We start from the raw sequence: 57,671 nt of genomic DNA, 5'->3' as shown, positions 1-57,671 counted from the left end.
AGGGTCAACTGGTGTTTACCTTGTACCAGCCGGACTATGGCCGTATTCCCAATAAAGGAAACAGGTTCACTCCCGTTCCAAAGCTCAAGGCCTGTCCCCAAATTCGCCGTTAATCCCAGATCTCCCGAAGTAAGCACTTCGATTTCAAACTGTACGAGACTGCGTTTTTTGCCATCACCGAGCTCGATAATCGGAATTTCTTCCAAGGGAAGATCTCCTGCCACCCTGCTGTAATTGGAACCCAACCTTAATCGATAGTCGGTGGATAGCAGCTTATCAATGCCGTCGTTTTCCCATCGCTGACCCAATTCTTGGTTGGCTGAAGCGACTCTCCAGCGGCGTACAAATCGTTCGGTGGGAACACGGTATTTCCCCGACTCACCTAACTTGGACAAGTAGCCGATCAAGTCAATAAACTCTTTTCGTTCGAGGCTGGCGGTCAATCCCGGAGGCATCAATGAACCTGGAACATTCTCATGGGAACTGATTTGCGATTTTGGAATGCGTTCTTCCATGCCGGCGACATTTCTTAGCACCACCTCTGTTCCTCCGTCGGCTACCAAATAACCCATAGCCACCGAGCCATCGTTTTTGGTGATTTTCTGCAATTCGTATCCTTCCTTGATCGACTCAGCGGGGTCTACGATTGACCGGATGATATTGTCTATCGGAGAACTGGTGCCCAATGAACTAAGATCAGGGCCAATCAAGCCGCCGGCCCCACCAATCGCATGACATGTCTGGCATGCCAGAGCCGTCTTTCGGTAAATGGCCTCACCCAGCTCCGGGTCGGCGGTATTTTTTACCTGCTGAACCAGTGCATAGACTTGACTCTCATTGAGCTGCTGTGGCATACGCTCAGGGGGCAAAACACCCCCAGATGCCTCCAGTGCTTTACGTAGTGCCTGACTTACATGGTTGTTTTGGCGGAACCAACTAATATGCCGCATGGATTGTCTGCCCAACTTGGCCATTTCGGCAGGAATTCCCTGCTTTTCCAATCGGGCAGTCAACGCAGCTACAAAATCATCCTGTGCCATAAACGCACCGAAAAGTTCCGCCGCTTCGCGTTCCTCTGGTTTTGTTTCCATAAGCTTTACCGCCAGATCCGCAGCCTTCGTCGGGTTTACTGGGACCAATTGTGCGGTGGCCAGGACGCGTAGCTCTTCGGATTTCCCTCTTTCTGCCATTTCCAAAAGCAATTGGTGACCCTTTGGGTCGGTCATCATAGCAAGTGTCCGAAGTGCCGCAACCTTAATGTCCCGGTCACCGGTTTCGATAATTGAGACCAATCTCATAATCAGTTCAGTCCGGTTCCACAGGCCCGCTAACTGAAGCGAGATGGTGGAGATTTGTGTGTCACCATGCTCTACAAGTGTTCCGATCCTGCCTGGTTGGTTGTCAGGAATTAGCTTTCGTTGGGTCGCTGCCTGACGAAGTGCAGTAAGCCTCGCCAATGTCTTGGACTTGGAACCGCTTTCTGCTAACGTCTTTTCGAACAACGTATTCAGATCGGCAATGTTACCATGGCGGGCTATGGCTGCCAAGACGTCAGATTGAAAGTTTTCCGGCACTTGGTCCCCAATATAAAGGTTGGTTAGATGATTGATCGCTTGCGGGTTCTTAACAGATTTCAGGGCATAGGAAGTCCGCTTGGAATCGCCAAGATATTCCCTGTTTTTTTCAAATTCCGGCATCCACACCGGCTCTAGCATTCGAACCGAATTCCAGAGTGCAAAATCTAGGTATTCGTCCATGGGATGATCCAAGACGGATAGAGCAAGTTTTGCCGATTTAGCTTCATTGATCTTACCTAGTGCGGTAATGGCTTCTAGCCGAACACGCGGGTGAGAGTCAGAAACGGCCTTTTCCAGCAAAGAAATATAAGATGGGACCTTACGGTTCCAGGCAGATAGCACTCGAACAGCAGCTGCGCGTGCATTGCCCTCTTTAGCTTGGAGCAATTGAGTCAGCAAATTGGTGTTGGTGATACCTCTAATTTGGGAAACCCAAAGCCCTTCGAGAAGGTGGTGTTCATATTCTGAATGGGCTTTGTCTAGATTGTCTATCCATTGGGTTAAGGCTTCATCCACACCCGATCTATTTTTGAGTACTTGTTTGGCCATGGTCCTTGTCCAAGCCTCAGGTGACTTCAGCGCATCCAACAACTGCTTGACCGAATAGGAGTTTAGGTTCGGCACGGGTAATGTTTCGCTGTTTTGGACAGTAATCCGCCAGATCCGGCCATGTTGTTGGTCCCTGCGAGGGTCGTGGAAGTCTACCTCGCCATGCTGTATGATGGGATTGTACCAATCTGCCACGTAAATCGCCCCATCAGGCCCGACCAGGATGTCAACAGGCCTGAAGCCAATATGATCTGTCCAAAGTAGGTCTTCCACTTGTTTGGAAACAAACCCACTGCCCTGGTCCTCAAGTACAAACCGGTTTATTCGGTTGGCCCTAAAATCGTTGGTGATCAAACTACCCTCCCACGAGGAGGGCAAATGCCTACCTGAAACAATATCCAGGCCGCTATGCTTTGGTTGTCCTGGGTTAAGGCCGCGGATGATACGCTCTGCTCCAGGTGCGGTGACAAACGTCGCCTCCGGAAAAGCGAAATTTATTCCCTCACCTCCTGCGCCGTCCGTCAAAAACGACTGCCCCCAGCGGTCAAATTGTAGCCCCCACGGGTTGATAAGTCCTCGGGCAAATACATTTAATTCCATCGTTTTTGGGTTAAACTGCCATACCCCGCCGCCTTCCAGACGACGTACTCCCCAGGGAGTCTCCACGTGGCTGTATATGTAAATAGACTGGTTGAAATACATCAGTCCGTCCGGACCCCATCGAAAGGTATGGATAAGGTGGTGGGTGTCACCTGTACCAAAGCCGGTAAGCACTCGTTTCCTCACATCGGCCCTACCGTCTCCATTCGTGTCTTTCAAATGAAGTATTTCGGTAGAATTGGCTACATAAACTCCCCCGTCTCCCGGCAGGATTCCGGTTGGAGAAATCAAGCCTTCGGCAAAAAGGGTGGATTTATCTGCCTTGCCGTCACCGTTGGTGTCTTCCAAAACATATACTCGGTCATTTGGGGTTTCTCCAGGCTTTAGGTGTGGGTATACGGTACTGCTGACCACCCACAACCTGCCCTGCTCGTCCCAGTTCATTTGAATTGGCTTCAGTACCATTGGCTCCGATGCAAAAAGATTCACCTCAAAACCCTCAGCCACTTGGAAGGATCGCAATTGATCCTGTACGTCAGGGGAAGGTATATCTCTCAGACTGTTTTGGGCAGAAGTGTTTAAAGAAAACAGCATGAAAAAGATACAGATACTGCATAGGTAGGTAGCTGAAATTCTGCTGCCGATTGGAGAAATACGAGGACGGCAAACGTTTCTCGAATAAGGTAGGTTATTCATTTGTTTATTATTTTAACGTACTTAAAGAACCCAATGCTCGACGTGCGCTGGGGTATTCCTCATAATACATGATTTGGGGCATCACCTTTTATGCGATCACTTGGTTTTTTTCTTGAATTAGTAGAATTGCACTAGGTCTTTTCGAAGCATGGGCATTGACCAATAGATTAATTGATTCGAATTTAATTCAACTTCCTCCCATCCTTAAGGGATAGGCGAGAGTTTAAATTGTACCTGTGTAGGTTTTTTTGCCTCGGTGATCTGCCCTTGTAGCCAGGTGAGTACAATATCAAAATCATCTAAATCCTTCCTGTGTCGGCCTTGTTCGTACTCTCTAAACCCAATAATATAGGTTCGGTTTAGCGGACGGTACTTGAAAAAGAATACTTCATCCTTTCGGTTTAACAACCTTCGTAGATACTCTGACTGTTTCCAATTGCCTCCTTGATGGATCGGAACTCCCTCTGCCCAGGCCTTTGAAGAGGCGGATGCAACGTGCTCACCATTGGCTGTTAGCTCGTAGAATCCTTTTTTGAGCCCTTTTATAGTGAGTACGGGGGCAGCGAATTCACTTGATTCCTGAACTTTTGGCAGCGGTTTTGGTAATAGGTTTTCTTCCGTTCGGAAGCTGAGACGTCCGTTTTTTGGGTCGAATGAGTCCACAAAGACTCGCTGAGAGCTATTGATTGTGCCATCTGGGTTTATGGTTAGGTTTTTACTGCTGGTCGATAAGCCCAGTGATTTTTCAACTTCTTCACTTAGAAAGTAATAGCCCGCCTCATTGAGGTGCAATCCGTCGTCGGATGCGACAAAGTCGATCGATAAAAAGGGCTGCATTAGATCAATATAAATACCTCCATGTTTTTGGGCAGACTGGGCGATCTTATCTGCATAGCGCTGCAATTCCCTATTTCTCGCTTCAATGTATTCAGGAGTTGCCCCGCCGAATTGGGGTATCGGGGAAAGAAGGATCACTTTGCTGCCCAACTCTTCAAATTTGGCCAGCAGTTTTTCCAGCCCTTCGGCAAATTTTTCGAGTCCTGCCACCCCGTCATGTGCCTCCACTCCGCCGTAAGCGACAATCGCATGCGTGGGATTGGCCTCGCTGATTTGGCTCATCAATAGTTCATAGGGTGAAGGAGGGGAGGTGTAATAGCTCCTAGCATCTCCAAACACATTGTCGCCAGACCACCCCAGGTTCCGAAAGGTTATGCTTTGCTCAGGCCAATGCCTGCTTAGGCCAAACTCCAAATAATTATAGAACTGCTCGTTTTCGGCAAGCGCATTTCCAAGAATAATTATACGGTCTCCTGTTTTGAGTTCCAGGATTGGGTTTGTTGTTTGGGATAAAACGTCGGGTGCAGGGATCACTAAAAGGGCTGCAAATAAAAATGGTAACAATCTACCCTGAGCAAGGTATGTTTGCATGATTTGGTGTTGGTTTCTTTTAGGAATAGTTGTTTTATGTTAACGTGCGTAAACGAAAGATATCCTCTTTGCTTCTCTACGGTTTTTCTGTTTTTTCACGACGGCAATATCCAAAAAGATGGGCATTTGTCGATGGTGTTTTAGACAATATGTTGTTAGATTCTTGTTGGCGGTCTAATCGGTTGATGGGACCTCTTTATAAATTCTTACATAGTCCACCTCAAATGTTCTGGGAAAATCGGTTCCAGAAGGATCTCCTCCGTTACTTCCGATGGCTAGGTTTAGCAGGAGGTAGTGTGGCTGGTGAAACGGATTGAAGCCATCGGGATTGATTGTTCGACTAAGATCAATCTCATTTAAAAGCCTTCCGTCTAAATAAATACGGATATAGGAAGAGGTCCAATCCATCTCCCAAATATGAAAGTGCTTTACCCAATCGGCGTTGCCCAAGGATATATCCGAAAGAGGTATTTTTACCTCGTCCCAAGCGGCTCGCTCACGTGCATGGGCCCATGCGGCGTTTGCTAGTATCGTAGGGATTCCATTTGATAGGTAGTATTCCATAATGTCAATCTCGCCGTTGGCAGGCCAGCCACGGTCAACACCCAAGGTCCAAATAGCCGGCCACATGCCCATAGCGGTGTCAATTTTTGCCCTAACTTCCACCCAGCCAAATTTGAATTCAAACTTCCCACCGGTATGCAAACTGGACGAAGTGTAGTCTATGAATTCTCGCTGATGACGCCAGTCAGGATGGGATGGGTCGAAAATAGGACTTGCCCGTCGTTCTCTTGTTCCGGTGATTATCAGTTTCCCATCTATCACGACTGCATTTTCTTCCTGGTACCATTGTAGTTCATGGTTTCTGACAAAGCCTTTCTCAAAGCCCCAATTGGACGTATCGGGAGCTCCGTCGCGATCAAATTCCTCAGACCAAACCAATTCGTATCCTTTTTTTTGTGGGGTAGGATTCATGTTGGGTAGTTGTTGTCCTTTAATCGGATTGCAGAGGAAACCTAGGCAGATCACTCCAAAAAAAGTATTAAATTTTTTATTTAGATTATGAATCATAAAATATTGATAAACAATTTATTAAAATTCATTTTTTAGTTTAATCTAAATTTAACAAAGTTGATTTTTAATCGATTCTTTACCAGGTAGATTTTCCTAATTGGCGGTCATTCTGGTTTTGCTACTCCTTTAAGCAGGCCAACTAGGCAACCAAATTTTATTTTTTGACATAAGTTGGTTTTCTTTGTTGCATTGAGTAGTTAAAAAAACAAATTAACTAAAAATGATCCATATCCTTCGGAATTATCTCTTTGGTTTTGTATTGTCCGGTATTGGGTTTTCTGTAGCCTATGCCCAGTCTGCCGATTTTGTGTACGGGGATTTGTTGCCGGACGCTCCTGAGTTGGCAGCGAGAGGTGAATTCAGCGTAGGTGTACGGACGGTGACCTGGTCAAATCCCAACCAATGGGATATTCAGTCTTTCGCAGCCGATTCAACGCCTCGTTATGACCGGCAAATAACGGTCGAAATATGGTACCCTAGTGGCGCCGAAAAAGGGGCCGGGCTGACTGTTTACGAAGACGCTATGGGTATCAACGGCGATCCAAATCGTCCCCTTATCCCATTTAAGTTTCAAGGCAGATCCCTTCGTGATGCGGAGCCCTTTCTTCCAGCAGGCCCCTTTCCGTTGGTCATAGTGTCGCATGGTTTTCTCGGTTCACGGTATTTGATGTCCTACCTTACAGAAAACCTGGCCTCGAAGGGATACGTGGTCGTAGCGATTGATCATCCTGAATCCACGTTTCAGCAGCCTGGAAAGTTTGTCAGTACCCTGTATTACCGTGCGTTGGATGACCTGTACGTACTGGATCAGGTGGCGAAATATGCCGATGGTCAATCTGGAAGTTTTCTTTCGGGTCTGGTGGATGTAAACCGAACGGCCCTTGTTGGTTACTCCATGGGAGGCTATGGTGTCCTCAACGCGGCGGGCGCGGGTTACAGTCAAATGCTCGGGCGAATGGTAGCACAGTTTGCCGGGGGCAGCTCGATCATGGATAATCGGATTTTTTCCCATCCAGGGTATGTGCCACTTACCGATACAAGGGTTAAAGCCATCGTGGCATTTGCACCTTGGGGAATGCAACGTGGGGCCTGGGATGAGGATGGTTTGAAAGGGGTCAGCATTCCCACATTTCTGGTGGCCGGAGACCAGGACGACATTTCAGGGTATGAGGATGGTGTCAAAGCCATCTATCAGGGACTTTCCAATTCCAGGCGGTACATGTTGGTTTACCAGCAAGCTAGACATAATGTAGCTCCCAATCCTCCACCGACTGCGTCTTTTGCGGATGGGATACATGGAGAGGAATACATGCGGTATGCCGAACCTGTCTGGGACGAGCGTAGAATCAATAACATCAATCAACATTTTCTGACGGCTTTTTTGGGGATTTACCTGAAAGATGAACAGGGTTTGGCAGAGTACCTAGACCTTTCCGTAGATTCTTTATCGGAGACTTGGAAAGGTTTTAAGCCAAGAACTTCCATTGGGATGCAACTTCACAGGGCTTCCCCTGAATAGTAGGCGAAAAGGGTTGTAGAAGGTATGTTTTACAACAGAGGTATAGTTATGAGGTACTGGGTTTCGATTACATTGGTCATATCGTTGGTTTTTGCTTTGACAGCTGCAGCGAGTGCGCAGGAGATGACGGTTCCGTTTGAGGTTTCACAGAAATTGACTCAACTGATTGACCATTACTCAAAAGCCAGGGAGGAACGTGATACGCTCTTGCTTAAGGAAATTTTAACCAATGATATCGATCAGCTAGTATCCTCGGGTGAGTGGCGTTTGGGAATTGGAGTGGCGATAGAGGGAATGCAACGAAGCTCCGCTACCAACGAAGGAACGCGAACCTTAGCGGTAGAGCGAATCAGGCTGATTAATCCTTCCGTAGCGGTGATAGATGCACGCTATACGATAGAGCCGGAGGGAGGTTTGGCCATTCGGCGGATGTGGAGCACTTTTATAGCTGTGGAGGAAGAAGGTAAATGGAGGATTGCTGGAATCCGTAATATGCTTCCAAGCGGGACACAGTAGCCAACCTATCCTCCTCGATTGATAGATTGCCTTGGAATTTTGGAGGAAGGCGAATTTTTTTCTTTCTTTAGCTAATGGAGGAGATGTTACGTTCGGCTTACTGGCCTTTTTTCCTGCTTTTATCCAGTATGTGCTTGGTTGTCTTGTTGATAGGCAGGCTCAGGATACCTCCATTTATTGCATTGATTATTGCTGCCCTTTTTGTGGGCTTACTTACCCCGGACTTACCTTTGCTTACAGGTCAAACATGGCTGAATACAGCGTTGGAATTGCCATTGGTGGAGTTTGGCACAATGGCCGGAAAGATTGCTTGGGTGATTGCTCTGGCGGCGGTGATTGGTGTCGCCATGCTTGAAAGTGGCGGGGCTCAAAGAATTGTGCATGATTTGTTGCGCTATTTGGGAGAAGGTAAGGCCGCATTTGCCCTTCTTTTGTGCGGCTTTATTTTGTCCATTCCTGTTTTTTTTGACACCGTTTTTTTCTTGCTGATACCCTTAGGAATAGCTCTGGCACGAAAAACTGGCAAAGACTACCTTTGGTATGTGTTGGCTATTGGGGGTGGTGCTGTGATCAACCACAGCATTGTTCCTCCAACGCCCGGACCGCTGATAATGGCCGAAACATTGGGTTTGGATTTGGGTTTTGTGATTTTGACAGGATTGGTTGCAGGTCTGATACCCTCTGCGATGGTTTGGACCATCGGAAGACGAATAAACAGAAGGATGCCGTTGCCGGTTCGAACGGATGTAGGTGTGGACAACCTTGTCCTAGTACTTCCCGGACTTCTGCCTTCCCTTACGCCTATATTTTTGCCGGTAGTATTGATCGGATCTTCATCGATGATAACGTTGGTAAGTGATACCATTCCTCCATGGGTAGTTTTCTTGGGAAACAAGAATATCGCCATGGGACTCGGGGCCTTTGCGGCTGTTGTTCTGTTGGCCAAAGGTAGGGGTTTGGGAAGGGAAGCACTTTGGCAACGTGTTTCCAAGCCTTTGGAGGTTGCAGGGGTTATCATTCTGATTACCGGCGCAGGAGGAGCCTATGGTGCCATGATCGGACATACAGGTATAGGGCAATTGATCGGTATGCTGGCAGAGCGGTTTCATATACACTACATCCCACTCGCATGGTTGCTGGCAGCTATGTTTAAGACAGCACAGGGGTCAGGTACGGTAGCAATGATTGCCTCGTCCTCCATAATGTTGGGCATGTTACACACAGGACCACCGCTTACCTTTCATCCAGTCTATTTGTTTTTGGCGATGGGTTTTGGATCTGTTTTTATATCTTGGATGAACGATAGCGCTTTCTGGGTAGTATCGAGAATGAGTGGGTTTAGCGAAAAGGAAACCCTTAAGACTTGGACGTTCCTTTTGGCACTGATCGGATTGATCGGACTGTTACAAGTAATGTTGGCCGCTTGGCTTTTCCCGATGCAGTAAATCGTAAAGGAGGCCAATAGAATATCCTGCTTGGATCGGTTTTACCCGTAGTGGTCAGGCCAGTCCATATCAAGGGTTCGGTTGTACCGGTCTATGGATTGGCGGTCCTAATAATTTGCGCAACCAAACAAATAACCATAGAAAGTATGCATACAGTAATTATTGGAGGAGGTGGCTTTGTAGGAAGTAGGTTGGCCAAGGAGTGGGTTGGGCAGGCTTCCTTTAAGGATGACCCAAGCAGTAGATTGACGCTCATAGACATGGGCTTTTCTGACGAGCTCATCGAGGATAGCCGCTTTGAGCTGGTTGTCGGCGATTTTAGCGAGGAACGGGTCATCCGGCCTGTGTTGACCCAACGGCCCGACGTGATTTTTCATTTGGCGGCGATCGTTAGTGGAGAAGCCGAAAAGAACTTTGAGCTTGGCATGAAGGTTAACCTGCATGGTTCGTTGCAGTTACTGGAAATCTGCCGCGAACTCGCCCACAAACCGAGGCTGATATTTGCCAGTTCCTGCGGGGTTTTTGGAGGAGATGTCACCCAAGTGGTTGAGGATACCACGGCCCCGAAGCCAAGGAGTTCTTACGGCACCCAAAAAGCAATCGTTGAGTTACTGGTAAATGATTATTCCAGGCGGGGTTTCGTGGATGGAAGAACGCTTCGTCTGCCTACGATAACGGTTCGTCCCGGTAGGCCCAATGCAGCAACATCCTCCTTTCTTAGCGGAATCATACGGGAGCCATTAAATGGGGTGGCTACCACCTATCCGGTGACCGAAGATGCGGCATTTTGGCTATTGTCCCCGAGAAGGCTGGTCCAGAACCTGCTGCATGCGTCCGTATTGGAGGAAAAATTGCTGGGCGATGATCGAGTGATCACCCTGCCGGGCATCACTGCGTCGGTAGGTCAGCTTTTGGAAAGCCTGCGCCGTGTTGCCGGACCTGAAGTAGCCGACAGGGCAGTTTACGAGCCGGACGAATTCCTTCAGCGGATTGTGCTTACCTGGCCTCCCCATTTTTTACCCGATAGGGCGTTGGCATTGGGGTTTGTCAGGGATAATTCTACCGAAGAAATAATCCGAAATTACATAGAGGAAGAGAACATTAACACTACCAACTACCAATGATTGGGGATAAAAAAATTGCGTTGATCACCGGGGCAGGATCCGGTATCGGAAGGGCGGTCGCCTACGCGCTGGACCAGCAAGGCTGGACATTGGTGCTTGCAGGCAGACGTCTGGAAAATCTGCAAGGAACCGCCGAGATGTGCGAGGGAAAAGAAGCGATGGCTGTGGCCTGTGATATCACCTCGGCTGAGGGTGTTCGGTCCTTGTTTCGACAGATTGAAGTTCATTTTGGACGCTTGGATCTACTCTTTAACAATGCGGGAATAAATGCGCCGTATGTTCCGCTTGAGGAACTTTCTTTGGAGGTCTGGCAACGTGTAGTGGATACCAATTTGACAGGTGCCTTTCTCTGTACGCAGGAGGCTTTTCGCCTGATGAAAAAACAGCAGCCCGCTGGCGGTAGGATAATCAATAATGGTTCTATATCCGCCCATGTGCCTCGACCCCTTTCTATTGCCTACACCGCTACCAAGCATGCCGTAACAGGACTCACCAAATCCACCTCCCTGGATGGTAGGAGATACGGAATCACTTGTGGACAGATTGATGTAGGCAATGCTGCCACGGCCATGACCCAAAAAATGTCATCGGGGGTTTTACAGGCGGACGGTACGATCAAACCTGAACCTACCATGGATATGGCAGATGTAGGCAGGGCAGTGGCCTATATGGCCGGCCTGCCTGCGGATACCAATATTCCATTCATGACCATCATGGCAAACGGAATGCCCTATATGGGACGGGGGTAGGTGAAGGAAAAGAACCGATTGTTTATTGGTGTTTGGGGTTTCGGTTGCTGCATATCCATGTGGCAACCCGCTTTCCCAAGCCCTCTCCTTTGAGCAAAAAATGCTCGTCCATTTCTTTGCCCCCAAAGTCCCCTTCCCCAGTTATGGCAGATGCGCCAAAGGAAGATTCTACCTCTTCTCCGCCCATGATGACCATACCATGAATTAACATGGACCGGATGAGACTGAACATGACGTGTTCCTCTCCGATCGAAAACCCTCCTCCGGTGACAAAGACTGCTCCGAGCTTATCCTTAAATGGCCGGTTTTCAAATGGCCAGGTATTGATAAATTCCTGCACTTGGGGCGGCATATTGCCGTTATAAACGGGTGATCCAAGGATAATGGCTTCGGCCAAAAGGAGCTCTGACTCCGTTACTTCTTGGATTGGCTTTACTTGGAACGCCACGCAGGTAGAAGCCGATACGCCTCGTGCTATTGCTTCGGCCATCGTTTTTGTGTTGCCTGACTGGGAATAATAGGTGATCAACACAGAGGGGAGGTCTTGGGCGATGGAGGCAAAATGTAAAATCAGTAAGGACAGCTTGATTATAATAAATCGATACATAATACAATAAATCGATTGGTTGACGAGAAGGTACTTTTCTGTCCAAAGATAGCAAAATAGATATATTGTCCGCGGTGGCGAAAATGACAAGAAGTAGGCAATTCAATTCGAAGAAATAAGGTGTTTTCGCGAATGATTAGGCTGGCATATGGTTTGCATCAAACAATATTTTTGATTCGTTTGCAAAACCATTCGGCTTAGTACCAGTTTTAAAAATTCCGATGATTTTAGAAAAAGTCTGCGTTTTACGGTTAATTTTGACGAAGCTATGATTAAAAAACAGGAAAAGAGGATTATTCCCCTCGTAAATCCCGAGGAGGAGGCGTTTTTTGCGGGACCTCAAAGTCGAATCAAAGATTTTAAATTTAGCCTGAAGGTCTTACTGGAGTTTGTTAGGGGATTCAGGACCCTTCACTTTGTAGGCCCCTGCATCACGGTCTTTGGTTCTGCCCGATTTGAGGAAAAGGATTCCTTCTATCAGCTGGGCGTAACGGTGGGCGAACGAATAAGCAAGCTGGGTTTTACGGTTATGACGGGAGGCGGGCCCGGCATAATGGAAGCGGCAAACCGCGGCGCAAAACAAGCCGGAGGAAAATCAGTGGGATGCAACATCGTTCTTCCTTTTGAACAGTTTCCAAATGCCTTTCTGGATCGTTACATGGATTTCAAGTATTTCTTTGTGCGTAAGGTTCTTCTGTCAAAGTATAGCTACGGTTTTGTCGTTTTGCCTGGGGGGTTCGGTACCCTCGATGAATTTTTCGAAGCGTTGACGCTTATTCAAACCGAAGTAATGAAGCGTTTCCCCGTTGTCCTTATGGGGACCCAATTTCACCGTCATATTTATCAGCACATTTTGTATATGGCAGAAGTAGGTACCATTAGCAAGGAAGACCTCGATTTGTTTCTGCTCACAGATGATGTAGACGAAATGGAGAAACATCTCCGCAAGTATGCAATCGAAGGGTTTGGATTGAAAAGGAGGGAAGAACTGACGCCTTCACCTTTGCTCGGAGAAAGGGGTTAACCCCGATCTATTCCGTAAGGAAGGCTACCAAATTCTTAATTTCCTGATTTGATAATCCGGTAAGCAGGCCCTCCGGCATGGTTGACCACTGTAGGATTTCCCGTGATTTCAACCGGTTTTCGGGAAGGGCGATTGTTTTCCCATTATGTGAAGTCTGTATTTGCAGCGTGGTTCCTTCCTGCCTGCCGATTTTTCCCTCTAGCGTTCTGCCATCGGTCGTTTCGAAATGAAAGGTTTCATATCCCTCCCTGATTGACGCATTTGGGTCGATTACATGTAGCAGGAGGTAATTGATATCCTTCAAATCATAGCCGGATAGATCCGGGCCAATAATTCCTCCAGGACTGTTGTATCTATGACACGACAGGCATTTGTTCTGGAAGATTTGCCTACCTGCGTGGCTATCTCCTTTGCTGCCGGTTAATGCCTTACTTACCCGCTGAATTTCAGTTTTCTTATCGTCCGCAGTCCAGGGGATACTTTCCGGCCATAGTTTTTTCGCTTTCTGCGAAACCTGTGTATCGGAAAGCAGAAGGAATTTTCTGGCCAAGAGGTACGGCACGTCTGTTGTGTGGATGGTACGGGATTCTTCGACTTCTCGAAAAAATGCCAACGCCCAGTCCTTTCTAACCGAAAAGAGATGAATGGCGGCTTCCCGTACGTATTCATCCGCTCGAATGGTAGGATACATGGCAGCGAGTTTATCGCCTATATCGGCTGCCGGGTAGCTTTCCAACGCGTGGATGGAGGCTTGCTTAATAGCAGAAGAGGGGTCTTTTTGAACCAGTGACAACAGGGATGGGACGGCATTTGGAATATCCACTTCCCCAAAAAGTGATATATAGGCCAAACGGAGAGGTAGGGGGGCCTCCTTTTTTTGGATGATTTGTATAGCCGATTCGATTGCCAGGCTATCTCCTTGCCTAACGGCCAGGGTAAGTGGCGCGTTACCGAAGCTATTCTGATGGGCGTTTAGTTTTGTCTTTAAGCTTTCAGGAAGATTCACCGACGCAATTCCTCTCAAGCCTTCCATAATTCCATCAACCACAAGCGATTCTTTTCCTGCGGTGATGGCAAGCGAGAGTAATCTCTCACATGCGTTATAATCAGCCGCCTTATCGGACATAATCCAACGTTGTGCAAGCTTTGTTAGGATAACCTGAGAAACCATCTTGTTTTTCCAGTACCCTTTGTTTTCGAAAAGTGTTAACAATCCATCGTTGTCTTGTCCGGCTACTTGTTCCACTGCCCACCATAGCTGCATTGGTATGTCGGGGTCGTCTTCCAGTCCTTTTTTCTGCAATAGATTTTCGATGATAGGTAAGGCTTGGGATGGAGGCAGGCGTTTAGCGGTGGCAGTTAATTGACTGATGACCTCCGGGTGAACCTCTATGAGGGATAGATCGGTGATTTTTTTTGCTGTTTTTTCAGAGAGTTGATTTCTGTCTCCTACCAGTCGTATCGTCCAAGCTCTCACAAACGGATCCTGATGCGCTAGGGCCACGAGTGCCTGCTTCTCATCCAGCCCACCCGAAAGGTTCAATGCCCACAAGGCTTCCAGTGCCAGTTGGCCATTGGTTTCGTTCAATAGCGTTTGAAGTCTTGGAATGGCATCTTTGTCTCTACGGTCTCCCAATATGCGGAGGGCCTGCTGTCGGTACCACTTGTTTTCGTGAGCCAGCAATTGGATCAGATCCTCAATGCTTAGGCGGCTGAGGTCCCCGATCGTATAGCCAATGGTACCGCCTTTCTTTCCGATTCGATAAATTCTTCCGCTGCTTTTGTGCCAGGTGTCCCTGGGATCCACGTGGGTAAGCCTACTGTCGTACCAGTCGGTAAGATATACATTTCCATCCGGCCCGGTTTTGATGTCGATAGGCCGAAACCATTTATCATCCGAATACAGGGCTATGTCTTCGTCTATTGTCCTGAAAGAAGATCCCAGGGGTTCAAGACGGGTCACTTGCAAGTAGTTGTGCAACGGATTTATCGCCAATAGTTTCCCATGGTATCTTTCGGGAAGGGAATTGGCCTCATAGCGAACCAACCCGTGAGTGAACCGTTGTGGTTTTCCCTCAAGGGGCATATTTGGTAAGACACCAAAGGCATAGGGATTTGTCAATGGTCCGTGCTTGCCCCAGCTTTTGATATAGTAGCCTCCCTGTTTATAATAGGGTCCCCTGTCCGATCCGTTGGATCCGGAAAAGATCCGACCCTTGCTGTCAAATTCGAGGTTAAAAGGATTGTTTCCGCCACCCTCCGCAAAAAGCTCGAATACCTCTGATTCTGGATGCAACCGCCAGACCGCCTGCCCCAAAAAATCGATGTTGTTGGATGCACTGGTAGTTATGGAGGCTGTAGTGGTACTTCCCTGTACGCCATAAAGCCACCCATCTGGCCCCCAAGTAAGGCTATTTGCCACAGCATGGGTATCTTCCAGGCCAAATCCCGAGGCATGTACCTTGGGATCGCCGTCCGGAATGCCGTCATCGTTTGCGTCTGGATAGGAGATAAGGTAAGGGGGGGTAAGAACCCAAATTCTTCCTCTCCCGATATTGACCGAAGTGGCAATGTTTAGCCCGGTAATGGCATCGGTGGATTTATCAAATACGCCGTCTCCGTTGGTATCTTCAAAGAATGTGATTTTATCTGCACCTTTCACTCCGACGGGTGGAGCTTCAGGAATTTTGTCAAATAAAACCCGTGTATGATTGTCAATGGAAGTGATCCTTAGTCCTTTTGGGTAGGGGTATTGATTGTATTGCACGACCCACAGCCTTCCCTTGTGATCAAAGTTCAGTTCGACTGGTTGGGAAACCGCTGGTTCGGCTAATACCAATGTAATATCGAGATCCTCCGCGGTTTCAAAACGTAGTAGTGCTTCCTTAGGATCGAGAGGTAGGGCAAGCGAATCCGTTACAGCCCCCCTACCTTCAAAATTTTTCATGTAATCCGCAACCTCTTTGTTTGCGGCATATTCAAAAGCCCAGTCTTCTTTTTTTTCGACGCAAGCCAGAACACAGCCCGTGAGTATAAAGATTGTGGAGAGAGATTTTAATCGGGCCTTTATCATTCATTAAAAATACTCAAAAGCATAGAAATAAAAAAAGGCCGGAGAAAACACCGACCTTTTTATTTTACGCTTTCGCTTCCCTTAACCACTTCATCAGGGTTTGGTAAGTGATGTCGTTTTCTTTGCAGAAATCAACTTTGCTAACTTGGTTGGCCTCTGCTTTGCTCCAAGCGTCCATCAAGGCAGCTTTCTCCTCACTTGTGTAAGTTTTACGGGTTCTTGTACCGCTCTTCTTTCCGCTTTCAAAGCCAAAAATATGATTAAGCAATTCAAGAAATTTAGATACATCCGACTTAGATTCTATGCCCATTCCTTTTAGATATTCGATGGCCGAATCGTTGGAATTTTTGATAGTAACTTTTTTTCCGCCTTTATAAGCCTCTTCGACTGACTTATATCGCTTGCCGTCCTCGTCTTCGTAAATAAACGGTGATTCATTTGCCAATAGTTGGCTGTACTCCTTTACAAACTCCTTGATAGTTCCCATATTTGATTAAGTAAATTACGTTTAATTGTACAAATTTATAAAATAGATTTTAACAAACAACCACTTGTACAATCTATGTTTTAAATTTTGTTGATTGTTATAAACGTTAACTGAATCTATTCAATTATATTGTATATGGTTTCAAGAAAGATTTTTTACGCGGAGTTGTTGTTAGGTTGTTTTACTGGTTGTATGCTGGTTGGGAGCGGAACGGCAAGATCGATCTGGGATTTGGTTTTTAAATTAGTTTCGATTTGATGTCCTTCGCCAATCATTTTTCTTTAATTTTAGATTCGATATCAAAACAAAAGTTTTACCCTATAAACGACTGCTGTTACATGACCCAAATATCTAAACCCGTAAGAATCCTTGTTGTTGGCTGTGGAAACATGGGATCCTCCCATGCGTTGGCCTATCATCAGCTACCTGAATTTGAGATAGTTGGTTTGGTCTCTGGAGGAAAGTCAAAGGAAATTTTAAATAATAAGCTAGGTGCCACCTACCCACTCTATGACGATTATTACCAGGCAATGGGCCTAACCAAGCCGGATGCGGTGAGTATATCGACCTATCCGGACACCCACGAGGCCTACGCAGTGCATGCCATTGAGCAGGGTTGTCATGTATTTGTCGAAAAGCCCCTTGCCGATACCGTAGAGGGTGCCCAGCGGGTGGTAGACGCCGCTACCAAGCATAATAAGAAACTTGTGATAGGCTATATTCTAAGGCATCATCCGTCATGGGAGCGGTTTATTGCCGAGAGCCACAAATTGGGCAAGCCTTTGGTAATGAGGATGAATCTTAACCAACAAAGTGAAGGAGCTATGTGGACGTTGCACCGCAACCTGATGAAATCCCTCAGCCCTATTGTCGACTGCGGGGTTCACTACATTGACGTGATGTGCCAAATGACCCGATCCAAGCCTAAGCAAGTTTATGCAATCGGCGCACGGCTGACCGAAGAGATTCCGGCAGGCAATTATAACTATGGGAACCTTCAGATTCGCTTTGAGGATGGTTCAGTTGGTTGGTACGAGGCAGGGTGGGGCCCGATGGTAAGTGAAACCGCTTTTTTCATAAAGGATGTATTTGGGCCAAATGGATCTGTTTCGATCGTGGCGAAGGATGCTGGGGGATCCGGAAAATCGGACAGCATCGAAGCGCACACAAAAACAGAGTCGCTTTTGGTTCATAGCGGTGAGTTGACCAAAGACGAGAAATTTGCCAAAGAGGACGAGTGGATAGACTTAACCGATGAGCCAGATCACAACGGATTGTGTAAAAGGGAGCAGGAGTATTTTCTTAAGGCCATCCAAGAAGATATCAACCTACAGGATCACATGATGGATGCTGTAAACAGTCTTAGAATCGCCTTCGCCTGCGATGAGTCGGTGCGAACGGGACAGGTCGTATTCTTGGATTGATGGATTATCGAGTTTTTGCCGACCAATTTGGTCGATCACAGTTTAATTATATAGACATCATAAATTTGTATGAGTTATTCTAGCGAGTCGGGTGAAATCACCATTGGCATGGTGGGCTTGGGCCTAATGGGTAGCAGCATTACTGCCTGTATGTTGATAGCAGGTCACTCAGTGATCGGTTTGGAGCCAGTCCTGGAAAACCTGCCGGCTAGTGAAGGTCGCATCAGAACCTATCTGGAGATTGCCTGGGAGAAGGGATTGGTGCCAAAAAAGGCAGAGGAATACATGGCCAATCTGGTTCTTACCGATTGTTATGAAAAACTGCGCCCAGCCAGCATTGTTATTGAATCGGTGAAGGAGGACTTGGAAATTAAGAGAGCTGTCTTCGCCAAAATCGACCAAGCGGTGGAGCGTGACGCTATTATTTCCTCCAATACCTCCGCAATTCCTATTTCAGATCTACAGGAATTTGTTTCCAATCCGGCTCGGTTTTTCGGTCTGCACTGGATGCAGCCGGCTCATACAACCCGGTTTCTAGAGATCATTTGTGGCCAGAAGAGTGATCATTCTCTTGCAGATTATCTATATAAACTGGCGGAAAAATGGGATAAAGAGCCGGTTTTGGTAAAAAAGGACATACGTGGTTTTATAGGAAACCGACTTATGTATGCGATGTATAGGGAAGCTTTACATCTGGTCGAGGGGGGATATGCCACCATTGAGGATGTGGATCGAGCGTGTAGAAATGTCGCAGGGTATTTCATTCCCATGGTTGGCGTGTTTCGTTGGATGGATATGACTGGTATCGGAGCCTATCATACCGTAATGAAGGAACTGTTCCCTACACTAAGCAACGCCCATGGTCCCAATTCGCTTATCAACAACATAGTCGAGAATGGTGGAAACGGTATTTTCAATGGCAGAGGATTCTACTCCTACACCGAGGAAGAGAGGGCATTGTGGGAGGAAACCTACAGTAGATTCACCTACGAAATCCGGGAACTTGCCCTAAAATATCCCCATGATGTGGTAAGTAGGAAGCTGGGAAGTCCTTCGCCTTCCGATGTCGACGAGTTGGATACGCCTACCTAATCGCCAAGGGCCATTGATGGAGCGCCTCCTTCTTGTCAAGTTTGGTTTTAAGTGTCTTATGGGCGAATAAGAAAGAACATTGGATCAATGGAAGCGGGACTAAGAATATGTTGTGCGAATAAAAGCAGTAGCCACGGCCAGATCCATGAGTAAGCTACCGCTCTTTTTTAACGCACTGTCCTTTTCCTTTTTGGTTGTGATTGGGGTTATGGGTTATCTCATTCCCCGAGAGAATGCTTTTTGGCTCCTCACTGCATTCGCGATTTCTTTCGGCCTTTTTTGGATCCTTTTCCGGTTGGCAAGTAGTGGCTCTTATCCACTCTGGTATTTTTTCGCGATAGCTTTTCTGGCCAGATTGGTTTTGCTATTCGCTTGGCCTTCTCTTTCCGAAGATTTTGCAAGGTTTCTTTGGGATGGCTTTTTGGTGTTAAAGGGAGTCAGTCCGTATAAATACACCCCTTCGGAGGTGATGGCACACGGGACATTGGGTGCGGATAAATTTCTTGTAGATTTATTTCCTCGCTTAAATTCCCCCGATTATTTCAGTGTTTATCCGCCTCTAAATCAAGTGGTTTTTTCACTTGCTGTTTTTACAGGTACCTATGATTTATTCTATTCTTTGGTTTCTTTAAGGATACTACTATTGGTCGCTGAGATAGCGACTTTGCTACTTATTTGGAAATTACTACTAGTCAATGGTTTGCCTCCCGTAAACTCACTCTTATATGCGCTCAATCCGTTGGTTATTATTGAAGTATCAGGGAATCTCCATTTTGAAGGCATGATGCTTTTATGCATTCTGGGCGTTTTAGCCTGTGTAAACAAAAACGCTTTCTTGGGAGGGGCTTGGTTTGCTGCTGCCGTATCGGTTAAACTAACCCCACTGATTCTTTTGCCGAATTTTTTGATTCGTAATTATTATCGACATGAGCAGGTTTTCGCCTTCACTGTAGCCTTTGTAGTGATTTTATTTGTTTGCAACTTGGCAGTTTTTCCTTATCTGGAAAATTTCTTGGCTAGCGTTCATTTGTATTATGGGAAATTTGAATTCAATGCGTCCCTTTATTATATCGTGCGGAATGTTTCTATGATTTGGATGGACTATAATCCTATACAATACATCGCACCATTCCTTTCGATGATAGCCGCTGCGGTTATCCTATTTTTTTCTTTTAGGTTTCATAATCGATTGGATATCTTTTATTTATCGGTTTTCATTTACATAGTGTATTTGACGTTCCAAGCCGTAGTACATCCTTGGTACATACTCGTTCCGCTTGGTCTGAGTGTTTTTACAAAAATCCGTGCGATGCAGGTTTGGTCCTTCATGATTTCACTGTCATACCTTAACTATCGTAGCACGCCGGTGTCGGAATCTTCATGGATTCTTATCCTTCAGTATTTGATTGTTTTTACCTTTCTGGCTAGGGATTGGCAAAATTTGAATCGAGCGCAAACAATACAATAGGGTGTGGGTTATGTATCTGATTTACATAAAAGAGCAACCATATGAAAATTAATGAAACGTTGAAGGTTATAACGGGAAATGGTTCCAATGGAACCCACCTTAAAGCTAAAGAGCTCTTGATCAAAAATGCGCTGTTCATCCGTGACAAGGGTTGCCTTACCAAAGTGGCGTATCCAGAAATCGTTTATCTAAAGGGCGATGGAAACTACACCACGCTGGTTACCACCAAAAAGACCTACTCCCTTCGAAATATCCTTAAAGAGTTCGAGGAGATCCTTCCGGAAGAGCTTTTCATTCGAATCCATAAATCATTCATCGTCAATTTGGAACTTATTTCCACCATTTCTCCAAAGGAATTGTGTGTTGGCGGCGAAAAGGTACCTGTAGGTCGGACTTACTATCAAACTTTGATCAACGGCATCCAAAAGCTTGGAAGTGGCGAGTAGTGGTCGGAAAGGTGAATTCCTGACGATCTTTATTCACGCCATAGCAAGCTGCTGTCTCCATAACTAAGAAAACGATACCGGTTTTCAAGAGCTTGACGGTAGATCTCCCTCCAGTTCTCTCCCGTGAAGGCAGCGATCAGAAGAATGAGTGTAGATCCGGGCTGGTGGAAATTTGTAACCAGTCCGGACACTACCCTAAATGTATATCCGGGGTAAATGTAGATGGCGGTTTCTCCATCTAATTTCTTTTTATTGTTTTTTTCCATCCACCCAAGCACAAAAGAGAAAACCTCTTTATACGGTGGTAGGTTCGGGTGGTTTCGGTAGGGGTAATCTTGGGGGATTACGAACGTTGTTTCCTTTTCCCGCATTAGCTTTATGCCAAACCAATAAAGGCTCTCAAGAGAGCGGATTGAGGTAGTTCCCACCGCCACTATTTTCCCTTTTGTATGAATTAGTGCGCGTAGGTTGTCAGCGGTAAACACCATTTGTTCCCCATGCATGGCGTGTTCTGTCGCATTTTCTACCGAAATTGGCTGAAACGTACCCGCTCCTACATGTAGGGTTAGGTAATCCATTTCGATCCCTTTGCTTTTAATGGAATCGAGAATCTGTGGTGTAAAGTGCAGACCCGCGGTAGGCGCTGCCACTGCACCCTTCACGGCTGAGTATACCGTCTGGTAGGTCTCCTTGTCCGCATCGGTGGCCTCTCGGTTGAGATAGGGGGGCAACGGCACCTTTCCCGCAGCTTCCACTATCGAGGCGAAAGGAAAAGGACTGTCCCATTCCAGTTGGACCAAACGCTCCTCTCTGCTTCGCAGCGTTGCCGTAAGCTGAACATTTTTTTCCGCTAGTCGGACGGTTTGTACCAGTCTTTCTCCATCTTTCCACCTTTTGAGGTTCCCAATCATCGTTTCCCAGGTAGTGGATGCCGTTTCCTCCATGGCAGTTTGGATGACTGTACTGGGTTCGATGGGTTTTAATAGAAAAATCTCTATCCAAGATCCCGTCTCCCGTTGAAAAAGCAACCTCGCGGGAATCACTTTGGTATTGTTGAATACCATTAATGAATCGGGAGGCAATAAATCGGGAAGGTCTGAAAAGCGGTGGTGTCTTATGGTCTGGTCTTTGTACCACAACAAGTTGGATGCATCCCGTCTTTCGAGCGGATACTTAGCGATGCGGTCTTCTGGAAGTTCGTACCAAAATGAAGATTTTGGCAAATTTGGGCGGTCCGCCATGGTAGTTGTGTTGGGAAACAATGGGAGTTAATCCGTAGTTTTGAGTTGCAAATATACAGGTTTTATTGTTTCAGTTTTGGTTTGTGCTATGAATAGAAAAGTCCGTGTATCCGCAGAGATCGTTCCTCTACCACTCCGCTTCAAGTTTGATGCGGGCACTTCCCGGGGTGTACTTAGGGAGAAACATAACTACCTCCTGAAACTTAGATCCCCCGATTTTCCCGGTGTTTTCGGAATAGGCGAGGCGGGACCTTTGGTTGGGTTGAGTTTGGATGATCGACCGGATTTTTTTGCCTCTATGCAGCATATTGCGAAAACGGTGGAGCAATGTTCTTTCTCGACCGACCGCAAAGCGTTAATGGATGAAATAGCAGCTTTGGTACCTTTAGAACTTCCGAGTGTCCGATTTGCCTTGGAAACAGCCTTTTTGGATTTGGTTAATGGAGGGATTCGACGGATTTTTCCGAATTCTTTTTTCGACGATCAAGCACCTATTCCCATCAATGGATTGGTGTGGATGGGGAAAGCAGACTTTATGGAAAGACAGATCAAGGAAAAGATCGATGCGGGTTTTCGATGCATCAAAATGAAGATCGGAGCCATCGATTTCGATACGGAATGGGAGCTTTTGTACCAAATTAGAAAAAGGTATGGAAAAAATGAGATTACTCTTCGGGTGGATGCAAATGGCGCCTTTACCCCAGCGGATGCACTCGCAAAACTCGAAAGGTTGAAGGAGTTAAATATTCACAGTATAGAGCAGCCGATACAGGCAGGTCAATACGACGAAATGGCAGCTTTGTGCCGGCATTCCCCTGTGCCGATTGCGCTGGACGAAGAACTGATCGGTATACCTCGTGAATCTGAGATGAGGTCTATTCTATCCCATCTGAAGCCCACCTACATCATACTGAAGCCCACGCTTTTGGGCGGATTAGGGGCTACGGCAAAATGGATATCCATTGCCGAAGGCCTCGGGATCGGATGGTGGATGACCTCTGCATTGGAGAGCAATGTGGGGTTGAATGCTATCGCGCAGTTTGCCGCAACCTATAGCCCCGATTTGCCACAAGGCTTGGGGACGGGGCAGTTGTACCACAACAACATAGAATCCCCTCTTACGGTGAGAGATGGGTATCTTTGGTACGATGCCCGTAGACCTTGGGGTGCTATGGAGTAACGAGAGCGAATAATATGACCGTTCTTCCTAGAAGAGATGGTAGATTTAAACGAAATAGCTATATTTATCCGAGTCTGAAATGATCACAGTTTCTGTATGCCGATTTCTATTTGTCGCCCTTTCTTTCTAGTATCCCTAGGTTGGTTCCTTCTATTGGCTGGTTGTAAGGATGGGGGGTCTTATCACACATACGAGGAATTTCCTGAGATTGTGAGCTATAATCTGCATATTAGGCCGATTCTTTCCGAAAATTGCTTTGCCTGTCATGGTCCGGATGCCAATAAGCGCGAAGCGGGGCTTCGGCTTGATGCTCCTGAAGATGCGTTTAGTGCGCTAAAGGAAAGCCCTGGCAAATATGCATGGGTTCCGGGATCTCCAAACTCCTCGGAAGCCTATTTGCGGATGATTCATAAGGATCCGATGGAACTGATGCCGCCACCAGAGTCCAATCTGAAACTCACCGAACGGGAGATACGGCTTATAGAAAAATGGATTCGCCAAGGAGTTCGATACGAGCCACATTGGGCTTTTGTTCCCCCTCATAAATCCACACTGCCAGCTGTTAAAAACCAGTCGTGGCCTAAGCAAGAACTCGATTATTTTGTACTCGAAAAAATAGAAAAAAATCGCCTGAAACCCAATAACGAGGCGGATCCTGCCCAGTTATTGCGTAGAGTAACACTTGATCTGACAGGACTTCCACCTACTGTAGAGGAAATGAGAAATTTCCTGAAAGATCCTAGCTCCGAAAAATACGAACAAGTAGTCGATCGGTTGCTCGCCAGTCAAGCCTACGGAGAGAAAATGGCGGTACATTGGATGGACGTGGCCAGGTACGCAGATTCTCACGGTTACCAAGATGATTATTATCGAACCCAATGGCCTTGGAGGGATTGGGTCATACATGCATTCAATAAAAATCTTTCCTACGAGACCTTTGTCACCTGGCAGCTTGCTGGCGATCTGATTCCGGATGCCACCAAGGAAACCCAGCTCGCCACGGCATTTAACCGAAACCACAAGATTACCGAAGAGTCGGGTGCCATCGACGAAGAGTACAGGGTGGAGTATGTTGTGGATCGCACGAACACGTTGGGCATGGCGTTTTTAGGTATTACCTTGGAGTGTGCGCAGTGCCATGACCATAAATACGATCCCATTTCCCAAAAGGAGTATTTTCAACTTTATGCGTTCTTCAATCAGGTTGCTGAGTGGGGTATAGAGGAGGCATCGCCCGGATTTTCCCGAAAAAGCCCGGCAAAATATCCCATGATGGAGATTACCGACGAGGATATAGCCGGGATTCTTTCGTTCGTCAATCGTCCGGATTCCATCACCATGGCTACGGCGCTAATTGGTGATGTAAAGACAGGAGCCAACCATAAAGCTCTGCTGTCGGAAATCGGTCACCTTCGTGTATCCGTAATGGGTGATCTTGATACCTTGCGACAAACCTATATTTTGGAGCGGGGGGAATATGAAGCGCACGGAGATCCGGTATCGCCAGGTACGCCGGAGGCGTTGTTGTCCTTTGGCGATTACCCCGAAAATCGGCTAGGTCTTGCCAACTGGTTATTTGACAGGGACAATCCACTTACGGCGAGGGTATTTGTGAACCGAATGTGGATGCAGTTTTTTGGAGAGGGGCTGGTCGATACCCCTGGCGACTTTGGCATGCAGGGATCCTTGCCCTCGCATCCGGAGCTGTTGGATTGGCTGGCTGTGTCATTTATGGATACCGGTTGGGATATAAAGGCGTTGGTCAAGTCGATGGTCATGTCTTCCACCTATAGGCAAAGTTCAGTTGTTACCGAGGAAAAACTTCGTAAGGATCCGGAAAATAGACTGCTGTCCAGATTTCCACGTATGCGCCTTCCGGCCGAACACATCAGGGATGTGGTTTTGGCCAGTAGCGGATTATTGGTACCTGAAATAGGTGGGCCTAGTGTTAAGCCTTACCAACCTCCCGGACTGTGGGAACTGGCTACCTCGGGCAGAGGCAATTTGGCCTCTTACCAGCAGGATTCGTTGGATAGGCTGTATCGTCGTGGCCTCTATACCTTTGTTAAACGGACGGTACCTCCTCCATCGATGATCCTATTTGATGCCAGTAACCGAGATGTGTGTGAAATTGAGCGTACAAGGACGAATACGCCGCTTCAGGCATTGGTCATGTTAAACGATCCTACGGTATTGGAGGCATCCAGGGCACTTGCGGCGACCCTGCTAAGAAGGAATCTTGCTGTGGAAGAGGCACTAAATCTCGCATTTTTGAAGATCGTAGGGCGGGAACCTAGTAAAGAAGAACTTGCCGTTTTGGTAGGTTTTCACCAAGAGTTACTTCGAGTGTTGGGAAGCGATCCAGCTGCCGCAGAACAGCTATTGGAAGTGGGGGATTCACCCGTAGCGTCGGATTTACCGGTAATAGATCAGGCTGCCATGATGCAGGTGATTCATACCTTGTATAATATGGAAGAGACCATTACAAAATCTTGATCCGTGAACCAGTCATTTATGGCAAGAGCGATTATCATGAAATATTTAGATCGGCATTGGTTTTCCTTTATTGGTGCAGTGTTGGTGGTAGTCATAGTATCGGCGTGCTATAGGCCGGACGGACGATCGGAACCCATTCCGGATCAGGTAAGCTATAACCTGCACATACGCCCGATCCTTTCGGATAATTGTTTTGCCTGTCATGGCCCGGATGCCAACAAGCGGGAGGCGGGCTTGCGTTTGGATCTTGCCGACGAAGCCTTTGCCGCACTTAGGGATACTCCTGGAAGCCATGCATTTGTGCCCGGGATGCCCAAGGAATCGGAGGCCTACAGAAGGATGGTATCCGATGACCCGATGGAAAGAATGCCTCCGCCGGGATCTAATCTTATACTGAGTGAAAGGGAAATCAAGCTCATCGAAAAGTGGATCCGTCAGGGAGCTAACTATGAGCCTCACTGGGCGTTCATTCCGCCGGTGAAGGCAGCCCTTCCCAAGGTAAAGGAATCGAAGTGGCCTAAGAATGAAATAGACTATTTTATATTGAGAGAACAAGAGGCGCGTTCTCTTTTGCCGAATTTGGAGGCATCAAAGGAAATGATACTTCGCCGCCTTTCTTTTGACCTTACGGGTTTGCCTCCCAGCGTAGAGCTGCAAGATCGGTTTTTGGCTGATCAAAGACCAGATGCCTATGATCAGCTGGTTGACGAGTTATTGGGTGGCAAGCACTATGGGGAACGTATGGCCGTTCATTGGATGGATGTAGCTAGGTACGCGGATTCCCATGGTTATCAGGATGACAACTTTCGAAGCCAATGGCCTTGGCGGGATTGGGTAATACACGCGTTTAACAAAAACATGAGGTACGACGAGTTTCTGACCTGGCAATTGGCCGGTGATCTGCTTCCCGATGCTACAAAGGAGCAGGTTTTGGCAACAGGCTTTAACCGTAACCACAAGATTACGGAGGAAGGGGGGGTAATCGATGAGGAGTACCGGGTGGAGTATGTGGTTGACCGTACCAATACCTTCGGCAAAGCGATGATAGGTCTCACCTTGGAATGCGCTCAATGCCACGATCATAAGTATGATCCGCTTTCTCAAAAAGAGTATTTCCAGTTGTATGCTTTTTTCAATAATATCCGAGAAGTAGGCCACGAATCAAATATCGGTGGCCCTAATACCTATGCCAAGCATCCCAAGATGGAAATCACAGACGAGGATATAGAAGGAATATTGTCTTTTGTAAATAAGAAGGACACCCTAGGGCTCATTGTCTCAGTGATGGGTGAGCGGGACAGCGTTCGGGCCACACATATCTTGGAGCGAGGGGTATACGATGCGCCCGGAGAACCGGTCGAACCAGGTGTGCCTACGGCTATCATGGGATTTCCGGAGCATCTGCCCAAAAACAGGCTAGGATTGGCCAAATGGCTAACGGACAATCAACATCCGCTCACAGCCCGGGTGTTCGTGAACAGAATTTGGGCAGAGATTTTTGGTGTTGGGTTGGTGGAGACGGTTGGTGACTTTGGCATGCAGGGTAAACTGCCTACGCATCCGGAACTGCTGGACTGGCTGGCCCGTGATTTTATGGAGAATGGTTGGGATATTAAACGTCTGCTGAAGCAGCTGGTGACCTCTGCTACCTATAGGCAGTCTTCGGAGTTAACTGAAAAACGACTTCTTGCTGATCCGGGCAATTCCTGGTATACCAGAGCCCCAAGGGAGCGGTTAAAGGCTGAGTTTGTCAAGGACTTGGTGATGGCAAGCAGTGGCCTGCTCCACTCCGAAATTGGCGGCCCAAGTGTAAAGCCCTACCAACCTAAAGGATTGTGGGAAGCTGCTGCCTCTACGGGAGCCAAATTTGGATTGTTGGGGACGTATGTACAGGATTCGGGGGAGAAATTATATCGGAGAGGGTTGTATACCTTTATTAAGCGTACCTTACCTCCACCAAGTATGATTATTTTTGATGCGAGCAACCGGGACGTGTGCGAACCCCTACGTACCACCACCAATACACCACTACAGGCTTTGGTTATGATGAATGACCCGATGGTACTAGAAGGTGCGCGCGTCCTGGCCACCACATTAATAACGGAATCAGGTCAATTTGGTGATACGTTCGAAGCAGCCTTTCGACGTATCATCAACCGAAGGCCATCCGAACAGGAACTCCACGTGTTAAGGGCTTATTTTGAGGATCAATCAGCCTACTGGAAAGACCATACCGTGGATGCCGAGAAACTAATCAATGTGGGTGAATATCCCTTACATTCCTCGATCGATCCGGTCAAGCTAGCTGCGATGATGCAGGTAGTTAGCCTGATCTACAATATGGAAGAAGCTATCACAAAGTCATGACAAAAGAAAAAGAAATCATTGAGCACGGGCTTAACACCAATCGAAGGCATTTTCTTTCCAAGCTTAGTCTTGGATTAGGTTCAGTTGCGTTGGGTTCCCTATTAATTCCGGATCTTTTTAGCGGCAGATCTGGGAGTAGATTCCAGGATTTCCAAGCAGGGATTCCTCATTTTGCTCCCAAGGCCAAGCGGGTCATCTACCTTTTTCAAAACGGTGCACCCTCCCAATTGGAAAGCTTTGACTTTAAGCCAAAACTCAGGGAAATGTGGGGGGAGGAGCTGCCGGATTCAATACGGCAAGGGCAGCGCTTGACCGGAATGACTTCCAGCCAAAGTTCCTTTCCGTTGGTGGGTTCGCTATACGACTTCCAGCAGTATGGACAGGCAAGGGCTTGGGTCAGTGAGCTGTTCCCGTATACCGCAAAGATTGTTGATGATCTCTGTATCGTGAAATCCATGCATACCGAGGCGATCAACCACGATCCAGCATTGACATTTTTTCAAACCGGTGCCCAGCAGGGAAACCGACCCAGTATGGGGGCATGGCTGAGCTATGGGTTGGGTAGTGAAAACAGTAATTTGCCTGCATTTACCGTGTTATTGTCTAAGGGAACCGGTAACGGCCAGGGTGTTTATTCCAAATTGTGGAGTAACGGATTCTTGGAGTCTGTCCACCAAGGAGTGCAGTTTAGCAGTGGTGAAGATCCTGTACTGTATCTTAGCAATCAAGAGGGGATGAGCAAAGAACTTCGTCGAAAGATGCTGGATCGCCTGTCTGAGTTGAATCATTTGTCGTTCGAACGGTTGGGCGATCCGGAGATACATTCGAAAATCGCCCAGTACGAAATGGCTTATCGGATGCAAACAGCGGTACCCGAAGCCACCGATCTGTCAAAAGAACCGGATATGATTTTTGATCTGTATGGCGAGGACAGCCGTAAGCCTGGAACATACGCGGCCAATTGCCTGCTGGCCAGAAAACTTTCTGAAAACGGCGTGAGGTTTGTGCAGCTGTATCACCAGGGTTGGGATCAGCATGGAAACCTTCCCAAGGAAATGAAAGCCCAGGCGAAGGATACAGATCAGGCGACTGCGGCACTGGTAACAGACCTAAAGCAACGCGGCTTATTGGACGAGACGTTGGTTATTTGGGGCGGTGAGTTTGGTAGAACAAATTATTCCCAAGGTAAACTGACGAAAGAAAATTATGGTAGAGACCACCATCCTCGGTGTTTTACGATTTGGATGGCCGGCGGTGGTGTGAAACCAGGCGTCGTTTATGGAGAAACCGATGATTTTGGCTATAACATCATAAAGGATCCCGTTCATGTACACGATTTTCAGGCCACTGTGCTTCACCAGTTGGGTTTAGACCATGAGAAATTGGTATATAAGCACTTGGGACGTAGATTTCGGCTGACGGATGTCGCGGGGAAGGTAGTAAGTGACTTGTTAGTCTAGTCTATTTTGCACTAACTTTCCCGCTTATTAAAGTGCATACCAAGTGAATACAAAAAACCGGGGCGGGGTTAATCGTAACCCCGGATTTTTTGTGATAACGATTAAATGCTGGAATAAACGCGTGGGTCGGTTTAGCGGTCGTTTTCCAACACTTCGCTTTTTACTTCCACCAACAACCGCTCCATTTCCATTGCGTCCAAGTTGCCGTCTTTCGCAAAAAACGATGCCAGCTTCACAAAGGAGCCACCAAAATATCCGGAAAGCAGATTTTCTATGGAAAACCTTCTATATTCATCCTTTGAGACCAAGGGGTAATATTCGTGGGACTTTCCGTAGGCGACGTGACTTACGAACCCTTTCTTCTCCAATATCCGGATGATCGTAGAAACGGTATTGTAAGCAGGCTTGGGATTATCCATTTTAGCAAGTAAATCCTTGACGAAACCTTTTTCTACGGACCAAAGGACTTGCATAACCTGTTCTTCTGCTCTTGTAAGCTCTTTCATCTTGTTTGTGGTTAAGGTGCATTTCAATGGTTATTTGGGAAGGGAACTGTGCGGTAGTATCTGGTACTTGGGCCAAAACCCTAAACGTCTAAGCGTGGTGGCGACAACAAACACTAAGCACTCGGATTTGTAGTTCAAAAATAAACTAAAAATGACAATATCTACGATAAAAGGTATAAAACTGAAAAAAAATTAAACCATCAATTCATAAAAATAAATAAACCACCGGATTAGGTGGTTTATTTTTGAACTTGATATTTTAGGAAGTCTTTAATTTTATGACACCAGATGCATGTAGCAGCCTTACAATCGGATAGGTGGGATCAAATTCGTACCACTTGACCGCAAAGTTTGGCCTTTTTGGAAGTTTGTGGTGATTGTTTTGAAAGAGCTCTCCCAGCATAAGGAAATCCAAAAACAACGAGTTTTTCGATTTATCATTGTTGTCAAAATTGGCATACCCATACTTGTGGCCGCTCCAGTTGACGATCGCGCCATGAACCGGCCCCATCATAAAGTGGAGTGGCAATAAGAAGTACATCCACCAGTGAGTGCCCGCGAGTTCAAACACGCTGATGCTTAATACGTAGATGAGAATATAGACCACGGCCCAACCTACCCGCACTACCATGGTATCGGCAAAAAGGTCAAATTTGTTCCAATCCGGTACATCTTTGGAGAACCGCTCCTCAGGTTTTACCCGAAAGGTAAAGTGGTCGTTGTATATTTTTTTGGTCTTCCACATCATCGTAAACAGGTTTTCGGTATGATGAGGGCTGTGTGGGTCCTTAGGTGTATCGCTGTAGGCATGATGCATCCGGTGCAGGATAGCATAGGCCCTAGGAGAGAGGTACGAGCTACCCTGGCAAATCCAGGTAAAGATGTAGAAGAACTTTTCCCAATATTTGTTCATTACAAACATCTGATGAGCTGCATACCGGTGAAGGAAAAAACTTTGACAAAACAGGGAGAAGTACCAGTGAAGGAGAAATAATACGACTAGAATCACTTGAATGGGATAATTTTGAACACTATAAGACTTTGTAAAGGTACGCCCTTCGAGCTTTTATTCTGAAAAATACGCTTATTTTTTTCCAAGAAAATGATAAATCTCATATTTTTAAGGATGAATTGCCTACCTTAAGAAACGGAAAAAAGTCAACGAATTTACAGTCAAATGTATGAGTAAACCGAAAGAAGTATTGGGAATCCTTTTTCAATTGGTAGTTGCCGGATTGGCAGTGTTGTTCACTGCCTATATATTGCCGGGCATTGACGTGGACGATTATTTAACGGGAATCGTGATAGCCGCACTCCTTGCGTTGCTAAACCTTACTATCAAGCCAATCTTGATTTTCCTGACAATCCCTATCACGCTTGTGACCCTTGGACTCTTTTTGTTGGTGATCAATGCAGTGCTTGTGTTGATCGCCGCATCGATCGTAAGCGGTTTTACCGTAGATGGATTTTGGTGGGCCTTGTTGTTCAGCCTTATCCTGTCCCTGGTCAATTCCATCCTGGGAATTTCCCTGGGCGAAGGTAAATTTATTCGGTAGGAACCATTTTTACCAAGGCCTCTCCCCGGGTCACCCTTTGGCGGGAAAATATTTGTTCCTTATTCCCAAAAAGTATTCTTCGATATAGTAAGTCATCAACATGCCCGCGACTACAGCTGCTGAGGCGGCAATCAAAAAGTCGATGTAGTGGTTATAGGGAATGTTTAGCTTTCCAAAGATCTTGTACGAATTAAAGTTGATGATGATATGTATGATGTAAATAGAGTACGAACAATACCCTATTTTACTCACTATATTCACGGTATGGCGTCCAACAAGTCTGTCCAGTGTTGGGTTTATTTGTGCATCAAGTATGAAAAACAGCAGTAAAAAGCCAAAGGAGACATAAAGCATGGCAAACCCGATTGTCTTTACAAACAGAGACGAAATGGGGTCAAGGAAAGGGGTCCATACTAGAAACAAAAAGGACACGAACAGAAGTTTTACCTTGTTTTTTTCGAAAAATCCCTTTATCGTCTGTCTTTTGAATTGCAAGAGGTAGGAAATGTAGACACCTACAAGGAGTGAATCAATCCTCAAATGAGTCATGGTTGTGTTTCTGATAGGTTGTTCAGGGAACAATAGGTTGCTCGCTACTCGTAAGATAAAGCAGGTTATTAGCGTGGCGACCAGCAGGTTTTCGGGCTTCAGAAATCTCGAAAGCTTATTTACATAAAATTTAGGTTTTTTTGTTTTGATATAAATAACTAGCCAGAAAAAAAAGGATATTCCAATATAAAAATGTTCCTCTACTGCCAAAGACCACGTAGCAGCATTTGAGTATCCCCAGCCGACTAGGTAGTTCTGTAGGAAAAAGACATCGGCCAAAAACCCGGTTAACCAGAATTCTTCTGCCAATACAATGGGTGCTATGTATACCGGGAAAGACAGGTAATAAATTGGGTAAATCTTAAACCCTCGCCGAATTAGGAATCGTTTTGCGTTTATGGTCCCGTATTTTTTATACTCCTTAAAAAGCAATCCAGACACTAAAAATCCACTTAGGGTAAAAAATAAATCTACGCCTATCCATCCCATATTCATCAGAGGCTGGAAAAGGTATTTGTGGCGAAACAAAACGAGGATTATGGCTACTCCTCTTAGAAAATCAAGCTCTCTTAACCGGGTGGTGGGGGTAGTTATCATGTTGTTTTCTTTGTTGGCCCTGCATCACCAACGTTTTTTCTTTGCTTTCTAAAAAGTCGTTTAAGTAATCTGCTCATTGTTTGAAAAACAACGGAAACGATTTCGAAATGGACATGCGAATTCATTACTAATGTGCGTAAAAATAACATAATCCGACAGGAAATTCGAGTTACCAAATGCGTTTTTTTGATTAGATTCAATTATTTTTTGATAGTTTATTGGTTCGTTGCATTTCTTTCTTCATGCCTGGAACACCGATCCGGCCAAGCAACGAAAGTTGGACGGGGGTGTTTCCAACAACAACGGTCGATCAAATGCGTCTGGGATAGGTTGATTTTTGGCCATTTAATGACTTTTATCATCTTTTCAGGGGATGATATGTCAGGCTTAAAAAATAAAAATTGGCGATATTCGCTACATGGTTTTCCCAGTCCCTAAAATGCTTGTCTATGAAAAATAGTCTGTTTTTTACAGAGGTCGGCGAATTGGCCCGGTTTACGGCGCGGTTTTTCCGGGAACTCTTCAAACCGAAGCAGGAGTACATTGAGTTTATAAACCAGTGTTTTTGGATTGGTTATAAATCCCTTACCCTGGTTGGTATTACTGCCTTTATTATGGGGTTGGTATTGACCATTCAGTCCAGGCCTACCCTGGTTGAATTTGGTGCCGAAGCGATGTTGCCGGCAATGGTCTCTGTTTCGTTGATCCGTGAAATTGCTCCGGTGATCACTGCCCTGATCTGTGCCGGGAAAATCGGTTCGGGAATCGGTGCGGAACTGGGGTCTATGCGGGTAACCGAACAAATTGATGCCATGGAGGTATCCGGTACCAATCCCTTCAAATACCTGGTAGTGACCCGGGTGATGGCCGCTACCTTGATGGTTCCGGTTTTGTCCAGCGTAGCAAATGCCATTTCGTTGTATGGAGGATACTTAGGTGTGAATATTCGGGGTGATGTTAGTTGGAACCTGTATTGGTTTCAGGTATTCAAGGCGCTTTCCTTTGGTGATGTATTGCCCTCCTTGGTGAAGACTTTTTTCTTTGGTTTTGTGATTGGTTTAGTTGGCTGTTATAAGGGCTATCACTCCCAGCGGGGAACGGAGGGGGTGGGCAGGTCTGCCACCACCGCTGTAATTGTCGCATCCCTTCTGGTTTTTATTGTGGACTTGATTGCCGTTCAAATCACCGATTTGCTAGGGTTAACCTGAAAGGCCATGGAGAAAGCAGAAGTAATTACCGTAAGCGACCTGTTTAAGTCATTTGGGGAGAACCATGTCCTCAGGGATTTTAACCTGAAAGTGTACGAAGGGGAAAACTTGGTGGTATTGGGAAAGTCCGGCTCTGGAAAATCTGTTCTTATTAAATGTATTATCAACCTGATTAGACCGGATTCCGGCAAAATCGTTGTACTCGGGAAAGATATGGGTTTGCTTGATCAGGATGAACTAGATCGATTGAGGGCAGATGTAGGGTTTTTGTTTCAGAGCAACGCCCTATACGACTCGATGACCGTCAGGCAAAATCTGCTCTTTCCATTACGAAGGCACTGGTCCCGTGTCGATCGGGATCAAAGAGCGGAGCAGGCCGTCCGTGAAGCGCTGGAGGATGTTGGATTGGCGCACACACTTCATATGATGCCGGCTGAGTTGTCGGGCGGCATGAAAAAGCGGGTGGCACTTGCTAGAACCCTCATTTTACGCCCAAAGGTGATACTCTATGACGAGCCTACTACCGGCTTGGATCCCATTACCTCACGGGAAATCAGTGAACTGATTGTCAAAGTACAGCAGAAATACAAGACCGCAGCAGTAATTATTTCCCATGATCTGAATTGCATCAGGCTGACCTCCAATCGGGTAGTGATGCTATTGGACGGGAGGTGCTATGCAGATGACACCTACGACAACTTAATACAATCAAAGGATCCAAGAATACGGAGTTTCTTCGATTAGCTTGGCGTGTTATCCTCCCACCACCTGAAGGAATAAATGGTGAGCTAGGTTGGGAGAATTTATGATGGGAAATAGGGGCTATCGGTTTTTATAGGATTATTAAATCTATTCAAATGAGTACAAATTATAAAATTGCAAACGCAAAATTAGGAGCATTGGTGATAGCGGGCCTCCTTTTTCTCGTTCTTACACTGTACATGATCGGCAAAAATCAAAATATTTTTGGTTCTTCGATCACAATCGTATCGGTAGTGGAGGATGTTTCCGGCTTGATGGCGGGGAATAATGTACGGTATAAGGGTATGAATATTGGCACGGTTCGGTCTGTTGAAATGGCGGACGATGGAAAAATCCATGTCAGGGCCTTTGTCAGGGAGCGGATGAAGCATTTCATCCAGATGAATTCGTATACGAGTATTTCGACCGATGGCCTTATGGGAAACAAGTTACTGTTGATTATGCCAGTAGAGGGAGAGGCCCGAACAATCGAGGAAGGTGACACACTGTATGCCCGACCGGGCACAGATATGGATAATTTGCTTGGAAAACTGGACGAGAGTAGTGACTACCTGGCCCATACGCTTTCCAATTTGGCCCTTGTAAGTGATAGACTTGCAGATAGCAATGCACTTTGGGAACTACTGGCGGATTCTGTTTTGACCAACGACCTGCGGGAATCGGTAGCCTCCTTTCGGGAGGTTGGACGCCAATCAAGGGAAATCGCCCGGGTGGGCAGGTCTTTTTTGCAAACACTGGAAGCTGGAGACGGATTGGTTAACCGGCTATTTACGGATACGGTAATGGTGGGCAATGTAGAGGAAACCTTGGGGCAGTTTCAGTTGGGCAGTGAACAGGCAGTACGTCTAATGGAAGATATCAGCGAAATTCTCCAAAAAGTAGAGGATGGAGAGGGTGCCGCCGGTATGTTCCTTACTGATAGTGCCGCCAGGCAAAGCCTTGCCAATACCCTGGTGAATATCGAATTGAGTACGGAAAATTTCAATCAAAATATGGAGGCTTTAAAGCATAATTTCCTCTTTAGACGGTATTTCAGACGCCAGGAACGTCGGAATCGATCGGATAATTGATTGGGTTTACCTTTTGCCTTTAGGCGACATAGGCTTGAAGCCTTCGTTCTAAAAACACCGACGGCTATTGGAGTTTGTCATAGGCGCATGTATCTTCGAGGAAAAAAAAGCAAACAGTATGAAAATAGAACATATGGCAATAAACGTGGCAGATCCAATGGCCATGGCGGACTGGTACGAGAAAAATTTGGGTTTGGTAGTTGTTAAAAAAATGGAGGAGCCTCCACATATGATTTTTCTCGCGGATGACAGTGGAAAGGTAATGATAGAAATCTATCGCAATACCAAAGCATCCAACCTCGATTTCCCATCCCTAGATCCGTTGCAGTTGCATTTGGCATTTGTTTCTGCTGATCCTGCAGCAGATGCGGACCGTCTTAGGGCAGCAGGTGCATCCGCAGTATCAGATGATACGCTTCCGGATGGAAGCCGCCTGATAATGCTCCGAGACCCTTGGGGATTGGCCTTGCAGTTGGTCAAACGTGCCAAGCATCTTTTACCTAATCCCTGATACCCTTTTAATCCGGGGAGAGGGAATGGGTATCTAAAAACCGTCCCGGTAAATGCCAACCATCAGCGCATCGATTATTTTGGCTACTTCGGAAGGATCGGCCTTTTTGACCAAATAGGCATGGGATGAGGGTAAGTTACTATCCCAGTGGTTGCTCCCATCCGGTGCCACGATGCAGCGTCCTCGATCGACAAGATCCCAGTAACCCTTGTTTGGCGACACCGCGTATAGTATGGATGCCTGATCCCAGCTTTGCCGTCCCGAAAAATCATTGTATAATTGATAGGAACGCCACACAGGACTGGATTCATCTAGGAAGGTTTTCAGAAAAAATCCGCCTGTGATAATTTCATTCCCGAGTTCCCAACCGGCAAAGACTACACGACCTTTCCAGTTCTCTATTGCATATACGGTGGAAGCAGGATCCGGCCTATAGAAATTTGCCTCCTTACCTTTTGGATACATGCCGCCCATACATGACCAGAGTTTGATCTTTTTATGGGCGAGATCGGCCCCCGAGAGGGAACTGAGGCTATCCGGAGAGGATCGGAGCAACGCGGCAAAATTGGTTAGGTGCCCGATGGTAATCACGATTACACTGCTGTCAGGAGATTCCGAGAGAAGTTTCCTATAAAGCCAAACGGCATGGTCGGCATCTTCATAGTCTTTGATCCGGCTTGGAAACTCCTCAGCAATAGCTTGGGTATATCTTGAGATGGGTGTCAGTTGGATGCCTTTTTCTACACCTATGGGGATTTTCGGTCTGCCGAAATATTGGTTTAGCGCGTCGGTGCAAGCAGGTGCGTATGGATCATCACTGGTAACGATCACCCCCAACAGGTCAATCCTTCCATGGTCGGCCAACGTATGAAGCATCGCCAATGCACCCACATCGTCTACATCAGAGTCCATATCGGTATCCAATATCACGCGGGATTGTTGGGCGAGAAGAGGGTAGCATACGAACAACATCCCTAAGAAGAAGCAGTACTGCACTGAAAACCGCGGGGTACCTACCATTCCGAAATTAGTTAAGTCGGTCCATGACTAAAATGAGCTTGTCCTTTCGAGGACTGAGCGCCATCCTCGTTATCCCTCCATACCCCGGCACGGATACCACCGCAAACTTATACCAACCTTCTTTACGTCTGACATGACGTATAAAAAGCTCTTTGCCTCGGGCCATAATCACCCGATTTTTGTCCAACCACAAAAAATCCTCTGATCCGGGAAGGGTAGACCCTAGGTTTTCGATGGTCCGGGATTTTGTGTCATAGACTTTTAGTGTATATGAAATTCCTTCGGCGGTGGATGAAGCCTGGCTGTAGTCGATAAATCCAATCCCCTTTTTCCCCGGTCTAGCCTGTACACATCTGCCCACATCAAAAGCAATTGGTTGAATGTCCGACTTACTGTACGGGAAAATTAGTTTGTTTTTTTCTTCGCCTACCACCGAAAGTGCAGCAGTCTCGCCCGACCAGCCATAATAGCCAACTGGACTGATGTTGTCATACAAAAGCGCTGGTTCACCAAAATTTATCGGATAAAGCCAAAGTCGTTGCTTTCCGTCCTGTTCTACCCGGATGGCCGAAATATAGGTTCCACACGAAGTAAGGGCAGGCGAATACTCGCTTACCTCATTGGTCCGGGTCATATTGGTGAACTTTTTGGTGTCAAAGCTATACAAGATGATATCGCTGCTGCCGTTTTTTGCCCTTGATGTAAAGGCGATTTGTTTGTTGTTGATGAAATAGGGCTGGTTGTCATAGCCATCGCGGTTGGTTATCTGCTGGGCACTGCCGGCCACTACTTGAAGCCCCATGCCGGAAGGTTTGGTTTCCAGCAAAATCAAGTCGAACGCTTCTTGGGCTCGCAGCGAGTGGACGCTTCCATGAAGCAGCAGTGCCAGAAGAATAAAAAGGAGTATCTGGATCGGTTTTCCGGAAAACGTGGAAATTGAATGGTTGGATACGTTAGAGGTGTACTTTCGCAGAAACATTTGTTCCGAGTTCTAATTTTTGAACTAAAGTACAAAATAGAAGTTGAAATCAGGTGAATAAGCTGCATTTATACTCTGACCAAACGCTTAAGCTTCTGAGAGCGAAGCAGGATCCATTGGCTGACCGTGCCGTTTCGGTACTTTTAAGTGACCCTAACTGGGCTGGGGAGATAAATCAATGGAAGGTTTTGCCTGGGTCGTTACCACCTGGAATGCCGGTCGCCCTGGCTGATTTTTTTGAATTCTACTACCACAGCTTGGGAAATCCTGAACCGGAAAAAATGCTTCGTGCCCGGTATTTTTTTGAGAAAAAAGCCAAGGTATACTTGAGTTTGTTGGGTTTTTATGCTTTGCCGTATACCTATGCGTTTGCCGATGGGGCACAGGTGCTGGTACGTTCGAAGCGGATAGTGGAGGATACCGGTCGGCGGCTGGATGAAACATTTTATTTTGTTTTAGAGGCTTTTCGGCCTGCTGCCTTTTTAGAACAGAACGAAACCCTGTTGACCGCGGCAAAGGTTCGTCTCATTCATGCGTTTTCCAGATACTTTGTACAAAAACACGCAAAGGACTGGGATCCCGCATGGGGTCTGCCCATCAATCAGGAAGACCTTTTGGGGACGAATTTGGCCTTTAGCTTGATAGTCTTGAGGGGTTTTTCAAAGCTTGGCTTGGCACCTTGTTCCGAAGATGTAGAGGCGATCCTTTATTATTGGAAGTACATTGGGATGGCCAATGGAGTTGATACCCGGTATTGGCCGGACAATGCGAAGCAAGCTTACTGGCTGGAAAAGCGGATAAGGGAACGGCATGTACGGCCAAGCGAGGCAGGTAGACTGCTTACCAGGAAATTGTTGGCTTTCTATCAGCACAGCTTACCAAACAGATTGCCGAGGCAGGTAATCGATGGTATAGTGGCGTACTTTTTGGGTCCGCAACTGTCCGATGCGGTAGGCATCTCAAGTAGGGTGCCAATTCCGGATCTTGTTTATGGATTTATCTTTAATTCCAATTTTTTTGGTCCCTCGGGGGATTTAGATACCTATGCTGGTATGCGTAGGTTTTTTGATGCACAAACAACGAAGAAGTATGGGCAACCCCTTGGCCTCACGATTCCGGAGCTTCGGATGGGTTAGATGTTTTTGTCCGATTTCGATCAATAACTGTCCGTTTTTTTCTGCCTTTTGTCTCTTGGGCGTTGTTTCTGCCTTATTTTGACGTATTTTACATTTGGCATTTAATTGGTGTTTGATCCTTCAAAATCCGGTTATGCGAGTTCCTTATGACCTATATATCTGGCCTCTTGCGTTAGTGGCAGTTGCATGTATTCCATTGGATGCGGAGGTGCATGCGAGTCTTTGCCCCGTCGATAGACTGGGGTTGGACTGGTGTCCCGGCTGTGGCCTTGGCAGGTCTATGAAGTACCTTCTGGTGGGTGATTGGAGACGAAGCTGGGAAATGCATCCCCTGGGAGGATTTGCGGTATTGGTAATTGGACTTCGGATAGCTGAAATAATCAAACTTCTAACAACACAAAATAGAGAAAATGGCAAACGTACTCAGATACCTTCCTGAATTGGAAGGAATGGAATTGGGATACATTCAGGGTATTCTAAAAAACATGAACGACGCGGAGGCGACGCTGTTCGCACAGGTATACAGGGCGAGAAGAAAAGACAGCCAAATGGTTTTGATTCTTACCCTACTGGGTTTTTTTGGTTTTGCGGGTCTCCACCGGTTTATTCTTGGTCAGATAGGTCTTGGGATACTGTACTTGCTTACCCTGGGGCTGTGCTTTATTGGTACCATCGTTGATTTGGTAAATTACAAGAGTTTGGCCTACGAATACAATATAAAAGTGGCCCACGAGACGCTCTCTCTTATGGCCAATGGCTTTGATCTGGATCTTAAAGGAAATGGTGATGCGTAGACTGATCCCGATTTTTGGCTTTGTGTTTACAGTTCTTACGCTGTATGCATGTGACTTCAGGCCGCTCCAGCTAATCACCGACGAAGAACATACCTTTGAAGGGGTCGAAGAGATCATCGTCAGGGGAGGGGCCCTGGAAGTAAGTTATGTAGGTGATGAAGGGGCCAAGTCCGTATCGGCAAGTGCCTATTTGGAATCTTCCCAACCAAACGCGGAGGGTATCAGCTTCCGCCGCAAAGGTAATCGATTGGAGGTATTCTTGCCGGGCAATGATAGCCCGTTGTCTTTTTGGACGGGTAGAACAAAGGGACATGTGCACTTGACGGGCCCCAAAACGATTCGTTTGGACCTGGAGGCTTCCTCAGGTGTCGTGGAAGTGACAAATGTATCTGGAGAAGAGTTGAAATTTGATGTAAGCTCGGGAAAGATGCTGCTTCAGGACTTGGATTGCACTACGTTAAAGATTTCCTGCTCCTCCGGAAAATTGGAGGCCGTGCGTGTCGCGGGAAATGTGGAAATGCGGGTTTCCTCAGGTATGGGCATTCTCAGGGAAGTGGCCGGAGATGTGTATTTTAAGGGTTCAAGTGGTAGTGTTCAAATCAAAGAGGTCGCTGGATTGGTAAGTGGGGCGATGACATCGGGCAAAGCAACGGTAGAAAGAGTACAGGAGTTGGGAGACCTAAGCATTTCCTCCGGGTATTTGCGGGTAGAAGATGGAGGGATTGGAAAGGACACACACCTCTCGGTATCCTCAGGCCTTATGAAAGTGAGGGCAAGCCAATCCTTATCTGAATTCAATTACGATTTTTCGGTGGGCAGTGGTTACTTAACTATTGGAAAAGAAAGCGGATCCAAGGACCTTCAAATTAACAATCAGGCTGAACATACCATCAAGGGCAGCGTACAGTCGGGCAAGCTGGAGTTGCTTGGCCGGTGATTGTTTTGCTTGCCTTTAGAGCTGATAAGAATGCCTATCTAGGAGGGAGTGAGGTTTTTGATCTTAACCGAGGCGGCAGGCCGACTTCAGGGTCATAGTCGATCATCACTTGATAGAGCCGATTGCGCGAAAACTTGATTTTGTTCCGGATCCCAACGATCAGGCCTGCATAAATTACCATGCCGCCCACTACCGCGGCTGCCTGCAATTTATCTGTTGGATCACTTCCTCCCGAAAGGCCGGTACCGATTGCGGATCCTGCCATGACCAATGGCAAAAGCACCATGGTTCCACCTGCCGCAGTAAGGGCGATGTTGCCTTCACGCCGCCGTAAAAAGAAAAGCTCGGTAAGTGCCACCAGGCTATCCCGGTCATTGGCAATCTGAAGGAATTCTGTTTTTGTGCGGGGCATCACACCGGGTGCCTGCCCGAATAGGGATTCGGATAGGATGGCAAATACGAAAAATGCCATAAGTAATTTGTATTTCAGGAGATAACGCATACCCTAACTTATCCAAAATTCAGGAAACTATGCTTCCTTTATTTTATCCAAAATCAGCAGGCATCGCCTAAATTCTTGCTTGGTAAGTGTAAAGTTGAAAATACCTGCCTGCCAAGGCAAGCAATTCATCGTGCCGTCCTCTTTCCACGATTCGCCCTTGCTCTATTACGAGGATCTGATCTGCCTGTCGGATGGTACTTAGTCGGTGGGCAATCACAAAGGTGGTTCTTCCCCGCATGAGTTCTTTTAGGCTCGCCTGTATATATTGTTCGCTTTCAGCATCCAGGTTGCTTGTCGCCTCGTCGAGGATCAGGATCTTGGGGTCTGCCAATATAGCCCGGGCGATGGCGATCCGTTGGCGTTGTCCTCCGGAAAGCTTTACCCCTCTTTCCCCGATCAGGGTGTCGAGTCCTTGCTCAAAGCGTTCGGTAAACTCATTTACATAGGCAGCATTGACCGCTTGGTGAAGCAGTTCATCTCCGGCATCCGGTCTTGGAAAAAGGATGTTTTGCCGTATGGTGCCCTCAAATAAGAAATCGTCCTGCAAAACAACCCCTAGCTGGCTCCGATAGCTCTCCAGTTTAACTTGTCGCAAATCCAGACCATCCACGGTAATCTCACCGGAAGTAGGGTTCAGAAAAGAGGCTACCAATCCGGAGATCGTGGTTTTTCCGGATCCGGAGCTCCCTACCAACGCGGTTACCGTGCCAGCAGGTGCATGAAAACTGACCTCTTTGACCACGGGTTGATCTGCCTCGTAGGCAAAGGATACCCTATCAAAGCGAATATCCCCCTTGATACCGCCGATATCTATCGTTCTTACTGAATCCGCCGTCTCAAGGGGTTGATTCATTAGCTCCTCGGTTCTATCAAGTCCCGCAAAGGCCTCTGTGAGTTGGCTACCAATGTTGCTCATCTGCAAGATGGGTGCAATCATGAATCCCAATAACAGGGTAAATGCGAGGAAATCACCAAAGGTAAGGGTTTCGGTCATGATCATATAGCCTCCTATACCCATAATCCCGGCAGAGGCCAGTCCCAAAAGGAGCGTGGCCGCGCTCGTGACAAAACTGGTGGTGGTGAGGCTACTTTTTACGTTTAAGAAAAGGCGGTTTACCCCTTCTTCAAAAATTGAGATTTCCTGATTTTCGGCGTTAAAGCCCTTAATCACCCGAATGCCACCCAGTGTTTCGGTAAGCCGACCGGTTACCTCCGCGTTGAGTTTTCCACGTTCTCGGAAGATCGGCCTGATTTTTCCGAATGCTTTCATCGAAATCAAGCCAAATATGCCAACCGGAACCAGCACGAAGGCTGTGAGTGTGGGGCTAATGGAAATTAGCAAAACCAAACAGATAAGCGAAGTCAACACGCCTCCGACCATTTGCGCCAGTCCGGTACCTACCAGATTGCGTACACCCTCTACATCGGTCATTACCCTAGAGACCAATTCACCTGTTTTGGCGGTGTCATAAAATCGGATCGGGAGCCTGATAATATGGGCCTGCACTTGAGCGCGCAGTTTGGAGATTAGATGCTGGGCCTCCACGCTCAGTATTTGGGTAAGTGCGTAGGAGCTGACGGACTGTATGACAACAGCACCCGCTACTGCTGCGATCAGCCATTGCAACAGTTCAAAGTTTGAAGAAGGAATAACGTCGTCCATCAAGTACTTGGACGCCCACGGCAATACCAAGCCGGAGAGTCTACTGACAACGATCAAGCCCAAGCCTATAAAAACCTGCCTCCGTCGTGGCCAGACAATTGTTTTGAAGACCTTGGAGATGGTAATTCGGTCCGGAAGTTTTTTCTTGGCCATGGGTTATGCAGGATTCTTTTAGACCTCAGGTAAATGCCAAAACCTGCGCTTTGGTTCCTTATGCCTCCGTTTTTTTTGCTATCTTCCATTACCGGCGGTTGGTTCACCCTTAGACAGTTTAAACACACACAGCCAAAAAGAAGCGGCGGCTAAAAGCCCGCCGCTGCATCCATTCCTCTTGGATCTGCCCCCGCTTCCCATCTGCCGTCTGGCAGCCGGAGAATTGCGTCCACTCTTCCTATGCTGCTTCGCTCGGACAACTCATGTCCTTTCGCTTCTAGGATTTCCTGGATATTTCCAGTCAGCGCACCTTTTTCGTAAGAGATTACTTCCGGTTGCCACTGACTATGAAAGCGCTTTTCGTTCACAGCCTCCTGCATCCCCATGCCAAATTCGATGACATTTACAATGGTTTGAAATACGGATGTAGGGATGGTCGAACCTCCGGGAGTGCCCACTACCATGTAGAGGTCACCGTCTTTTTCAAGGATAGTGGGCGTCATGGAGCTTAACATACGTTTGCCAGGTTCCACTTTGTTGGCTTCACCTCCCAAAACGCCAAACATGTTTGGATGCCCGGGCTTGATGGAAAAATCATCCATTTCATTGTTCAAAACAAAACCAGCCCCTGATACCACCACCGAAGAGCCCATTCCACCATTTAACGTAGTTGTGCAGGCCACTGCATTGCCCATGGGGTCTACCACCGAAAAATGGGTGGTTTCTTCACTCATGCTCAATAGGTTTCCTTCCTGAACTTCGGCGGAGGGGGTAGCCCTTTCGGGATTAAAGGAAAGAAAACGTTCTTTCAGGTATTCTTCATTCAACAAGTCTTCAATAGGCACTGGGTAGTAATCCGAATCGGCCATATAGGCGGCTCTATCTGCGTAGACACGCCGCTCCATCTCCGTTTTCAGATGCAGGTAGTCGGCATAACGATCTCCTTTGTTGGAAACATCAAAATTCTTCATCGTGCCCAACATCTGAAGGATGATCAGCCCCCCGCTGCTGGGTGGGCCCATCGTAATGATCTTATGCCCTTTGTATTCTCCTATCAGTGGCTGCCGCCAGGTGCTTTCATAGCTGGCAAGATCCTCGTGGCTGATGATTCCACCGCCCCGTTGCATTTCCTCAACGATGTAATCCGCTACCGGTCCGGCATAAAAGCCTTCGCGTTGGTGATCGCGTATCTGTGTTAGCGTTTCGGCAAGTTCGGATTGAACGAGGGTATCGCCTGCCTCCCAACTTTTGCCGGTGAACTGAACCGGATCGACCGTTGAATAGCGTTGGAATAATTCCGTGGCTCGATTAAACTTATTGGCCTCGTCCTCTGTGAGAACAAACCCTTTGGCCGCTAACTCGATGGAAGGCTGAACGAGGTCTTCCCAGGCTAGACTGCCAAACTTCTGAAAGGCTTTTACCATCCCATCTACGGCACCAGGAACACCGGAGGCCAAATGACCTTTCAGGCTTAGGCGGTCGATCACCTCTCCGTTTTCATCGAGATACATATCCGGGTGGGAATTTAAGGGGCCTCTTTCCCTAAAGTCCAAGCTGTGGTACGACGCATCGTTTTGGCGAATCACAAAAAAGCCACCACCGCCAATGTTTCCGGCTTCTGGGTATACGACAGCTAAGGCAAAATGAACGGCTATGGCGGCATCCACCGCATTGCCACCTTTTTCCAAGATGGATTTGCCCACTTCAGACGCCAGTGGGTGGGCAGATACGACCATGGCTTTTTCTGAGATAAGACCTCTTATGCCTTGATCTTCTTGGGTAGAACAGGATGACCACAACAAGGTGGCCAACATCAACGTGAACGTTTGTACGGTTAGAGTCGCTTTCATAGGTATTGTGTTAGTGGTTTAAATTCTGTTACTCGTTGGAAATCTCTCTTAAAAAGTCTCCGATTTCCGCCTCCAATTCAGCAATTTTATCAAGGAATGGAGGATATAAATCTTCGAATTTCTCGGGAATATTTCGTTCTACCTGTTCCAGTTCGTCGCGTAAATACGTAGACCCCAGGTAAAGCATGGTTGGTTTTGATTTGTGGCAGGTTTTACGTAGCCGTTCGTAGTCTCCCGAATCGTAGATTGATTTTAAGTTCTTTAATTCTCGTATGTTCGTCGCCAAAATTAAGCCCAGCATTTCGGATACCATTTCCTCCTCTTCGAAAAAATGAAAAATCTTCTCTCTATCTAGGTACTTAAACATGGCGATTTGGTTTCTTCGGAGCAAGACTGCCTTGTCATATAGGATAAAAGGCCTCCCGTGTTCTAAGTGGTAAAATTAAGTAAGTTTGTTCTTAAAAAAATCGATTGGTTCAAAAAATGCGGTGGTTCTGCCAAATGCTTCTGCGGAATGAACTTTTTTATGAAGGTAGGGTTTAAGACGGAAGGGCAGCTAGTAGCATAGTCAAGGCAATGAATAAAAATAAATTGATATTTCTTCTGTTGGGTGTTATCTTCTTGGTAATAATATTAATTGTGAGTTGGGATATCGCTTCGAGAACTACTTTCCCCGGTTCAAAAGGCAACCTTAAGGAACGGATGGCGCCGTCCGATGCGGCAGGCTCGGAAGCTGACTAGCATTTTTATTTTTCTGGCTCCCATGATTCCGTTAACTTCGCACGTAAAAGTGGGGAATCCTGTCAAAATTACTGCCTGTGCATCGAATAAAAGTTAATCATCTTCTTCGGGCCTTGGATACAAAGGGACAAGAATATGTGCCTGATTGTAGGATCGAAGTATCCGGTTCTATTTGGGATACCACGTCTGAAAGTCTCTTGGAGGCGGGTTACCGTTCAATCGGAGGGCTGGGCAATCCCCCAAAGCTTCGGCAGCTGCGCCTAGATTTCCAAATCGACCGCTGTCTTTTTGTGTTTGACGATGAGGTACATTTCAACCGCTATCGATTGGAAACCTTACAGACGGGGCTTTATGGTGCTTTTTATTTTCCCTGGCAAGGAAGCTATGTGCGATTGTGCCGGCAGTTTGAAAGACAATGCTTGCAGGCGGGCATGCAGGAACGTGTTTGGTATGGGCCTCCGTTGGCTGCGCAATGTTTTGGCAATGCCGAGCCGCCTGGAGATCTCTCTGGCAACGGGTCATCGGGCTGGAAACTTAATGCGTATAACGATCTTCAGTACGACCTTATTTCCCGCCTTCAGGGATACAAGTTGATCCGAATCTCTGGCTATGAAACCCTGTTAATAAGCGGTAGCTTAAAGAAGGTTGATCAGTTATTGTTAAGACCAGACGAAAAGACCCGTATGCTTATTGCCAACTGGCTGGTAAGAAAAACAGCGTAAAAATCTTTCTACCTAAATAGCCCATAAAGCTCCCGATCAATACCCTCTACGATATAGGCAAAATCTTCCTGTCTGCCCACAAAGTCCAGTTTTGACACATCGACAACGAGTAATTTGCTCTTGCCGTAATCGGAAATCCACTTTTCGTATTGTTGGTTTAGACTCTTTAGATAGTCTATCCGTATGCTCCTTTCAAATTCACGTCCTCTTTTTTCAATCTGTGCAACGAGGGTGCCCATATCTGCCCGAAGGTAGATCAACAAATCAGGCGGGGTAATGTACTCGATCATGGAATCATAAAGCGATCGGTAATTTTGATAGTCCCTATTGGTTAAGATACCGTTTTGGTGAAGGTTTGCGGCAAAAATATGGGCATCCTCATAAATGGTCCGATCCTGTACGGTACTTCCGGCGTCCTGCATGATGCGGGTCATCTGCCGAAAGCGGCTATGAAGGAAGAATACCTGAAGATGAAAAGCCCAGGTAGGCATATCTTGGTAAAAATCTGCCAAGTAGGGATTGTTTTCCACCGGCTCAAACTCCGCTTTCCAGCCATAATGTCTAGAAAGTCTAGTGGTAAGGGTGGTCTTTCCGCACCCAATGTTTCCGGCTACTGCTATATGCATCGAATTTTCTAAGATTTAAATCGTGAGGAAACTTCAAAATCTTTGTACCCTCTTTGGTAGGTGTAGAAGCCCTCTCCTGATTTGACTCCCTTCATCCCAGCTTCCACCATATTGACAAGTAATGGGCAGGGGGCATATTTGGGATGGCCAAATCCCTGCTGCAAGACCCTAAGAATGGATAGGCATACATCCAGTCCAATGAAATCGGCCAGTTGGAGCGGTCCCATGGGGTGCGCCATGCCGGTCCTCATCACGGTATCTATTTCTTCCACTCCTGCCACGCCTTCGTACAACGCATAAACTGCTTCATTGATCATTGGCATCAAAATACGGTTTGCGATGAAGCCGGGATAGTCATTTACCTCCACGGGGTCTTTTCCCAACTGTCTGCTTAGCTGCATGACGGCAGAACAAACTTCATCCGAAGTACTGTAGCCCCTAATGACTTCTACGAGCTTCATCACGGGTACCGGATTCATAAAGTGCATGCCTATCACCTGCTCGGGACGCTTTGTACAGGAGGCCAGTGCGGTGATCGATAGGGAGGATGTGTTGGTGGCCAAAATAGCCGAAGGAGGGCAGAGTCTGTCCAGCTCCCGAAAAAGGTCCCGCTTGATGGCGAAATCCTCAGAAGCAGCCTCAACAACCAGTTCCGCAACGCGTGTGCCATTTTCCAAGTGGGTAGATGTGTTAATTCTGGCCAGTATCCCCGGTTTTTCCTCTACTGAAATGATCCCTTTTCTGACCTGTCTATCCAAGTTCAGTGCGATGGACTGAACCGCCTTTTCCAACCTTTCGGCGGATAAGTCAACCAACACCACTTCAAACCCTTGCTGGGCAAAGACATGCGCGATACCATTTCCCATCGTGCCTGCACCAATGACTGCAATGTGTTGCATCTCCTTTTTCCTTTCTTTTGGTAAAATTAACGTATTTGCTTTGAGGCTGTGACCTAGGTTAGCCAACTTGGTTAAACGCGTGTTGTGGTTGGTTTGATACAGATTTTGAATTGATATTCTTACGAAGTTACAGGGTTTAGCTGGAATTTGCCTAAGAGGGCGGCAGAAGTCAGCTTTATAGTGGTAAATCAACGGGGCTGAGTTGTTAACAAATTTTTAGAATTTCTTCCATCTAGGCACCTACTTGTATTGCATTCTTTGATATATTTAGCAAATCAACAAAGAAATTATTGATTCCCTACGAAAATGAAGAGGGGTTAGTCGATATTGTTTCGGTTTAAAGCATTCACCAACCACCACTCGTCTACCTGTACCTATGAGTCAACAAGCACCAACTAATGAGCAACTTAAGAAAACGCTGGGCCCTTTCATGTTATGGGGTTTAGGTGTAGGCTATGTTATTTCTGGTAATTATTTTGGATGGAATCTGGGTCTTGCAGAGGGAGGTACCTGGGGCCTTGCCATAGCTGTCGCTTTCATCATCTTGATGTACATCACCTTTACTTTTAGCTATACCGAAATGGCCTGTGCGATTCCAAGGGCAGGAGGGGCTTTTGCCTATGCGGAAAGGGGCTTGGGGAGACACCTGGGCTTTTTAACCGGTATGGCGCAGAATATTGAGTTTATTTTTGCGCCACCTGCCATCGCTTCGGGCATCGGTGCTTACTTCTCCATCTTTTTCCCCCAATTGGATGTGATTTGGATCGGGATTTTTGCCTATTTCATCTTTACGGCATTGAATATTTCAGGCCTGCAAGTTGCCGCTTCCTTTGAACTATTCATCACCATTGTCGCGGTGGGTGGTTTGATTCTTTTTGCTGCGGTTGCCTTACCAGAGGTAGAGATCAGTAATCTTAGCCAAAATGCACTTCCCAACGGTGCAATGGGCATTGTCGCTGCCATTCCCTTCGCCATTTGGTTTTTTCTGGCGATAGAAGGAGTGGCCAACGTAGCCGAAGAGACGATCAATCCTCAAAAGAACATCCTGATTGGGTTTGGAACGGCATTGCTTACGTTGATCGTGCTGTGTGTGCTGACCTTTACCGCCGCCGCTGGGGTGGCGGGATGGGAGGCGGTTGTCTATCCGGAGGGGAGTGCCGAGCCTTCCGATTCGCCGCTTCCAATGGCCATGGCATTGATCGTGGGCAGCGAGCATTCCCTCTATCAATTGCTTACCTTTATAGCGTTGTTTGGTTTGGTCGCGTCGTTTAATGGGATCATCCTGGCCGCCGGCCGTTCTACCTTCGAGTTTGGTAGGGTAGGGTATGCGCCCAAGTCTTTTGGTAAAGTCAGCAGTAGGTTCAAAACACCTGCCAATGCCTTGATATTCAATATGCTGGTAGGGATCATCGCCCTTCTCACCGGAAAGACCGGCGAGATTATTACCATAGCCGTTTTTGGTGCGTTGGTATTGTATATTCTGTCCATGGTCTCTTTCTTTGCGCTGCGCAAAAAGGAACCTGATATGGAAAGACCCTTTAAAGTGCCCATGTACCCGCTATTTCCCGCCACTGCATTGGTCATTGCCGTGATTTCTTTGATAGCCATGATCATCTATAATTTCGCGTTGGCCGTGATATTTTTTGCCATGCTGATAGGAGCTTACCTATTCTTCCGAGTATTTATTTACAAAAACCTGGATAATCAATAGACCCATGCGAAAGAGTAAAGAAGAAATCAAAGCTTACCTACAGGACAACGACATAGCGAAAGTTAAGCTTGCCATCGTTGACATAGACGGGGTATTGCGGGGAAAGATCGTTTCTGCCGATAAGTTTAACTCCATACTGGATGGAGGGATGGGTTTTTGTGCGGTGGTCTTCGGCTGGGATATGGATGACAAATCCTATGACAACGTACAGGTAACGGGATGGCATAACGGGTACCCGGATTTCGATGCACTTGTGGATGTCAATACAATGCGCAGCAGTCGTTGGGAGGACAATATACCCTTTTTTTTGGCGGATTTCAGTGATTCAGAGGGGAAGGGGCTCGATGTTTGTCCCCGGACACTCCTTAAGCGTGTACGTTTGCAGGCAATGCAGGAGGGGTTTTTGCCTCTTTTTTCTGAGGAGTTTGAATGGTTCAATTTCGAAACCACTCCCGAAGGGTATTACAGTGGAGAGCCCGGAAAAACCAAGCCCATGACTCCGGGGATGTTTGGATACTCGATTCTGAAATCGTCGCAAAAATCGGCTTTCTTTCACGATCTGTTCGATTCCTGTACAGGTTTTGGAATCCCTTTGGAAGGCTTGCACACGGAAACCGGCCCGGGGGTTTACGAAGCTGCCATCCAGTACGGCGATGTACTCGAAGCGGCGGATAGAGCTGCCTTGTTCAAGACTACCGTTAAGGAGACGGCATACCGACATGGTATCATGGCGACATTTATGGCCAAATGGTCGGAAAAGCTTCCCGGAAATGGGGGCCATATCCACCAAAGCCTTTGGGACGCCGACGGGAAAAACAACCTTTTTTACAGTTCTTCGGATGATTACCACATGAGTGATCTCATGAAGCATTATGTAGCAGGTCAGCTGTATTGCCTGCCGCACCTGCTTCCCATGGTGGCTCCCACGATAAATAGCTTCAAGCGCTTGGTGGAGGGTGCCTGGGCTCCCACCACGTTGACCTGGGCCTTTGATAATAGGACTACGGCACTACGGGTGCTCTCCAGAAGTAAGTCATCTACGCGCTTGGAAACCAGGGTAGTGGGATCCGATGTGAATCCGTACCTCGCCATGTCGGCCTGTCTTGCTGCCGGTCTCTATGGTATTCGAAACCGACTCCCTCTCCATCAGCCCGCAACACTGGGCAATGGGTACAGGGACTTTAGTAACGGAACCATTCCCGCTTCTCTTGGGGAAGCCACCGCATCCATGAAGGCATCACCCGTTGCCAGGGAGCTCTTTGGGGATGTGTTTGTAGACCATTTTTGTGCCACGCGGGAATGGGAATGCAGGGAATTCGCCGCGACGGTCACCGACTGGGAGCGTAGACGGTATTTTGAGATCATATAGAAGATACCTCGGGGGGGCAACCCCCATTGCATATCTCTGCTGCGTTAAGAGCGATAGGGCATGCCTTTAATGCATGGACTTGAATCCGGGTTCATAGATAATCCGCGCAAAAGAGCTTAACCCTCTATTTTCGCGGTTAAGTGGTACGCCGGTTACAATGCCTATCATTAGATTCTCCGAGAGCCCTACCCGCATTTGGGGACGTACAACGGATATTAGTTTACCGTGGATGATTTCCTTATTTACCTCTACACCTATGAAATTTCGGGTTCCTGAGATCATGTAGTGGAAGTTGGTGTGGATTTCGTACGCGTGTTCGGAGTGTCCGTTTCCAAATTCACGGGTGATGCGAGGGCCGGTATAGATCAGGGTATGGTAGTTCAGACCCCAGCGCTTGGCGGCAATGAAGAAGGGGTTAAAGATATTGCCTTTGTACAGGTTTTCCTCCCCGATCTTGTCAAGATCGGTAAACTCGAATTCATGTATATATCCCAACGCAAGGGTACTGCTGTACTTTTCCGATACCAGGAACGACCACTGGGCAGCAAGCTTGAGGCTTTCTATGCGGTTGGAAGGGGTGGTGTTCCGTGCGGAGGTACCGTAAAAGGTCAAAGGTACCTCTATTTCCAGTCCAAGCCGGTCTATCGGAGCCCATTCGTATTCGACCAGTGCCTCGTATTCATCGTAGTTTCGGTCAGCTTTCATTCCGAAACCATAGTTCCATTCCTTTTCCCCTTTTCGGGCACCCAAATCCCGGATTAGATCAATATAGAGGGGTTCGGCATGAAGCACCTTTGGCTTTTCACCCGGTACATTTTCGATTTCAAAAATAAAGGCACTATCCAAGTAGATGTTTTCCAATCGAATACTGTCTCTATCGGTGATGGTCTGTGCATGGATTACTAGCGGCATCAAAAGGCCGGCTAATACCAAGTACTTTTTCATGTGTCTATAATTGTTTTTCAAAGGTCACATGGAATCTCGCATGGCGGATAGTCATCCCAGTGTGTGCCGCTTGCGTCGTGCTCGATTTCATGTTATTACGATTTTTTTTCTTTATCAACACCTTTTCCCTCAGCCAGGCAAGCTATCTTCTACCATCTGTTTTCCAGTATATCCAAGTTGCCTTGTTAGCGTTCACAGTTGCTTCGTTTAATTCCTGCCCATCCATTCCCTCGAAGTGCGATTCCAAGTACGAGCTTGGTTTTCCGCTTTCGCTACGTCAATTCGCCTGCAAAGGTACTAAAAATAGGGGAGAAAGGGTAACTGGCTGACCGTTGTGCGAATTTATCTGATTATGGGATAATAAGCAGCAAATGTACTAGGTTTTAGGTGCGGTTTATTGCGGTTTGATGGGTTTTTGTTTTTGAATACCTTGCCTTTTATTTCCTTTTGAGTGCAATTGATTTTCTTTTTTGATCAAATTCAAAAAGGAAGGGTGAAATTTGGTAAATGAAACGAACCTACTAGCCTGCTTCCTCTGAGCAGAAGGGTAGGCCGGAAATGCAAATTGAGAACATGTGTTAGCTTTTGGGAGATATGGATAGTGAGCGAATTTTAAATGCGATTGGGGAATGCCATCGACTGATCAGTGACTCAAAAAACCTCAAACACTCCATTCAGGACGTTATTTCAAAGTTGGGGCAGGCTACGGAGGTCGACAGAGTTTATGTTTTTAAAAATTACCGGGACAAAAGTGGTGGTAGTTTCTTTTCGTACAAATTCGAGTGGGTAGCTGAAGGAGTCGAGCCCCAATTAGGCTTACCACTACTAGAGTATGTGCCATGGGATGCGTTTTCCAATATCGCTGAAGAATTGGCTAAAAATATGGTAATGAACCAACGGGTTGAAGATAACCAGAATGAATTATTTAGGGAAACCATGGAAGTGCAGGGGATACTCGCCTTCCTTTTCCTTCCGGTGTTTACAGGAGATCATTTTTGGGGGTTTATAGGCTTTGACAACTGCTCAACAAACGAACTCTTCAGTGATGAGCAAAAAACCGCATTGCATGCCCTTGCCAATACCTTGGGAGCAGTTATCCTCAATCGGAAACAGCGCAAGCGGATCTACTTGGAAAAACAAAAATATCAAACCATTGTAAATAATGTGGGTGAAGTTCTTTTTAAGCTGGATGACGAATTTAAAGTCACGTTTTTAAACAAATCATGGACTAGGATAACCGGATATTCGATTACCGACGGGGTTGGCAGGGTACTCTCTGAATTTATCTACCCGCCCATGGTCGATAAATTTTGGAATGACGTAAATCATCTTCTCGAATCATGGGATAAGACAGGTAATTTTGAAACCAAACTAATAACAAAAAATGGGGATAGTAAGTGGGTAAAGATTTCGCTCTTGGAAATGGAGGGAAATGCCGCTGAAAGAAAGTCCTACTCGGGTTTTATAATCGATATCGATAGGGAAAAGCAGGCAAGATACCTGAGTAAAGAAATTAGCTCGAGGTACGAGACTGTGCTTCGCAACGTGAGTGATGTGATCTACGCGTTGGATCGGAATGGAGCAACCATCTTCATCTCAGAAAATATACAAAACTTTGGATTTTCACCGGAGGCTTATTTAAGGACAGGCTTTTTGGATTCCATTATTCACCCAGGCGACCATGATACGGTTCAGCCAGTTATGGCCGGACTTATGGAATCCAACTATTTCAATATCAATTATCGGATCCTTAATTCTGATAAAAAAGTCTTTTGGGTAAATGATCGTCGTTGGGTCGAGTACTCTGAAATAGACGAGGAATACAAAATATATGGCCGTATTTCGGACATTAGCGATTTGAAAAACAAGGAGCTTGAGATTGAAAAGAACCGAAGTGATCTGTTTCGCCTTAATGAATTGCTACAGACGGTAAATGAAACGCAGGTCAATTTTTTGTTTGAAGAGGATTTCAAAGAATCACTCGATGAGTTGTTGGTAAAGATTTTGGCACTGACCGGAAGTAGGTTTGGGTTTATGGGTGAAATTTTGTTTGATGAACAAGAGAAGCCTTACCTTCGATCTCATACCATTACCAATATTGCCTGGTCAGAAGAGACCGAGGAATTTTATCAGAGACATTTCAAAGTAGGCATTGAATTCAGAAATTTGAATACCCTTTTTGGATACAGCATAGCGCATGGTGTCCCGGTCATTTCAAATGACCCATCCCATGACCCTAGGGGAGGAGGTATTCCAGAGGGGCATCCGCCACTAAGGGCATATTTGGGTATTCCGGTTTTCAAAAACAAAGAGCTATTGGGTTTGATTGGATTGGCGAACAAAGAGGGGGGGTACTCAGAGAGCGACATCGAATTCTTACGGCCCATTACAAATAGTTATGCAAATTTTGTAAAAGCCATCCGCATTTCGAGGTTGCGTAAGGCGGCGGAGGATGAGAGGGAGAAGACCAATCGTCTGTTCAAATTGCTTTCCGAATCAGCCAATGATATCATCGCCTTTCATGATCTAGACGGTACGTTTCGATTTGTTTCTCCTTCCGTTTTCAAGATTTTGGGGTATCAGCCCGAGGAATTGATAGGGAAGACACCCACAGACGTTTTTGGGGTAATGGACAGCCGCGCCTTTAAACGTAAGACCTCGGAGGTCCTTATTGCACCGCACAAACACCGGATTTCTGGGAAGTTGGTCTACCTGGAAATAAGTATAAATTATTTATCCGAGGCGGATGGGGCTCCAAAGTCTTACCTTGCGGTTTCCAGGGATGTGACCGAGCGGGAACTAATGTTGGAACGTCTTGTAAAGTCTTATGAAAAGGAGAAGGAGTTGAATATGTTAAAATCAAGGTTTATCTCCATGACTTCCCATGAGTTGAGGACTCCCATTTCCACTATATTAAGTTCCAATCAGATTCTGAAAAGTTACCTTTCCAAGCTGGAAGATTCGATATTGATGAATAAGTCATTAGGCCATGTTGAGAAAATCAACCGGCAGGTTAAACGACTTAATGGAACTATCGAGGATATTCTTATTTTGGAAAAAAATGCGCAGGGTAGCCTAAAAATAAAAATTGAACCCATTCAGATCAAGGCATTTCTGGAAGAATTGTGTGTTTCATTTTGTGAGGAGCATCCGGGTTTGCGAAAGCAAACGATGAGTTTCCCGTCAGATGATCGAACCGTCTATACAGATAAAAATTTATTGAGGCATGTCCTTTCCAATTTGATCGAAAATGCAGTCAAATATGGCAAGCCTGATGGCGAAGGGACAGAACTGCAACTTGAATTCAATAGTAAGGACATACAAATTTTGGTTAAGGATAGGGGAATAGGAATACCGGAAGCAGATCAGAAACATATATTTGGTTCATTTTACAGGGCAAAAAATGCCGATCTAATTCCGGGTACTGGACTAGGCTTACACATCGTACAGGAATTTACGAGTCGTTTGCGCGGTACCATTTCATTTGTAAGTAAGGAAAACGAAGGAACAACTTTTAAACTAACATTACCTTATGGCAGCGAAGATACTATTGGTGGAAGATGAGGCGGAGTTGAGAGAGAATTTGACCGAAATTTTAGAAATCAACGGATTTTATGTGGAGGCATTCGGGTCTGCAATCCTCGCATTGGATAGGCTAGATGAGAAGGGCTTTGATTTGATTATTTCCGATATTATGATGCCTACGATGGACGGGTATGAATTTTTGGAAAAAGTAAGGTCAAGGGCTGACTTTGCCAATTTACCGTTTGTTTTTCTCACTGCAAAAGTTTCAAAAGAGGATACCCGAAAGGGGATGCGGGGTGGAGCTGAGGATTACCTTACCAAACCTATTTTCGAGCAAGATTTGATAGACGCTGTTAAAGCCAACATAAAGAAGAGGCAAGATCGCTTGCAATGGTTGGAGACAAGTATTCAGGACATCGTGAGTTCAGAACGGAATGTCAAATACCATGAGTTAAGGACACCGCTTTTTGGTATACTTTCCACCCTAGATTATCTGTTGCAGGTAGAGCCGAGCGAGATAGGAAGCGAGAAAAGCATCGAGTTGTTGAAAATTGCTAGTGAATCGGCACAAAGGCTTAACAAGAGTTTGCTGAAACTTACGCTTTTTCAGGAGCTGCCTAACCTAAGAAAACCGAAAGGCTTTGTTCATTCCGTGGGGACATCTTTTATCGATGCTTCGGCTCAAATGCCATTTGCCCCTTCCTTGGTATTTCTAGGAATGGATCGGGGGCTTGAGATAAATGAGCAGCTTTGGGGATTTATCGTCCACGAACTTCTGGACAACGCAGGCAAATTTGGGGTGCCTGAATCGGAGATAATCATTCGTGTGGACGAATATTCGATTGTAGTAAAAAACAAGCAATCCTATTTAGGTACGAATTTTTTATGGGAAATCAGGCCTTTTACGCAAATTGAACGATCTGTCTTTGAACAACAGGGCTTAGGTTTAGGATTGTACATCAGTCAACAGTACATACAATATTCGGGGGGTAGTATCAAAGCCTACACAGACGATGTTGGAGATTTTACCGTTGAACTTCAATTCAGCCAGTTTGAAAATCAAATATGAAATAGAGCCTGCCAAGAGCGGACAGGCATCACATAAACAACAGACAGTTGAACACTTGTAATAACGTGTGACTGTCTGGTGGGCTTGGATTTCCCCGATAGATTTGGCAGGCAATATCGATTAACCGGGACACGTTATGACTGCTCAAAAACAAGTATAAACAGATGACTAATAGAGTAATAATTGTTGAGGACGATTCGGATTTGGCCGAAAATTATTCGGAGCTCATCGAGCAGTTGGGATACAAGGTTCTGGGGGTATTCGACAATGCGCCAAGTGTACTTTATTTTTTGAAGGCGACACAGCCTGATTTAATTTTGCTCGATATCAAAATCAAAGGCGAATTTGATGGTATTGATTTGGCAAGGGTGATTCAACGTGATTATAGTATACCTGTGCTGTTTATGACCGCTTATTCAGACGACAGCACGTTAGAACATGCATTTTTAACTACTCCGGTCAATTACTTGGTCAAGCCCATTTCCAGAGAGACCTTTAAAACGGCCCTGCACCTTGCTTCAAGCCGAATCTCGACACACAAGGGAGGTACCGATAATCGTCGAATAAAAATTAGGGAAAAAGGCTATGTAACCTATCTTTTTAGCGATGAGATTGTCGCGCTTCAGGCA

General features: G+C 46.5%; 48 protein-coding genes (2 of these 48 running past the window's edge). 29 read left to right on the top strand and 19 right to left on the bottom strand.

Features of this window, described 5'->3' with window-relative positions:
- From ADIS_RS13455 to ADIS_RS13445, 3 genes are all read right to left on the bottom strand, one after another.
- Positions 1-3,320, bottom strand: partial view of a PVC-type heme-binding CxxCH protein gene (locus tag ADIS_RS13455; protein ID WP_010855101.1) — the 5' portion only. 100 nt of this gene lie to the left of the window's left edge; only the first 3,320 of its 3,420 coding nucleotides appear in the window; its start codon is at positions 3,318-3,320; its stop codon lies off the left edge, out of view.
- Positions 3,321-3,626: 306 nt separating this feature from the next.
- Positions 3,627-4,850 carry a GDSL-type esterase/lipase family protein gene (locus ADIS_RS13450; RefSeq protein WP_010855100.1) on the bottom strand — a complete coding sequence of 408 codons (1,224 nt, stop codon included), beginning with the start codon at positions 4,848-4,850 and terminating at the stop codon, positions 3,627-3,629.
- A gap of 174 nt (positions 4,851-5,024) precedes the next feature.
- Positions 5,025-5,825 carry a glycoside hydrolase family 16 protein gene (locus tag ADIS_RS13445; RefSeq protein WP_238325434.1) on the bottom strand — a complete coding sequence of 267 codons (801 nt, stop codon included), beginning with the start codon at positions 5,823-5,825 and terminating at the stop codon, positions 5,025-5,027.
- A 319-nt stretch (positions 5,826-6,144) separates the two neighbouring features.
- On the opposite strand from ADIS_RS13445, the gene ADIS_RS13440 reads away from it, so the two are divergent.
- The 5 genes from ADIS_RS13440 (at position 6,145) to ADIS_RS13420 (ending at position 11,277) form a co-directional block, all read left to right on the top strand.
- The gene (locus ADIS_RS13440) at positions 6,145-7,443 is read left to right on the top strand and encodes an alpha/beta hydrolase family protein (protein ID WP_010855098.1); all 1,299 of its coding nucleotides are present in this window, start codon (positions 6,145-6,147) and stop codon (positions 7,441-7,443) included.
- A 48-nt stretch (positions 7,444-7,491) separates the two neighbouring features.
- Positions 7,492-7,959, top strand: coding sequence for a DUF4440 domain-containing protein (locus tag ADIS_RS13435; RefSeq protein ID WP_010855097.1), 468 nt, complete (start codon positions 7,492-7,494; stop codon positions 7,957-7,959).
- 74 nt (positions 7,960-8,033) lie between these two features.
- Complete coding sequence (locus ADIS_RS13430) at positions 8,034-9,404, top strand: GntP family permease (RefSeq protein ID WP_155907448.1); 1,371 nt, start codon at positions 8,034-8,036, stop codon at positions 9,402-9,404.
- A 146-nt stretch (positions 9,405-9,550) separates the two neighbouring features.
- Positions 9,551-10,528, top strand: a complete 978-nt coding sequence (gene denD / locus ADIS_RS13425; protein WP_010855095.1) for a D-erythronate dehydrogenase — start codon at positions 9,551-9,553, stop codon at positions 10,526-10,528.
- Positions 10,525-11,277 carry an SDR family oxidoreductase gene (locus tag ADIS_RS13420; protein ID WP_010855094.1) on the top strand — a complete coding sequence of 251 codons (753 nt, stop codon included), beginning with the start codon at positions 10,525-10,527 and terminating at the stop codon, positions 11,275-11,277. The genes denD and ADIS_RS13420 overlap by 4 nt, the downstream gene beginning before the upstream one ends.
- A gap of 22 nt (positions 11,278-11,299) precedes the next feature.
- Here the strand turns inward: ADIS_RS13420 and ADIS_RS13415 are convergent, their stop codons facing one another.
- Positions 11,300-11,884 (bottom strand): flavodoxin family protein, encoded by a 585-nt coding sequence (locus tag ADIS_RS13415; RefSeq protein ID WP_010855093.1) that lies wholly within the window; start codon positions 11,882-11,884, stop codon positions 11,300-11,302.
- A gap of 268 nt (positions 11,885-12,152) precedes the next feature.
- Here ADIS_RS13415 and ADIS_RS13410 point away from each other — a divergent pair, with 268 nt between their 5' ends.
- Positions 12,153-12,908: an LOG family protein gene (locus ADIS_RS13410; RefSeq protein ID WP_010855092.1), complete on the top strand. Its 756-nt coding sequence runs from the start codon at positions 12,153-12,155 to the stop codon at positions 12,906-12,908.
- A 7-nt stretch (positions 12,909-12,915) separates the two neighbouring features.
- Here ADIS_RS13410 and ADIS_RS13405 read toward each other — a convergent pair whose 3' ends face one another.
- Positions 12,916-15,855, bottom strand: coding sequence for a PVC-type heme-binding CxxCH protein (locus tag ADIS_RS13405; protein WP_238325433.1), 2,940 nt, complete (start codon positions 15,853-15,855; stop codon positions 12,916-12,918).
- 190 nt (positions 15,856-16,045) lie between these two features.
- Positions 16,046-16,468, bottom strand: coding sequence for a hypothetical protein (locus ADIS_RS13400; protein ID WP_010855090.1), 423 nt, complete (start codon positions 16,466-16,468; stop codon positions 16,046-16,048).
- 338 nt (positions 16,469-16,806) lie between these two features.
- Between ADIS_RS13400 and ADIS_RS13395 the strand changes: the two genes are divergently transcribed.
- The 4 genes from ADIS_RS13395 to ADIS_RS13380 all read left to right on the top strand — a co-directional run bounded on the left by ADIS_RS13395 (position 16,807) and on the right by ADIS_RS13380 (position 20,898).
- A complete protein-coding gene (locus tag ADIS_RS13395) occupies positions 16,807-17,892 on the top strand; it encodes a Gfo/Idh/MocA family protein (protein WP_010855088.1) in 1,086 nt (361 codons plus the stop codon).
- A gap of 69 nt (positions 17,893-17,961) precedes the next feature.
- Positions 17,962-18,984 carry a 3-hydroxyacyl-CoA dehydrogenase family protein gene (locus tag ADIS_RS13390; protein WP_155907446.1) on the top strand — a complete coding sequence of 341 codons (1,023 nt, stop codon included), beginning with the start codon at positions 17,962-17,964 and terminating at the stop codon, positions 18,982-18,984.
- 469 nt (positions 18,985-19,453) lie between these two features.
- The gene (locus ADIS_RS13385; RefSeq protein ID WP_162141572.1) at positions 19,454-20,452 is read left to right on the top strand and encodes a glycosyltransferase 87 family protein; all 999 of its coding nucleotides are present in this window, start codon (positions 19,454-19,456) and stop codon (positions 20,450-20,452) included.
- A 41-nt stretch (positions 20,453-20,493) separates the two neighbouring features.
- Complete coding sequence (locus ADIS_RS13380; protein WP_010855085.1) at positions 20,494-20,898, top strand: LytR/AlgR family response regulator transcription factor; 405 nt, start codon at positions 20,494-20,496, stop codon at positions 20,896-20,898.
- A gap of 29 nt (positions 20,899-20,927) precedes the next feature.
- Here ADIS_RS13380 and ADIS_RS13375 read toward each other — a convergent pair whose 3' ends face one another.
- Positions 20,928-22,139 (bottom strand): S-adenosylmethionine:tRNA ribosyltransferase-isomerase, encoded by a 1,212-nt coding sequence (locus ADIS_RS13375; protein ID WP_010855084.1) that lies wholly within the window; start codon positions 22,137-22,139, stop codon positions 20,928-20,930.
- 88 nt (positions 22,140-22,227) lie between these two features.
- Here ADIS_RS13375 and ADIS_RS13370 point away from each other — a divergent pair, with 88 nt between their 5' ends.
- The 4 genes from ADIS_RS13370 (at position 22,228) to ADIS_RS13355 (ending at position 29,642) form a co-directional block, all read left to right on the top strand.
- Positions 22,228-23,319, top strand: a complete 1,092-nt coding sequence (locus ADIS_RS13370; protein WP_010855083.1) for an o-succinylbenzoate synthase — start codon at positions 22,228-22,230, stop codon at positions 23,317-23,319.
- 96 nt (positions 23,320-23,415) lie between these two features.
- A complete protein-coding gene (locus ADIS_RS13365) occupies positions 23,416-25,815 on the top strand; it encodes a PSD1 and planctomycete cytochrome C domain-containing protein (RefSeq protein ID WP_035805969.1) in 2,400 nt (799 codons plus the stop codon).
- Positions 25,816-25,851: 36 nt separating this feature from the next.
- Complete coding sequence (locus ADIS_RS13360; protein ID WP_155907485.1) at positions 25,852-28,182, top strand: PSD1 and planctomycete cytochrome C domain-containing protein; 2,331 nt, start codon at positions 25,852-25,854, stop codon at positions 28,180-28,182.
- Positions 28,179-29,642, top strand: a complete 1,464-nt coding sequence (locus ADIS_RS13355; RefSeq protein WP_010855080.1) for a DUF1501 domain-containing protein — start codon at positions 28,179-28,181, stop codon at positions 29,640-29,642. Before ADIS_RS13360 ends, ADIS_RS13355 begins: the two co-directional genes overlap by 4 nt.
- A 131-nt stretch (positions 29,643-29,773) precedes the next feature.
- Here the strand turns inward: ADIS_RS13355 and ADIS_RS13350 are convergent, their stop codons facing one another.
- Positions 29,774-30,148, bottom strand: a complete 375-nt coding sequence (locus ADIS_RS13350; RefSeq protein WP_010855079.1) for a BlaI/MecI/CopY family transcriptional regulator — start codon at positions 30,146-30,148, stop codon at positions 29,774-29,776.
- Between the two features lie 259 nt (positions 30,149-30,407).
- On the bottom strand, positions 30,408-31,157 hold the full coding sequence (locus tag ADIS_RS13345; protein WP_035805966.1) for an acyl-CoA desaturase: 750 nt from the start codon (positions 31,155-31,157) through the stop codon (positions 30,408-30,410).
- A 172-nt stretch (positions 31,158-31,329) separates the two neighbouring features.
- Here ADIS_RS13345 and ADIS_RS13340 point away from each other — a divergent pair, with 172 nt between their 5' ends.
- On the top strand, positions 31,330-31,704 hold the full coding sequence (locus ADIS_RS13340; RefSeq protein ID WP_010855076.1) for a phage holin family protein: 375 nt from the start codon (positions 31,330-31,332) through the stop codon (positions 31,702-31,704).
- A 30-nt stretch (positions 31,705-31,734) separates the two neighbouring features.
- Here the strand turns inward: ADIS_RS13340 and ADIS_RS22370 are convergent, their stop codons facing one another.
- The gene (locus ADIS_RS22370) at positions 31,735-32,850 is read right to left on the bottom strand and encodes an acyltransferase family protein (protein ID WP_010855075.1); all 1,116 of its coding nucleotides are present in this window, start codon (positions 32,848-32,850) and stop codon (positions 31,735-31,737) included.
- A gap of 449 nt (positions 32,851-33,299) precedes the next feature.
- On the opposite strand from ADIS_RS22370, the gene ADIS_RS13330 reads away from it, so the two are divergent.
- The 4 genes from ADIS_RS13330 to ADIS_RS13315 all read left to right on the top strand — a co-directional run bounded on the left by ADIS_RS13330 (position 33,300) and on the right by ADIS_RS13315 (position 36,401).
- On the top strand, positions 33,300-34,058 hold the full coding sequence (locus ADIS_RS13330; protein ID WP_010855074.1) for an MlaE family ABC transporter permease: 759 nt from the start codon (positions 33,300-33,302) through the stop codon (positions 34,056-34,058).
- A 6-nt stretch (positions 34,059-34,064) separates the two neighbouring features.
- Positions 34,065-34,802 (top strand): ABC transporter ATP-binding protein, encoded by a 738-nt coding sequence (locus tag ADIS_RS13325; RefSeq protein WP_010855073.1) that lies wholly within the window; start codon positions 34,065-34,067, stop codon positions 34,800-34,802.
- A 113-nt stretch (positions 34,803-34,915) separates the two neighbouring features.
- The gene (locus tag ADIS_RS13320; protein ID WP_010855072.1) at positions 34,916-35,890 is read left to right on the top strand and encodes an MlaD family protein; all 975 of its coding nucleotides are present in this window, start codon (positions 34,916-34,918) and stop codon (positions 35,888-35,890) included.
- A 118-nt stretch (positions 35,891-36,008) separates the two neighbouring features.
- Positions 36,009-36,401 carry a VOC family protein gene (locus tag ADIS_RS13315; protein WP_010855071.1) on the top strand — a complete coding sequence of 131 codons (393 nt, stop codon included), beginning with the start codon at positions 36,009-36,011 and terminating at the stop codon, positions 36,399-36,401.
- Between the two features lie 33 nt (positions 36,402-36,434).
- Here ADIS_RS13315 and ADIS_RS13310 read toward each other — a convergent pair whose 3' ends face one another.
- Both ADIS_RS13310 and ADIS_RS13305 read right to left on the bottom strand, forming a co-directional pair.
- Positions 36,435-37,421: a nucleoside hydrolase gene (locus ADIS_RS13310; protein WP_155907445.1), complete on the bottom strand. Its 987-nt coding sequence runs from the start codon at positions 37,419-37,421 to the stop codon at positions 36,435-36,437.
- Positions 37,422-37,428: 7 nt separating this feature from the next.
- Entirely contained in the window at positions 37,429-38,400 is a 972-nt protein-coding gene (locus ADIS_RS13305; RefSeq protein ID WP_238325432.1) for a TolB family protein, read from the bottom strand.
- A 53-nt stretch (positions 38,401-38,453) separates the two neighbouring features.
- Here ADIS_RS13305 and ADIS_RS13300 point away from each other — a divergent pair, with 53 nt between their 5' ends.
- The 4 genes from ADIS_RS13300 (at position 38,454) to ADIS_RS13285 (ending at position 41,267) form a co-directional block, all read left to right on the top strand.
- Entirely contained in the window at positions 38,454-39,536 is a 1,083-nt protein-coding gene (locus tag ADIS_RS13300) for an oxygenase MpaB family protein (RefSeq protein WP_035805964.1), read from the top strand.
- Between the two features lie 133 nt (positions 39,537-39,669).
- Complete coding sequence (locus ADIS_RS13295; RefSeq protein ID WP_035805961.1) at positions 39,670-39,975, top strand: DUF2752 domain-containing protein; 306 nt, start codon at positions 39,670-39,672, stop codon at positions 39,973-39,975.
- The gene (locus ADIS_RS13290; protein ID WP_010855066.1) at positions 39,947-40,330 is read left to right on the top strand and encodes a TM2 domain-containing protein; all 384 of its coding nucleotides are present in this window, start codon (positions 39,947-39,949) and stop codon (positions 40,328-40,330) included. The genes ADIS_RS13295 and ADIS_RS13290 overlap by 29 nt, the downstream gene beginning before the upstream one ends.
- On the top strand, positions 40,323-41,267 hold the full coding sequence (locus ADIS_RS13285; protein ID WP_010855065.1) for a DUF4097 family beta strand repeat-containing protein: 945 nt from the start codon (positions 40,323-40,325) through the stop codon (positions 41,265-41,267). The genes ADIS_RS13290 and ADIS_RS13285 overlap by 8 nt, the downstream gene beginning before the upstream one ends.
- A 34-nt stretch (positions 41,268-41,301) precedes the next feature.
- On the opposite strand, the gene ADIS_RS13280 is transcribed toward ADIS_RS13285, so the two are convergent.
- The 4 genes from ADIS_RS13280 to ADIS_RS13265 form a co-directional block, all read right to left on the bottom strand.
- On the bottom strand, positions 41,302-41,739 hold the full coding sequence (locus ADIS_RS13280) for a hypothetical protein (RefSeq protein WP_010855064.1): 438 nt from the start codon (positions 41,737-41,739) through the stop codon (positions 41,302-41,304).
- A 97-nt stretch (positions 41,740-41,836) separates the two neighbouring features.
- A complete protein-coding gene (locus ADIS_RS13275) occupies positions 41,837-43,585 on the bottom strand; it encodes an ABC transporter ATP-binding protein (RefSeq protein ID WP_010855063.1) in 1,749 nt (582 codons plus the stop codon).
- Positions 43,586-43,734: 149 nt separating this feature from the next.
- The gene (ggt, locus tag ADIS_RS13270; RefSeq protein WP_238325431.1) at positions 43,735-45,435 is read right to left on the bottom strand and encodes a gamma-glutamyltransferase; all 1,701 of its coding nucleotides are present in this window, start codon (positions 45,433-45,435) and stop codon (positions 43,735-43,737) included.
- A 28-nt stretch (positions 45,436-45,463) separates the two neighbouring features.
- Positions 45,464-45,802 (bottom strand): hypothetical protein, encoded by a 339-nt coding sequence (locus ADIS_RS13265; RefSeq protein WP_010855060.1) that lies wholly within the window; start codon positions 45,800-45,802, stop codon positions 45,464-45,466.
- A gap of 451 nt (positions 45,803-46,253) precedes the next feature.
- On the opposite strand from ADIS_RS13265, the gene ADIS_RS13260 reads away from it, so the two are divergent.
- Positions 46,254-46,898: a DUF7255 family protein gene (locus tag ADIS_RS13260; RefSeq protein WP_010855057.1), complete on the top strand. Its 645-nt coding sequence runs from the start codon at positions 46,254-46,256 to the stop codon at positions 46,896-46,898.
- A gap of 8 nt (positions 46,899-46,906) precedes the next feature.
- Here ADIS_RS13260 and ADIS_RS13255 read toward each other — a convergent pair whose 3' ends face one another.
- On the bottom strand, positions 46,907-47,524 hold the full coding sequence (locus ADIS_RS13255) for a deoxynucleoside kinase (protein WP_010855056.1): 618 nt from the start codon (positions 47,522-47,524) through the stop codon (positions 46,907-46,909).
- An 8-nt stretch (positions 47,525-47,532) separates the two neighbouring features.
- The gene (locus ADIS_RS13250; RefSeq protein WP_035805958.1) at positions 47,533-48,423 is read right to left on the bottom strand and encodes a 3-hydroxyacyl-CoA dehydrogenase family protein; all 891 of its coding nucleotides are present in this window, start codon (positions 48,421-48,423) and stop codon (positions 47,533-47,535) included.
- A 376-nt stretch (positions 48,424-48,799) separates the two neighbouring features.
- Here ADIS_RS13250 and eat point away from each other — a divergent pair, with 376 nt between their 5' ends.
- Both eat and ADIS_RS13240 read left to right on the top strand, forming a co-directional pair.
- A complete protein-coding gene (gene eat / locus ADIS_RS13245) occupies positions 48,800-50,134 on the top strand; it encodes an ethanolamine permease (protein WP_035805955.1) in 1,335 nt (444 codons plus the stop codon).
- Between the two features lie 4 nt (positions 50,135-50,138).
- Positions 50,139-51,503, top strand: coding sequence for a glutamine synthetase family protein (locus tag ADIS_RS13240; RefSeq protein ID WP_010855053.1), 1,365 nt, complete (start codon positions 50,139-50,141; stop codon positions 51,501-51,503).
- A 66-nt stretch (positions 51,504-51,569) separates the two neighbouring features.
- Here ADIS_RS13240 and ADIS_RS13235 read toward each other — a convergent pair whose 3' ends face one another.
- Positions 51,570-52,448 (bottom strand): HAEPLYID family protein, encoded by an 879-nt coding sequence (locus ADIS_RS13235; protein ID WP_010855052.1) that lies wholly within the window; start codon positions 52,446-52,448, stop codon positions 51,570-51,572.
- Positions 52,449-53,042: 594 nt separating this feature from the next.
- Here ADIS_RS13235 and ADIS_RS22365 point away from each other — a divergent pair.
- The 3 genes from ADIS_RS22365 to ADIS_RS13220 form a co-directional block, all read left to right on the top strand.
- Complete coding sequence (locus ADIS_RS22365; RefSeq protein WP_051113316.1) at positions 53,043-56,012, top strand: PAS domain S-box protein; 2,970 nt, start codon at positions 53,043-53,045, stop codon at positions 56,010-56,012.
- Positions 55,981-57,042 (top strand): ATP-binding response regulator, encoded by a 1,062-nt coding sequence (locus ADIS_RS13225; RefSeq protein ID WP_010855050.1) that lies wholly within the window; start codon positions 55,981-55,983, stop codon positions 57,040-57,042. The genes ADIS_RS22365 and ADIS_RS13225 overlap by 32 nt, the downstream gene beginning before the upstream one ends.
- Before the next feature lie 164 nt (positions 57,043-57,206).
- On the top strand, positions 57,207-57,671 hold the 5' portion of the coding sequence (locus ADIS_RS13220; protein ID WP_010855049.1) for a LytR/AlgR family response regulator transcription factor. The gene runs 252 nt beyond the window's last position; the window shows 465 of its 717 coding nt (coding positions 1-465); the start codon lies at positions 57,207-57,209; its stop codon lies off the right edge, out of view.

This window comes from Lunatimonas lonarensis (assembly GCF_000390185.1).
GTDB classification, from domain to species: domain Bacteria; phylum Bacteroidota; class Bacteroidia; order Cytophagales; family Cyclobacteriaceae; genus Lunatimonas; species Lunatimonas lonarensis.
This window is presented reverse-complemented; position numbering and strand designations above follow the sequence as displayed.

Coding starts and splice junctions, on each gene's coding strand:
- ADIS_RS13450 (WP_010855100.1), bottom strand. CDS start 4,850: ATGCAAACATACCTTGCTCAGGGTAGATTGTTACCATTTTTATTTGCA.
- ADIS_RS13445 (WP_238325434.1), bottom strand. CDS start 5,825: ATGAATCCTACCCCACAAAAAAAAGGATACGAATTGGTTTGGTCTGAG.
- ADIS_RS13440 (WP_010855098.1), top strand. CDS start 6,145: ATGATCCATATCCTTCGGAATTATCTCTTTGGTTTTGTATTGTCCGGT.
- ADIS_RS13435 (WP_010855097.1), top strand. CDS start 7,492: ATGAGGTACTGGGTTTCGATTACATTGGTCATATCGTTGGTTTTTGCT.
- ADIS_RS13430 (WP_155907448.1), top strand. CDS start 8,034: ATGGAGGAGATGTTACGTTCGGCTTACTGGCCTTTTTTCCTGCTTTTA.
- denD (WP_010855095.1), top strand. CDS start 9,551: ATGCATACAGTAATTATTGGAGGAGGTGGCTTTGTAGGAAGTAGGTTG.
- ADIS_RS13420 (WP_010855094.1), top strand. CDS start 10,525: ATGATTGGGGATAAAAAAATTGCGTTGATCACCGGGGCAGGATCCGGT.
- ADIS_RS13415 (WP_010855093.1), bottom strand. CDS start 11,884: ATGTATCGATTTATTATAATCAAGCTGTCCTTACTGATTTTACATTTT.
- ADIS_RS13410 (WP_010855092.1), top strand. CDS start 12,153: ATGATTAAAAAACAGGAAAAGAGGATTATTCCCCTCGTAAATCCCGAG.
- ADIS_RS13405 (WP_238325433.1), bottom strand. CDS start 15,855: ATGAAAAATTTTGAAGGTAGGGGGGCTGTAACGGATTCGCTTGCCCTA.
- ADIS_RS13400 (WP_010855090.1), bottom strand. CDS start 16,468: ATGGGAACTATCAAGGAGTTTGTAAAGGAGTACAGCCAACTATTGGCA.
- ADIS_RS13395 (WP_010855088.1), top strand. CDS start 16,807: ATGACCCAAATATCTAAACCCGTAAGAATCCTTGTTGTTGGCTGTGGA.
- ADIS_RS13390 (WP_155907446.1), top strand. CDS start 17,962: ATGAGTTATTCTAGCGAGTCGGGTGAAATCACCATTGGCATGGTGGGC.
- ADIS_RS13385 (WP_162141572.1), top strand. CDS start 19,454: ATGGCACACGGGACATTGGGTGCGGATAAATTTCTTGTAGATTTATTT.
- ADIS_RS13380 (WP_010855085.1), top strand. CDS start 20,494: ATGAAAATTAATGAAACGTTGAAGGTTATAACGGGAAATGGTTCCAAT.
- ADIS_RS13375 (WP_010855084.1), bottom strand. CDS start 22,139: ATGGCGGACCGCCCAAATTTGCCAAAATCTTCATTTTGGTACGAACTT.
- ADIS_RS13370 (WP_010855083.1), top strand. CDS start 22,228: ATGAATAGAAAAGTCCGTGTATCCGCAGAGATCGTTCCTCTACCACTC.
- ADIS_RS13365 (WP_035805969.1), top strand. CDS start 23,416: ATGCCGATTTCTATTTGTCGCCCTTTCTTTCTAGTATCCCTAGGTTGG.
- ADIS_RS13360 (WP_155907485.1), top strand. CDS start 25,852: ATGAAATATTTAGATCGGCATTGGTTTTCCTTTATTGGTGCAGTGTTG.
- ADIS_RS13355 (WP_010855080.1), top strand. CDS start 28,179: ATGACAAAAGAAAAAGAAATCATTGAGCACGGGCTTAACACCAATCGA.
- ADIS_RS13350 (WP_010855079.1), bottom strand. CDS start 30,148: ATGAAAGAGCTTACAAGAGCAGAAGAACAGGTTATGCAAGTCCTTTGG.
- ADIS_RS13340 (WP_010855076.1), top strand. CDS start 31,330: ATGAGTAAACCGAAAGAAGTATTGGGAATCCTTTTTCAATTGGTAGTT.
- ADIS_RS22370 (WP_010855075.1), bottom strand. CDS start 32,850: ATGATAACTACCCCCACCACCCGGTTAAGAGAGCTTGATTTTCTAAGA.
- ADIS_RS13330 (WP_010855074.1), top strand. CDS start 33,300: ATGAAAAATAGTCTGTTTTTTACAGAGGTCGGCGAATTGGCCCGGTTT.
- ADIS_RS13325 (WP_010855073.1), top strand. CDS start 34,065: ATGGAGAAAGCAGAAGTAATTACCGTAAGCGACCTGTTTAAGTCATTT.
- ADIS_RS13320 (WP_010855072.1), top strand. CDS start 34,916: ATGAGTACAAATTATAAAATTGCAAACGCAAAATTAGGAGCATTGGTG.
- ADIS_RS13315 (WP_010855071.1), top strand. CDS start 36,009: ATGAAAATAGAACATATGGCAATAAACGTGGCAGATCCAATGGCCATG.
- ADIS_RS13310 (WP_155907445.1), bottom strand. CDS start 37,421: ATGGTAGGTACCCCGCGGTTTTCAGTGCAGTACTGCTTCTTCTTAGGG.
- ADIS_RS13305 (WP_238325432.1), bottom strand. CDS start 38,400: ATGTTTCTGCGAAAGTACACCTCTAACGTATCCAACCATTCAATTTCC.
- ADIS_RS13295 (WP_035805961.1), top strand. CDS start 39,670: ATGCGAGTTCCTTATGACCTATATATCTGGCCTCTTGCGTTAGTGGCA.
- ADIS_RS13290 (WP_010855066.1), top strand. CDS start 39,947: ATGGCAAACGTACTCAGATACCTTCCTGAATTGGAAGGAATGGAATTG.
- ADIS_RS13285 (WP_010855065.1), top strand. CDS start 40,323: ATGCGTAGACTGATCCCGATTTTTGGCTTTGTGTTTACAGTTCTTACG.
- ADIS_RS13280 (WP_010855064.1), bottom strand. CDS start 41,739: ATGGCATTTTTCGTATTTGCCATCCTATCCGAATCCCTATTCGGGCAG.
- ADIS_RS13275 (WP_010855063.1), bottom strand. CDS start 43,585: ATGGCCAAGAAAAAACTTCCGGACCGAATTACCATCTCCAAGGTCTTC.
- ggt (WP_238325431.1), bottom strand. CDS start 45,435: ATGAAAGCGACTCTAACCGTACAAACGTTCACGTTGATGTTGGCCACC.
- ADIS_RS13265 (WP_010855060.1), bottom strand. CDS start 45,802: ATGTTTAAGTACCTAGATAGAGAGAAGATTTTTCATTTTTTCGAAGAG.
- ADIS_RS13255 (WP_010855056.1), bottom strand. CDS start 47,524: ATGCATATAGCAGTAGCCGGAAACATTGGGTGCGGAAAGACCACCCTT.
- ADIS_RS13250 (WP_035805958.1), bottom strand. CDS start 48,423: ATGCAACACATTGCAGTCATTGGTGCAGGCACGATGGGAAATGGTATC.
- eat (WP_035805955.1), top strand. CDS start 48,800: ATGAGTCAACAAGCACCAACTAATGAGCAACTTAAGAAAACGCTGGGC.
- ADIS_RS13240 (WP_010855053.1), top strand. CDS start 50,139: ATGCGAAAGAGTAAAGAAGAAATCAAAGCTTACCTACAGGACAACGAC.
- ADIS_RS13235 (WP_010855052.1), bottom strand. CDS start 52,448: ATGAAAAAGTACTTGGTATTAGCCGGCCTTTTGATGCCGCTAGTAATC.
- ADIS_RS22365 (WP_051113316.1), top strand. CDS start 53,043: ATGGATAGTGAGCGAATTTTAAATGCGATTGGGGAATGCCATCGACTG.
- ADIS_RS13225 (WP_010855050.1), top strand. CDS start 55,981: ATGGCAGCGAAGATACTATTGGTGGAAGATGAGGCGGAGTTGAGAGAG.